General features: G+C 70.6%; 41 protein-coding genes, 1 tRNA gene and 1 pseudogene (1 of these 43 only partly in view). 26 read left to right on the top strand and 17 right to left on the bottom strand.

Annotated elements, in window-relative coordinates:
* Window positions 1-257: 257 nt before the first annotated feature.
* The 3 genes from ACSU1G_RS29480 to ACSU1G_RS29470 form a co-directional block, all read right to left on the bottom strand.
* Window positions 258-815 (bottom strand): universal stress protein, encoded by a 558-nt coding sequence (locus ACSU1G_RS29480; RefSeq protein WP_439284346.1) that lies wholly within the window; start codon window positions 813-815, stop codon window positions 258-260.
* On the bottom strand, window positions 812-1,663 hold the full coding sequence (locus ACSU1G_RS29475; RefSeq protein WP_439284344.1) for an SDR family NAD(P)-dependent oxidoreductase: 852 nt from the start codon (window positions 1,661-1,663) through the stop codon (window positions 812-814). Before ACSU1G_RS29475 ends, ACSU1G_RS29480 begins: the two co-directional genes overlap by 4 nt.
* A gap of 168 nt (window positions 1,664-1,831) precedes the next feature.
* Complete coding sequence (locus ACSU1G_RS29470) at window positions 1,832-2,689, bottom strand: MBL fold metallo-hydrolase (RefSeq protein WP_439284342.1); 858 nt, start codon at window positions 2,687-2,689, stop codon at window positions 1,832-1,834.
* A gap of 11 nt (window positions 2,690-2,700) precedes the next feature.
* Here ACSU1G_RS29470 and ACSU1G_RS29465 point away from each other — a divergent pair, with 11 nt between their 5' ends.
* The 6 genes from ACSU1G_RS29465 to ACSU1G_RS29440 all read left to right on the top strand — a co-directional run bounded on the left by ACSU1G_RS29465 (window position 2,701) and on the right by ACSU1G_RS29440 (window position 10,263).
* The gene (locus tag ACSU1G_RS29465; protein ID WP_439284340.1) at window positions 2,701-3,831 is read left to right on the top strand and encodes a glutathione S-transferase family protein; all 1,131 of its coding nucleotides are present in this window, start codon (window positions 2,701-2,703) and stop codon (window positions 3,829-3,831) included.
* An 88-nt stretch (window positions 3,832-3,919) separates the two neighbouring features.
* Window positions 3,920-4,963: an NAD(P)-dependent alcohol dehydrogenase gene (locus ACSU1G_RS29460; RefSeq protein WP_439284338.1), complete on the top strand. Its 1,044-nt coding sequence runs from the start codon at window positions 3,920-3,922 to the stop codon at window positions 4,961-4,963.
* Window positions 4,964-5,054: 91 nt separating this feature from the next.
* A complete protein-coding gene (locus ACSU1G_RS29455; protein WP_439284337.1) occupies window positions 5,055-5,831 on the top strand; it encodes a LamB/YcsF family protein in 777 nt (258 codons plus the stop codon).
* Window positions 5,828-7,729 carry a carboxyltransferase domain-containing protein gene (locus ACSU1G_RS29450; protein WP_439284335.1) on the top strand — a complete coding sequence of 634 codons (1,902 nt, stop codon included), beginning with the start codon at window positions 5,828-5,830 and terminating at the stop codon, window positions 7,727-7,729. Before ACSU1G_RS29455 ends, ACSU1G_RS29450 begins: the two co-directional genes overlap by 4 nt.
* A 76-nt stretch (window positions 7,730-7,805) precedes the next feature.
* A complete protein-coding gene (locus ACSU1G_RS29445) occupies window positions 7,806-9,569 on the top strand; it encodes an acetyl/propionyl/methylcrotonyl-CoA carboxylase subunit alpha (RefSeq protein ID WP_439284373.1) in 1,764 nt (587 codons plus the stop codon).
* On the top strand, window positions 9,562-10,263 hold the full coding sequence (locus ACSU1G_RS29440; RefSeq protein ID WP_439284333.1) for a GntR family transcriptional regulator: 702 nt from the start codon (window positions 9,562-9,564) through the stop codon (window positions 10,261-10,263). Before ACSU1G_RS29445 ends, ACSU1G_RS29440 begins: the two co-directional genes overlap by 8 nt.
* Window positions 10,264-10,266: 3 nt before the next feature.
* Here the strand turns inward: ACSU1G_RS29440 and ACSU1G_RS29435 are convergent.
* Together ACSU1G_RS29435 and ACSU1G_RS29430 are read right to left on the bottom strand one after the other, a co-directional pair.
* Window positions 10,267-11,100: pseudogene (locus ACSU1G_RS29435) on the bottom strand (putative hydro-lyase).
* A 5-nt stretch (window positions 11,101-11,105) separates the two neighbouring features.
* The gene (locus tag ACSU1G_RS29430; RefSeq protein WP_439284331.1) at window positions 11,106-12,377 is read right to left on the bottom strand and encodes an NRAMP family divalent metal transporter; all 1,272 of its coding nucleotides are present in this window, start codon (window positions 12,375-12,377) and stop codon (window positions 11,106-11,108) included.
* A 151-nt stretch (window positions 12,378-12,528) separates the two neighbouring features.
* On the opposite strand from ACSU1G_RS29430, the gene ACSU1G_RS29425 reads away from it, so the two are divergent.
* The gene (locus ACSU1G_RS29425; protein ID WP_439284329.1) at window positions 12,529-12,813 is read left to right on the top strand and encodes a DUF7218 family protein; all 285 of its coding nucleotides are present in this window, start codon (window positions 12,529-12,531) and stop codon (window positions 12,811-12,813) included.
* Here the strand turns inward: ACSU1G_RS29425 and ACSU1G_RS29420 are convergent.
* Together ACSU1G_RS29420 and ACSU1G_RS29415 are read right to left on the bottom strand one after the other, a co-directional pair.
* Window positions 12,799-13,824, bottom strand: a complete 1,026-nt coding sequence (locus ACSU1G_RS29420; protein ID WP_439284327.1) for a DNA topoisomerase IB — start codon at window positions 13,822-13,824, stop codon at window positions 12,799-12,801. The genes ACSU1G_RS29425 and ACSU1G_RS29420 overlap by 15 nt on opposite strands.
* 1 nt (window position 13,825) lies before the next feature.
* Window positions 13,826-14,863, bottom strand: a complete 1,038-nt coding sequence (locus ACSU1G_RS29415) for a Ku protein (RefSeq protein WP_439284326.1) — start codon at window positions 14,861-14,863, stop codon at window positions 13,826-13,828.
* 44 nt (window positions 14,864-14,907) lie between these two features.
* Here ACSU1G_RS29415 and ACSU1G_RS29410 point away from each other — a divergent pair, with 44 nt between their 5' ends.
* The gene (locus ACSU1G_RS29410) at window positions 14,908-17,517 is read left to right on the top strand and encodes an ATP-dependent DNA ligase (RefSeq protein WP_439284324.1); all 2,610 of its coding nucleotides are present in this window, start codon (window positions 14,908-14,910) and stop codon (window positions 17,515-17,517) included.
* Window positions 17,514-18,002, top strand: coding sequence for a DUF6328 family protein (locus ACSU1G_RS29405; RefSeq protein ID WP_439284322.1), 489 nt, complete (start codon window positions 17,514-17,516; stop codon window positions 18,000-18,002). Before ACSU1G_RS29410 ends, ACSU1G_RS29405 begins: the two co-directional genes overlap by 4 nt.
* Window positions 18,003-18,054: 52 nt before the next feature.
* On the opposite strand, the gene ACSU1G_RS29400 is transcribed toward ACSU1G_RS29405, so the two are convergent.
* The gene (locus tag ACSU1G_RS29400; RefSeq protein WP_439284320.1) at window positions 18,055-19,419 is read right to left on the bottom strand and encodes an aspartate aminotransferase family protein; all 1,365 of its coding nucleotides are present in this window, start codon (window positions 19,417-19,419) and stop codon (window positions 18,055-18,057) included.
* A 213-nt stretch (window positions 19,420-19,632) separates the two neighbouring features.
* Between ACSU1G_RS29400 and ACSU1G_RS29395 the strand changes: the two genes are divergently transcribed.
* From ACSU1G_RS29395 to ACSU1G_RS29385, 3 genes are all read left to right on the top strand, one after another.
* On the top strand, window positions 19,633-20,202 hold the full coding sequence (locus ACSU1G_RS29395; RefSeq protein WP_439284318.1) for a MarR family winged helix-turn-helix transcriptional regulator: 570 nt from the start codon (window positions 19,633-19,635) through the stop codon (window positions 20,200-20,202).
* A 66-nt stretch (window positions 20,203-20,268) separates the two neighbouring features.
* Window positions 20,269-20,733: a pyridoxamine 5'-phosphate oxidase family protein gene (locus tag ACSU1G_RS29390; protein WP_439284316.1), complete on the top strand. Its 465-nt coding sequence runs from the start codon at window positions 20,269-20,271 to the stop codon at window positions 20,731-20,733.
* Window positions 20,734-20,761: 28 nt separating this feature from the next.
* Entirely contained in the window at window positions 20,762-20,977 is a 216-nt protein-coding gene (locus tag ACSU1G_RS29385) for a hypothetical protein (RefSeq protein ID WP_439284314.1), read from the top strand.
* Window positions 20,978-20,984: 7 nt separating this feature from the next.
* Here the strand turns inward: ACSU1G_RS29385 and ACSU1G_RS29380 are convergent, their stop codons facing one another.
* Window positions 20,985-21,416 (bottom strand): universal stress protein, encoded by a 432-nt coding sequence (locus tag ACSU1G_RS29380; protein ID WP_439284312.1) that lies wholly within the window; start codon window positions 21,414-21,416, stop codon window positions 20,985-20,987.
* 502 nt (window positions 21,417-21,918) lie between these two features.
* Here ACSU1G_RS29380 and rpmB point away from each other — a divergent pair.
* From rpmB to ACSU1G_RS29340, 8 genes are all read left to right on the top strand, one after another.
* Entirely contained in the window at window positions 21,919-22,155 is a 237-nt protein-coding gene (rpmB, locus tag ACSU1G_RS29375; protein ID WP_439284310.1) for a 50S ribosomal protein L28, read from the top strand.
* 1 nt (window position 22,156) lies between these two features.
* Complete coding sequence (gene rpmG, locus ACSU1G_RS29370) at window positions 22,157-22,324, top strand: 50S ribosomal protein L33 (RefSeq protein WP_439284308.1); 168 nt, start codon at window positions 22,157-22,159, stop codon at window positions 22,322-22,324.
* Window positions 22,325-22,327: 3 nt separating this feature from the next.
* Complete coding sequence (gene rpsN, locus ACSU1G_RS29365; protein ID WP_439284306.1) at window positions 22,328-22,633, top strand: 30S ribosomal protein S14; 306 nt, start codon at window positions 22,328-22,330, stop codon at window positions 22,631-22,633.
* A gap of 376 nt (window positions 22,634-23,009) precedes the next feature.
* Window positions 23,010-23,294: an HU family DNA-binding protein gene (locus tag ACSU1G_RS29360; RefSeq protein ID WP_439284304.1), complete on the top strand. Its 285-nt coding sequence runs from the start codon at window positions 23,010-23,012 to the stop codon at window positions 23,292-23,294.
* 200 nt (window positions 23,295-23,494) lie between these two features.
* A complete protein-coding gene (locus tag ACSU1G_RS29355) occupies window positions 23,495-24,235 on the top strand; it encodes a hypothetical protein (RefSeq protein WP_439284302.1) in 741 nt (246 codons plus the stop codon).
* Between the two features lie 90 nt (window positions 24,236-24,325).
* Window positions 24,326-25,192, top strand: a complete 867-nt coding sequence (locus ACSU1G_RS29350; protein WP_439284300.1) for a copper resistance CopC family protein — start codon at window positions 24,326-24,328, stop codon at window positions 25,190-25,192.
* 106 nt (window positions 25,193-25,298) lie between these two features.
* Entirely contained in the window at window positions 25,299-27,473 is a 2,175-nt protein-coding gene (locus tag ACSU1G_RS29345) for a cytochrome c oxidase assembly protein (protein WP_439284298.1), read from the top strand.
* Complete coding sequence (locus tag ACSU1G_RS29340) at window positions 27,470-28,375, top strand: hypothetical protein (protein WP_439284296.1); 906 nt, start codon at window positions 27,470-27,472, stop codon at window positions 28,373-28,375. The genes ACSU1G_RS29345 and ACSU1G_RS29340 overlap by 4 nt, the downstream gene beginning before the upstream one ends.
* Window positions 28,376-28,391: 16 nt before the next feature.
* On the opposite strand, the gene ACSU1G_RS29335 is transcribed toward ACSU1G_RS29340, so the two are convergent.
* On the bottom strand, window positions 28,392-29,672 hold the full coding sequence (locus ACSU1G_RS29335; protein WP_439284294.1) for an MFS transporter: 1,281 nt from the start codon (window positions 29,670-29,672) through the stop codon (window positions 28,392-28,394).
* Window positions 29,669-30,367 (bottom strand): GntR family transcriptional regulator, encoded by a 699-nt coding sequence (locus ACSU1G_RS29330; RefSeq protein WP_439284293.1) that lies wholly within the window; start codon window positions 30,365-30,367, stop codon window positions 29,669-29,671. Before ACSU1G_RS29330 ends, ACSU1G_RS29335 begins: the two co-directional genes overlap by 4 nt.
* A 142-nt stretch (window positions 30,368-30,509) precedes the next feature.
* Between ACSU1G_RS29330 and ACSU1G_RS29325 the strand changes: the two genes are divergently transcribed.
* The 3 genes from ACSU1G_RS29325 to ACSU1G_RS29315 all read left to right on the top strand — a co-directional run bounded on the left by ACSU1G_RS29325 (window position 30,510) and on the right by ACSU1G_RS29315 (window position 35,841).
* Complete coding sequence (locus ACSU1G_RS29325; RefSeq protein WP_439284291.1) at window positions 30,510-32,615, top strand: NHL domain-containing thioredoxin family protein; 2,106 nt, start codon at window positions 30,510-30,512, stop codon at window positions 32,613-32,615.
* 47 nt (window positions 32,616-32,662) lie between these two features.
* The gene (locus ACSU1G_RS29320; RefSeq protein ID WP_439284289.1) at window positions 32,663-33,139 is read left to right on the top strand and encodes a flavodoxin domain-containing protein; all 477 of its coding nucleotides are present in this window, start codon (window positions 32,663-32,665) and stop codon (window positions 33,137-33,139) included.
* Between the two features lie 155 nt (window positions 33,140-33,294).
* Entirely contained in the window at window positions 33,295-35,841 is a 2,547-nt protein-coding gene (locus ACSU1G_RS29315) for a GcvT family protein (protein ID WP_439284287.1), read from the top strand.
* A 136-nt stretch (window positions 35,842-35,977) separates the two neighbouring features.
* Here the strand turns inward: ACSU1G_RS29315 and ACSU1G_RS29310 are convergent, their stop codons facing one another.
* The 5 genes from ACSU1G_RS29310 to ACSU1G_RS29290 all read right to left on the bottom strand — a co-directional run bounded on the left by ACSU1G_RS29310 (window position 35,978) and on the right by ACSU1G_RS29290 (window position 40,843).
* Window positions 35,978-36,790, bottom strand: coding sequence for an IclR family transcriptional regulator (locus ACSU1G_RS29310; RefSeq protein ID WP_439284285.1), 813 nt, complete (start codon window positions 36,788-36,790; stop codon window positions 35,978-35,980).
* A gap of 51 nt (window positions 36,791-36,841) precedes the next feature.
* Window positions 36,842-38,209, bottom strand: a complete 1,368-nt coding sequence (locus tag ACSU1G_RS29305) for a glycine cleavage T C-terminal barrel domain-containing protein (RefSeq protein WP_439284283.1) — start codon at window positions 38,207-38,209, stop codon at window positions 36,842-36,844.
* Between the two features lie 190 nt (window positions 38,210-38,399).
* The gene (locus tag ACSU1G_RS29300) at window positions 38,400-39,602 is read right to left on the bottom strand and encodes a hypothetical protein (protein ID WP_439284282.1); all 1,203 of its coding nucleotides are present in this window, start codon (window positions 39,600-39,602) and stop codon (window positions 38,400-38,402) included.
* A gap of 70 nt (window positions 39,603-39,672) precedes the next feature.
* On the bottom strand, window positions 39,673-40,698 hold the full coding sequence (locus tag ACSU1G_RS29295; RefSeq protein WP_439284281.1) for an AEC family transporter: 1,026 nt from the start codon (window positions 40,696-40,698) through the stop codon (window positions 39,673-39,675).
* Between the two features lie 74 nt (window positions 40,699-40,772).
* Window positions 40,773-40,843: transfer RNA gene (locus tag ACSU1G_RS29290), tRNA-Gly, on the bottom strand.
* A gap of 95 nt (window positions 40,844-40,938) precedes the next feature.
* Here ACSU1G_RS29290 and dcd point away from each other — a divergent pair.
* Window positions 40,939-41,520, top strand: a complete 582-nt coding sequence (gene dcd / locus ACSU1G_RS29285; RefSeq protein WP_439284279.1) for a dCTP deaminase — start codon at window positions 40,939-40,941, stop codon at window positions 41,518-41,520.
* Window positions 41,521-41,608: 88 nt separating this feature from the next.
* Here dcd and ACSU1G_RS29280 read toward each other — a convergent pair whose 3' ends face one another.
* Window positions 41,609-42,595: an endonuclease domain-containing protein gene (locus tag ACSU1G_RS29280; RefSeq protein WP_439284277.1), complete on the bottom strand. Its 987-nt coding sequence runs from the start codon at window positions 42,593-42,595 to the stop codon at window positions 41,609-41,611.
* A 210-nt stretch (window positions 42,596-42,805) separates the two neighbouring features.
* Here ACSU1G_RS29280 and ACSU1G_RS29275 point away from each other — a divergent pair, with 210 nt between their 5' ends.
* Together ACSU1G_RS29275 and ACSU1G_RS29270 are read left to right on the top strand one after the other, a co-directional pair.
* Window positions 42,806-44,125: an MFS transporter gene (locus tag ACSU1G_RS29275; RefSeq protein WP_439284275.1), complete on the top strand. Its 1,320-nt coding sequence runs from the start codon at window positions 42,806-42,808 to the stop codon at window positions 44,123-44,125.
* 136 nt (window positions 44,126-44,261) lie between these two features.
* A protein-coding gene (locus tag ACSU1G_RS29270) for a Na+/H+ antiporter subunit A (protein WP_439284273.1) crosses the window boundary here: on the top strand, window positions 44,262-46,902 show its 5' portion. Its footprint extends 503 nt past the window's final position; 2,641 of the gene's 3,144 nt are visible here — the first part of the coding sequence; its start codon is at window positions 44,262-44,264; the stop codon falls past the right edge of the window.

Here is a 46,902-nt window from a genome sequence, read left to right as displayed (position 1 = left end):
TGACATCACCCCCCGGATCATCAACGACTGGGGGCAGCAATCATGCCGAGGCCTTCCGGCCAGCACACCCACATCCTCTACGAAGAAGGGGCTCCAAGAAAGGTAACGGGGTCGGCCATCAGTGCAGACAACCGCACTAGTAAGCATCGAGTAGGGAGGGCTTGCCGAGAACCTCACCGGTCAATTCGGCAAGCCCTCCCTACTCGATCTGAGGGGGGGGGCAAGCCCTCCCTCCTCGATCTGGGCGAGGGCAGCGACTAGCGGCGGGGGCCGGTGGAGTCCGGGGCCTCGGTGATCTCCGAGGCGGGGCCGGCGTCCGGCGGGGTGTCCACGACGGCACCGGAACCGGTGAGGGCCGCGGGCCCGGCAGTGGCGGTGAGGTCCTCCGGCGGGGCCTCGTGGATCACCCCGGTGGGCTTGGCCGGGTTGTCCTTGACGCAGAGCACGGGCTGGTCGAGCTCCTTGAGCAGCCCGTCCGAGACGGAGCCCATGACGAAGCGGCCGAAGGTGCCGCGGCGCTTCATCCCGATCACCACCACGGAGGGCTGGACCTCGTCCGCCACGTCCTTGAGCTCGTCCAGCGTGGACCGGCCCCGTGCGTACTGGCGGAACTCGGCGGCGATCCCCGAAGCGTCCAGGATGGCCTGCAGCTCGCGCTGCTGCTCGTCCGTGACCATGTAGTCGTGCCGGTGCTCGCCGCCCGGGCCGGCGTTGACCACCAGCAACCCCTCATGGGTCAGCCGCGCGATGCGGATGGCCTCATCGAGGGCCGCCTTGGACTCCCTGCTGGCCGTGTAGCCGACGAGGATGGTCATGGGTGCTTCCGCCGACCTTTCGGCTCGATCCGGCTGAACCGCTCCAGCACGGCATCCGGGCTGAACCGGGCCGCCGTCATGAGGGAACGGAAGCGGCGGGAGGGGATGCACACGCCCCGGCCCTCGGCAGCGGCGGTGAGGCCCTCGCGGACCACGTCCTCGGCGTCCATCCACGCCCACTTGGGCTTCTTGGTGGTGTCGATCCCGGCGCGGGTGTGGAACTCCGTGCGCACCGGTCCCGGGCACAGTGCGGTGACCGTGACGCCCTCGGGCTTGTACCGGGTGTTGGCCCAGCGGCTGAAGCTGATGGACCAGGCCTTCGCGGCGCCGTAGCTGCCCTCCGGGAGGAGCCCGGCCACGGAGGAGACGTTGATGATGCGTCCGCCGCCGCGGGCCAGGAAGGACTGGACGGCGGCGTGGGAGAGCAGCATGGGGGCTTCGGTGAGCAGCCGGAGCATGGCCAGCTCGTCCTCGGCCTCACTCTCGTGGAACTCGGTGGACAGCCCGGATCCGGCGTTGTTGACCAGCATGGTGATCGGCTGGTCCCGGGCGCGCAGCCGCGCCGACACCACCTGGACGCCCTCGGCCGTGGACAGGTCCGCCGTGAGGGTCTCCACGGTGATGCCGTACTGCGCCTCGAGCCCTTGGGCCTTGGCCACCAACTGGTGCGGGTTCCGGGAGGTGATGACGAGGTGGTGCCCCTGGCCCGCCAGTTGCCGGGCGAACTCCGCCCCGATCCCGGCGGTGGCCCCGGTGATCAGGATCGTCTGACCGGAGCGCCGGGACGAGGGCACCACGGGGATCTGCCCGTCCTGCTGGAGTGTGCGTTCATCGAGTTGTTCTGCCACGTGGTCCGCCTTGCTGCATGACTGCCGTTCGACTGCCGATAGTGCTGAGGGGGAGGTGGTGGACCCTCCTCCATCCATGGTATTTGCACGGACCACCCCCGTGCGCTATCCGTGCGGCGCGGGAGGTCACAGTCTGGATACTCTCGGTTCAGTTCTCGTCAGTTCTCGTCAGTTCTCGTCCGCGGCATCACTCAGGTACGCCAGCTGCGCGCCGAGGGACATCAGGGCGGCGGGGCGCAGCCGCTCTTCGATCTCCGGGTAGACGGCGGGCAGGAGTCGCTGCGCCAGTTCGTCGGCGGAGGCGCGGTCCCGCTCGGCCGGGTCCAGGCCCGCGAGGGCCAGCCGGACCTGTTCCAGCCGTTGCCGCCGGTGCTCGCGGTACATGATCCCCACCTGGGCGATCGAGGGCAGCACGGGACCGTGCGCGGGCAGCACCGTGGCGTCGCCCAGGGCGATCAGCGTCTCGAGGGAGCGCAGATAGTCCGCGAGCGTGCCGTCCGGATGGTCGATCACGGTGGTCCCCCGGCCCAGGACCGTGTCTCCGGTCAGCACGGACCCGGCCGCGCCGTCGTCGGGCAGGGCGAAGGAGAAGGAATCCGAGGTGTGCCCGGGGGTGTGCCAGGCGGTGAGCACGACGCCGGCCGCCGGGATGCGCTCGCCGGGCACCAGGGGTGCCCCATCCCGGCACCAGTCCGGGGAACCGGCGCGCACGGGAGCACCGGTGTGGGAGGCGAAGAGGTCCACGGCGCCGGTGTGGTCACCATGGTGGTGCGTCACCAGGATCAGCTCGATGCGGCGCCCGCCGGCGGCCGCGAGCACCTTCTCGAGGTGCTGCTCGGCCCCCTCGGCCGGGCCGGGGTCCACCAGCACGACGGCATCGGCGTCCGGATCCCCCACCAGGTAGGTGTTGGTGCCCTCCAGGGTCATGCCGGAGGGGTTGTCCGCCAGGACGGAGGAGGTCAGGTGGGAATCGGCGCCGGGCGCGGAGGGGGCAGACGGGGAGGACGCGGGGTCGGTGGAGGCCATAGGCTCAGTGTATGGAGCACAGTGAGAACAACCAGTCCCCGCAGGGCCGCTACGTCACAGCCGGGGAGTTCTCCCGGGACACGAACTACATCCAGGACCGGATCGTGGCGGATCCGGCGGCCGCGCTCGCCGCACCGCGGGTGGCCGGGGACAAGATCGGCCGGGCCCGGGGCGGCCTGACCGAAGGTGCCGAGGCGTGGCCGGTGGAGCCCGGGAGGTACCGTCTCGTGGCGGCGCGGGCCTGCCCCTGGGCCAACCGCACCATCATCGTCCGCCGGCTGCTGGGCCTGGAGGACGTCATCTCCTTGGGTACCCCGGGGCCCACGCATGACGAGCGGTCCTGGACCTTCGACCTGGACGTCGGGGGCAAAGACCCCGTGCTGGGCACCGAGCGGCTGCAGGAGAACTACTTCACGCGCTTCCCGGACTACCCGCGCGGGATCACCGTCCCGGCGATGGTGGACATCCCCACCGGCGCCGTGGTCACCAACGACTACCCGCAGATGACCCTGGACTTCTCCACGCAGTGGCGGCAGTACCACCGCGAGGGCGCCCCGGACCTGCTGCCCGCCGAGACGCTCCCGGAGATGCGCGAGGTGGTCACCCGGATCTTCACTGAGGTCAACAACGGGGTGTATCGCTGCGGCTTCGCCGGCTCCCAGGAGGCCTATGACGCCGCCTACGAGCGGCTGTGGACGGCCATGGACTGGCTCGAGGAGCGCCTGACCGGTCAGCGGTACCTGATGGGGGACACCATCACCGAGGCGGACGTGCGCCTGTTCACCACGCTGGTGCGCTTCGACCCCGTCTACCACGGGCACTTCAAGTGCAACCGCAACAAGCTGGACGAGATGCCGGCCCTGTGGGGCTACGCCCGGGACCTCTTCCAGACCCCCGGCTTCGGGGACACCGTGGACTTCGAGCAGATCAAGAGCCACTACTACGAGGTCCACCGGGACATCAACCCCACCGGGATCGTGCCGCGAGGCCCCGAGCTGGCGGGCTGGCTCACCGAGCACGGCCGCGAGGCACTCGGCGGCTCCCCCTTCGGTCGGGGCGCGGCACCCGGCCCCGTGCGCGAGGACGAGCAGGTGACCCCCGGGCACAACCCCCTCTACCCCGCGCCCTCAGGCGCGAAGTGACCTCACCCCCACCGTTGTGACGTGGTCCCGTCGCTCTGTGCCTGAACCTCACCCGATCAAGCCACCCAAACCCACCCAGGAGGACCCTATGCGTGCTGTCGTGTTCGAGAACTACCAGACCTTCCCCGTACTCAAGGACGTCGAGAAGCCGGTTCCCGGCCCCGGTGAGGTCCTGCTCAAGGTGGCCGGCGCCGGCGCCTGTCACTCCGACGTCGCGATCTTCCAGGACTTCGCAGAGGGCGCCCCGGGTGCCCAGAAGCCGGAGTTCATCCTGGGCCACGAGACCTCGGGCTGGATCGAGGAGCTCGGCCCCGGCGTGGAGGGCCCGGTCCAGGGCGACGCCTACCTGGTCTACGGGCCGGTCGGCTGCCAGCACTGCCGCGCCTGCTCGCGCGGCCAGGACACCTACTGCGAGAACGCCGCGACCATGCCGTACATGGGCGTGGGGCTGGGACGCGACGGCGGCATGGCCGAGTACGTGCGCGTGCCGGCCCGCAACCTGGTCCCTTTGGGCGACGCCGACCCGGTGGCCGCTGCCTCCCTGGCCGACGCCGGGCTGACCCCGTACCACGCGATCAAGCTGGCCCTGCCGCACCTGAACGGCGGCGGCAAGTTCGCCCTGGTCATCGGCCTGGGCGGGCTGGGCCTGCTCGGCGTGCAGATCCTCAAGGCCCTCACCGGGGCGACCGTGATCGCCACGGACATGAAGCCGGAGGCGATGGCCGAGGCCGAGAAGCTCGGCGCCATCACGGTGCCCGGGGGCGAGGGCCAGGTCGAGCGGATCCGCGAGATCACCGGGGGCCGGGGCGTGGACGCGGCCTTCGACTTCGTGGGGGTGGCGCCCACCGTGAAGACGGCCATGGACTCCACCGCCCGCCAGGGCCGCTGCACCATCGTGGGGATCGCCGGCGGCTCCTACGACTGGTCCTTCTTCACCGCCCCCTACGAGGTGGAGCTGACCAGCACCTACTGGGGCACCATCGAGGAGCTGTACGAGGTGGTCGACCTGTACCGGGCCGGCCAGCTGGACCCGATCTACACCACCTACCCCATGGATCGCGCCCTCGAGGCCTACCAGGCACTGGTGGACGGGAAGATCTCCGGCCGGGCCGTCGTCGTGCCTCACGCCTGACGACCTGCGGCACCACCGGGGCAGATTGTTGAACAATCTGCCCCGGTGGTGCATGCTGGGGTGACCACGAAAGAGACGGAGATCACCTCGAGTGAACGCAGCACACGCCACGGCCCAGATCGACCTGAACAGTGATGTCGGAGAGTCCTTCGGCTCGTACACGATGGGGGACGACGCCGCGATCTTCCGCTCCGTCTCCTCGGCCAATGTCGCCTGCGGATTCCACGGCGGGGACCCCTCGATCATCGCCCAGACCTGCCGGGACGCCGTGGCCGCCGGCATCACGGTGGGTGCCCACGTGTCCTACCACGACCTGGCCGGCTTCGGCCGCCGGTTCCTGGACTGCTCACCCACCGAGCTGGCGGACGACGTGCTCTACCAGATCGGTGCCCTCGAGGCGATGGCCGCCAGGTCCGGAACCGCCGTCCGCTACGTCAAGCCGCACGGCGCCCTCTACAACGCGATCGTCCACCACACCGAGCATGCCCGGGCCGTGGTGGACGCCGTCAAGGCGTTCAATCCGGACCTGCCCCTGCTCCTGCTGCCCGGATCCGTGGCCGCGGAGATCGCCCGGGCTGAAGGCCTGCAGGTGGTGAGCGAGGCCTTCGCCGACCGCGCCTACACCCCCGAGGGCACCCTGCTCTCCCGCAGCGAGGCCGGAGCCGTGCTGCAGGACGAGCGCGAGGTGACCGCGCGCATGGTCCGGCTGGCCACGGAGGGGGTCCTGACCGCCGTGGACGGCACGGACCTGCGGGTCGAGGCCGCCAGCATCTGCGTCCACAGCGACACCCCGGGCGCGGTGGCCATGGCCGCGGCGGTCCGTGCCGGGCTGGAGGAGGCCGGCGTGCGGATCGGCTCGTTCGTATGAGCGGCGCCTTCGGCCGTTCTGGTCCTGAGGCGCCCGATGCTGCCGTGGCGTCCGGTGGCCGCCGGATCCGTTGGTCCGGCCCGCGCGCGTTCCTGGTGGAGTGTGCCTCCCTGGGCGAGGTGGTGGCCCTGCACGCCCAGTTGGCGGCCGAGCCGCTGCCCGGCCAGGTCCAGGCCCTGGCCGCCGCGGAGACGGTGGCACTGTCCTTCACCCATCGGGGGGCCGCCGTGGCCGGGGCACAGGTGGTCCGGCACGGTGAGGTGACCGCCGGCGGCCTCAGGGAGGGACGCCTCGTGGAGATCGAGGTGCTCTACGACGGCGAGGACCTTCAGGACGTGAGCACCCTGACCGGGCTGAGCCCCGAAGGCCTCGTCCGCTGGCACACCGAGACCGACTGGGTCGGCGCCTTCGGCGGCTTCGCCCCGGGCTTCACCTACCTGACCCCCGCGGACCCCGGCGCCGCCCCGCTGGACATCCGGCGCCGGGCCAGCCCGCGCACCTCCGTCCCGGCCGGGTCCGTGGCGCTCGCGGGATCGTTCTCCGCCGTCTACCCGCGCGTCTCCCCGGGCGGCTGGCAGCTGATCGGCCGCACCGGAGCCACCCTGTGGGACCTGGACCGCGACTCGCCCGCGCTCGTAACCCCCGGAGACCGGGTCCGCTACCGCGCCGTCCGCGAGCTCGTCACGGTGCGGACCAGCGGGGGGCCGGGACCTGAGAACCCGGGCACGACGCCGACCGGCACCACCCTGCCCGCGCAGGCCGCCGCGTCGGTTGGCCCGCAGGCCACCACCGACGAGCCCACCACGGCCGTCCCCGCTATCCCTGCCGTCCCCAAGCCCGCGCTGCTCGTGGAACACCCCGGACTGCAGTCGCTCCTGCAGGACCTGGGACGGCCCGGCCGTGGCGACCTCGGGGTCCCCGTGGCGGGGGCCGCCGATGCGGCCTCGGCGCGGCAGGCCAACCGGATCGTGGGCAACGCCCCCGATGCGGCCGTCATCGAGACCCTGCTCGGTGGGCTGGTCCTGCGCGCCCGGGGGCACCACGTGCTCGCGCTCGCTGGAGCAGAAGGCCCCGCCCGCATCACGGCCGCTGATGACACTGCAGTCGCCGACGTCAATGCAGTCGCCGACGACACGGCCGCCGCCCCCCTCTCCGCAGCGAGGCCCGGGGCGTCAGCCGAGCGCCCCGCCCCGGCCCGCGCCCCCTTCGCCCTCTACGACGGTGAGCTCCTGACGCTCGGCGAGCCGGACGCCGGACTGCGCACCTACGTGGCCGTGCGGGGCGGGCTGGAGGCCGCCACAGTGCTGGGCAGCCGCTCCACGGACACCCTGTCCGGGCTGGGTCCCGCGCCGCTGTCCGCGGGCACCGAGGTGCCGGTGCGCGTAGGGGCCGGCGTAGGCGCTGTCGGCACCGCCGTCGGGAGCCCCGAGCCGCCGTTGCGGCCGATGCCACGTGCCGGGGCGACCACCACGCTGCGCGTGAGCCCCGGGCCGCGGGACGACTGGTTCGGTGCCGCCGGACTGGAACGGCTGACCGGCCAGGACTGGGAGGTCGGACACCAGTCGAACCGCATCGGTGTGCGGCTCGAGGTGTCCAATGAGTCCGCCGGCGCCCCGCTGGAGCGGATCCGGGATGGCGAGCTGGCCAGTGAGGGGGCCGTGGCCGGGGCGCTGCAGGTCCCGCCCTCCGGTCTGCCGGTCCTGTTCCTGGCAGACCACCCGGTCACCGGAGGCTATCCCGTGATCGGGGTCGTGGGGCCCCGGGACCTGACCCTGGCCGCACAGCTGCCGCCCGGCGCATCGGTCCGCTTCGAACTGACCGACCTGGACGCCGCTGACAACACCGACATCACCGACACCATTGACGCACCTGATGAGCACCGGACCCGAGGGGACTGACCCGATGAGCGAGTACCCGAACGAGAACGCGTCCCGCCCGGCCGGCGACCCACCGGCTGGTGGAGCGCCCCGGCCCCTGCGCAAGGTCCTGATCGCCAACCGGGGGGAGATCGCGGTGCGTGTGGCCCGCGCCTGCACGGACGCGCAGCTGACCTCCGTGGCGGTCTACTCGGACCCGGACGCGGACGCGCTGCACGTGCGCCGCGCGGACGAGGCCTACGCCCTGGACGGCCGCTCGGCCCCCGAGACGTACCTGGACATCAGCAAGCTGCTGGACGTGGCCCGGCGCTCGGGCGCGGACGCGGTCCACCCCGGCTACGGCTTCCTGTCCGAGAACGCGGACTTCGCCCAGGCCGTGATCGAGGCCGGTCTGACGTGGATCGGCCCCTCGCCGGAGGCCATCCGCTCCCTCGGGGACAAGGTGTCCGCCCGCAGGATCGCCGTGGCCGCCGGGGCACCACTGGTCCCGGGCACCGACGGGCCGGCCGAGGACGCCACCGCGGTGCGGGCCTTCGCCGAGGAGCACGGCCTGCCGGTGGCGATCAAGGCCGCCTTCGGCGGGGGCGGGCGGGGCATGAAGGTCGCGCACCGGATGGAGGACATCGAGTCCGCGTTCGAATCGGCCGTGCGGGAGGCCGTGATGGCGTTCGGGCGCGGGGAGTGCTTCGTGGAGCGGTTCCTGGAGAGGCCCCGGCACGTGGAGGCCCAGGTGCTGGCGGACACCCACGGCACGGTGGTGGTGGTCGGCACCCGCGACTGCTCCCTGCAGCGGCGCCACCAGAAGCTCGTGGAGGAGGCGCCCGCCCCCTTCCTGACCCGGGAGCAGCGCGAGAGCATCCACGCCTCCGCGCGGGCGATCTGCCGCGAGGCCGGGTACACCGGGGCCGGCACGGTCGAATACCTGGTGGCCCCGGACGGGCTGATCTCCTTCCTGGAGGTGAACACCCGCCTACAGGTGGAACACCCCGTCACCGAGGAGACCACCGGGGTGGACCTGGTCCGCGAGCAGTTCCGCATCGCCGCGGGGGAGCGGATCACCCTGACCGAAGACCCCGCCCCGCTGGGACACGCCTTCGAGTTCCGGCTCAACGCCGAGGACCCGGCCCTGGGCTTCCTGCCCACGCCGGGGACCATCGAGTCCTTCGAGGCCCCCACGGGTGCCGGCGTGCGCGTGGACACCGGGGTGCGCTCCGGCTTCACGGTGCCCGCCGAGTATGACTCCCTGCTGGCCAAGCTCATCGTCTGGGGCGAGGACCGGCAGCAGGCGATACGGCGCTCCCGCGTGGCCCTGCAGGAGTTGTCCATCCGCGGCCTGCCGACCGTGGTCCCGTTCCACCAGGCCGTGTTGGACCACGCGGACTTCACCTCCCCGGACGGGCTCGGCGTCCACACCACCTGGATCGAGTCCGCGTTCGCCCCCGATCTGGAGGCCTCGCCCTACGTGGCCGCGGCCGCCCCCGGCGCTGAGCGCACCGAGCTGACGATCACCGTGGACGGCCGGGCCGTCAGTCTCGGGCTGCCCGCTGAGCTGGTCCGCGCACTGCGCAGCGGCGGCGGCGCGGAGGAGGTGGCGCGGGGTGAAACCGGGCCCGACGGCGGCGGCGCACCCGCCGCGGCGGGTGCCGGGGCCGGCGTCGTGCCCGCGCCGATGAACGGCACCGTGGTGAAGTGGCTCGTTGAGGACGGGGCTGAGGTGACCGCGGGGCAGGACCTCGTGGTGCTGGAGGCGATGAAGATGGAGACCGCGGTGCCCTCGCCGGGGGCGGGGGTCTTCTCCCGCGCGGCGGTCGGGGCCGGCGACCAGGTCACCCGCGGGCAGGAGCTGGGCACCCTTGGCTGAGGACACCGGGGGCCGGCCCCCGTCCGCGAGCGCCGCACGGGTCCGCACCGCCGCACACGCCCACACCGGCGCCTGGCTGGCCCAGGTCCTGCGGGAGAGGATCTCCCGGGGCGAGCTGCCGCCGGGCACCAAGCTGGCCGAACAGGCGCTGGCCGAGCAACTGGACGTCTCGCGGAACACCCTGAGGGAGGCCTTCGGCACGCTGAGCGCGGAATCGATCGTGGAGCGGGTGCCCAACCGGGGGGTCTTCGTGGCCAAACCGGAGGCGGGGGACGTCCGTGAGATCTACCGGATCCGCCGCATGATCGAGCCGGCCGCCCTGCTCTGGGGAGACCTGACGGAACCGGCGCTGGCCGAGCTGGAGGAGATCGTGGGACGCGCAGTCGCCGCCCTCGAGGCCGGGGATGTGCTCGGGATGGCGGACGCCAACCAGCAGCTCCACGGCGCGATCGTGTCCCTGGCCGGCTCCCCGACCCTGTCCACGGTCATGGACCAGACGCTGGCGCGGATGCGCCTGGTGTTCAACCGGATGGCAGATGCCCCCGATTTCCACACGGCCTACGCCGAACGCAACCGGCACCTCATCGGGCTGTTGCGCGCTGGCCGGCGCGAGGAGGCGGCCGCGGGACTGCGCTCCTACCTGGACGCGGCCGAGAGTGAGCTGCTGGACCACCTGCACCACTGGGGGCGCTGAGGGTCACGGCACCAGGTAGTCGGTGTCCCGGGCGTCGGTGATGAGCATGTGCCCGGGGGCATGGCCGATCGCCAGCGGGGGCCGGGACTCCATGACGGCCGCCTGAGGGGTCACCCCGCACGCCCAGAACACGGGGAGGTGACCCTCCGGGATCCGCACCGGGTCGCCGAAGTCCGGCGCGGAGAGGTCTGCGATCCCGAGCTCGCCCGGTGCCCCCACGTGCACGGGGGCCCCGTGGACGGCCGGGTAGCGCGAGGTGATGCGCACGGCGTCCGCCACCTGGGAGGCCGGGACCGGGCGCATCGAGACCACGAGCGGGCCGGCGAGGTCCCCGGCCGGGGCTCACCGGATGGAGGTGCGGTACATCGGCACGTTGACGCCCTGGTCCTGATGGGCTACCGGGACGTCGCCGGCCACCAGTGCGGCCTCGAAGGTGAAGGAGCAGCCCACGATGAACGTGACCAGGTCGTCCCGCCAGTAGCCCGTGATGTCCGTGGGCTCGGCCACGGGCACGCCGTCCTCGTAGACCACGTACTTCGGCACGTCCGTGCGGATGTCCCCGCCGGCCAACAGCCCCGAGGTGCCCTGGCCGGCGTCGAGCACCCCCAGCAGGGGCATGGGCTTGGGGTTGCGCTGGGCGAAGAGCAGCAGGTCGAAGGCGTGGGACGCCGGGACGATGATCAGGTTCGCCTGCGCGAATCCCGTTGAGACGCCCGACGTCGGCCGCACCAGGCCGGCGCGGAAGCGCGCCCGGGCCTCGGCGGGGGAGAGGCGCGCGAGGTCTGAAGGGTCTGGCAGGCCGGGCACGGTGGACCGGTCGGTGTGGACGTGAGGCATGCGGGTCAGCCTCCCGTGAGCAGGCCGATGGCAGGCTCGAAGGAGATGACGGCCAGGAACACGGTGACCAGCCACACCGCCACGCCGATCACGATGAGCCAGCGCGGGTACCGGTAGCCGTGGAGCAGGTCCCGGCGGCGGATGGCGACCCACAGCAGGACGGCGAAGCCGATGGGCAGGATCAGTCCGTTGAAGGCACCGGCGAAGACCAGCAGGGTCTGCGGGGCCTGGCCCAGGAACAGGTAGACCACGGCGCACACGGCGATGAAGGCGACCGTGAGCAGGTTGCGCCGGCGGGGGCTGCCATCGGTTTTCGTGATGAAGGAGATGGAGGTGTAGGAGGCGCCGATCACCGAGGTGACGGCGGCGGCCCAGAGGATGACACCGAACATGCGCAACCCGATCTCGCCGGCCGCGTGCTGGAAGGCCTCGGCGGCCTGGTTGTCACTGGTCAGCGCCACACCGCCGGCCACCACGCCGAAAATGGCCAGGAAGAGCAGCACGCGCATGATGCCGGTGACGATGATCCCCAGGACGGAGGTCCCGGTGATCTCGCGGACGGCCTCCGGGCCGCGGACGCCCGAATCGATCATGCGGTGGGCGCCGGCGTAGGTGATGTAGCCGCCCACGGTGCCGCCCACCAGGGTGGTGATGATCAGGAAGTCCACGGTCTCCGGCATGACGGTGTTCTTCAGGGCCTCGCCGACGGGAGGGGCGGCCACGATGGCCACGTAGAGCATGAGCAGGATCATGACGGCACCGAGCATCACCACGATCCGGTCCAGGGCCATGCCGGCCTTCTTGGACAGGAAGATGAGGATGGCGACGGCGGCCGAGACCAGGCCGCCGATCTTCGGGTCCACCCCCAGCATGGCGTTGGCGCCCAGACCGGTGCCGGCGATGTTGCCGATGTTGAAGATGGCCCCGCCCACGAACACGAGGGCCGAGAGCACCCAGCCGATGCCGGGCAGGACCTTGTTGCCGAGTTCCTGGGCGCGCAGGCCGGAGACCCCGATGACACGCCAGACATTCAGCTGCACGGCGATGTCCACGAGGATCGAGATCAGGATGGCGAACGCGAAGGCCGCCCCGAGCTGGACCGTGAACGTGGTGGTCTGGGTGAGGAAACCCGGGCCGATGGCGCTCGTGGCCATGAGGAACATGGCCCCCAGCAGGGCCGTCCGGTGGGCGTTCTTCGGCCGTCTCGGCCGCTGCGAGCGCTGGGGCCGCTCAGCCGGTGACGGTGCGGCGTCTTGGGTCTGTGCTGGTTCCTGCATGGGTACCTCCCAGGGTGGACGTGACGCGCATCACTGGACGGGTCTCGGGGAACACTGCCGGTTGTTGAACAATCCGCGCAAGAGATTGTTCAACAATGATGCGGGTGTGGGTGCCTTGAATCGGCTCTGCGGTGGGGGCCAGACTGGTGACATGGCCACGAAGAAGCAATCCCAGGAATCCGACGCACCGCAGATCAAGGACGAGGAGATGTACGAAGCCCTCCGCGAGGACGGCGCCAGCAAGGAGAAGGCGGCGCGCATCTCGAATGCGGCTGCCAAGGAGGGCCGCTCCGAGGTGGGCGAGCGCGGCGGTGAGTCCGGGTCCTATGACGACTGGACAGTCGAGGAGCTCAAGGACCGGGCCAAGGAGCTGGACCTCACGGGGTACTCCGACCTGCGCAAGGACGAACTGATCAAGAAGCTACGCAACCACTAGCCTTCGGCTGTCAGCCCCGCCGGACAGGAGGCGGATCAGGGACCGGTCGGGTTGGCCCGTCAGGGACATGACCCGCCCTTTCTCGAACAGGTCCACCACCCGGGGGTCCACATAGGACTCCCGGGCCACGGTGGGCGTGTTGTGGAGCAGGTCGGCGCTGGCCTGCACGGCGATCTTCACGGCCTCCGGCGAGGTGATGCCGGCGCGGTGTGATCGCGCCAGGGACCGCGCCGCGGCCACGGTGCCCTGCCAGGTGCGGAAGTCCTTCGCCGTGAACTCCAGGCCGGCGATCTCTGTCAGGTAGTCGTTGACGTTCGCCGCCGTCACGCCCTTCCACTCGCGGCGCCGGCCAGCCCGGACAGGATAGGCCACGGCCGGTGCCGTGCGCGGCGTCGCCGGGATTCCGGCGAAGAAATCCGCGAGGTCGCGGTCCCGCAGGGTCACGTCCCATTCGCTGCCGGACTTGCCGCGGAAGACCAGATGCACATCCGTGGCCTGGACCTCCACGTGCCGCCGCTGCAGGGTCGTGGCACCGAAGGCCTCCAGCTGGCCCGCGTGCTCGGAACCACCCACGCGTAGGGAGCCGCGGTCCATCAGCCGGACGGCGGCGGCCAGCGAGCGACGCCGCCCCGTCCCGTCCGGTCCGGCCCGTCCGCCCTGACGGTCCATCCGCAGATCCCGGGTCAGGTGCCGGCGCAGGGCCGGCAGGGTTTCTGCGAAGGACAACGACCGCTCGAATTTCTCCGCATCCCGACGCGCCCGCCACTGTGGGTGGTAGAGGTACTGGGTCCGGCCGGCGTCATCCATCCCCGTGGCCTGGATGTGGGCATTCTCCTCGCCGGCGATCCAGACGTCGGTCCAAGCCGGCGGGATCGCCAACTCCCGGATGCGCTCCAGGGTCTTGGCGTTGGTGATGCGGCGGCCGTTGGCCCCACGGTAGGCGAAACCGCTTCCCGCCCGAAGACGGGTGTAGCCCCCTGATCCCGGGGTGGACCTCCGCAGCCGGGACATGTCAGGCGCTCTTGCGGCGGGTGCCAGTCTTCTTGGGGGTGCTCGTCTTGGAGGTGCTCGTCTTGGGGGTGCTCTTCTTGGACGCAGTCTTCTTCGAGCCGGTCTTCTGGGTGCCGCTCTTTTGGGGCGTGGTCTTCTTTGAGCCGCTCGTCTTCGCGCCTGCTGTGGAACCGGTGCCGGAGGATGATCCCCGGGCCGGCGTCTTGCGGCCACCCCGCTTCTTGTCCAGGGACGCCTTGAGCGCCTGCATCAGGTCGATGACCTCGGCATCCTCACCCTCACCCTCACCCTCACCCTCACCCTCACCCTCACCATCGGAGTCCTTCGGGGATTCGCCGAAGGTCGCCTCCGTGTCCAGGGCCTCGCCCTGGTCGAGCTTGGCGTCGATCAGCTGGCGCAGCTCCACCTGGTAGGAGTCCTCGAACTCCTCCGGCGTGAAGTCGGAGGCGAACTGGTCCACCAGGGCCGCCGCCAGCTTCTTCTCCTTGGTGCCGATCTTCGCCCGGGACCGGGTGGCGGGGAAATCCACCTCGCGGACCTCATCCGCCCACCGGATGTCCTGCAGCACCAGGACGGCGTCCTGGACGCGCAACACCCCCAGTCGGGTCTTCTGGCGCAGCGCGAAGGTGACCACGGCCGTGCGCTCGGTGTCCTGGAGCGCCTGCCGCAGCAGCAGGTAGGACTTCGGGGATTTGCTCTGCGGCTCCAGGAAATAGCTCTTGCCGAGGGTGATGGGATCGATCTGGTCCGAGGGGACGAACTGGACCACCTCGATCTCATCGTTCTGCGCCGCGGGCAGGGAATCGAAGTCCTCGTCCGTGAGCACCACCGTCTGCTCGCCGTCCTCGTAGGCCTTGTCGATGTGCTCGTAGTCGACCTTCTTGCCGCAGACCTCGCATCGGCGTTGGTAGCGGATCCGCCCGCCGTCGGCATCGTGGACCTGGTGCAGGGCCACATCATGCCTCTTCGTCGCGGAGTACGCCTTGACAGGGACGTTCACCAGGCCAAAGGTGATAGATCCAGACCATACGGCTCGCATGTCGGTCAGCCTAGGCCGTCTGAGCCCGTTCCGGGAGGGGTCACATGGCACGATCCGCGCGGCAGACCTACACCGTCGGCGAACGCAGGCTCTCCGTCTCCAGTCTGGACAAGGTGCTCTATCCGGCCACGGGGACCACCAAGGCCGAGGTGATGGAGTACTACCTGGCCGTGGCCGGCGTCCTCATCCCCCAGGTGGCCCAGCGGCCGGTCACCCGGAAACGGTGGGTGGACGGGGTGGGCACGGCGGAGCACCCCGGACAGGTGTTCTTCCGCAAGGACCTGGAGGATTCGGCCCCGTCCTGGATCCCGATCGGGCGGCTGGCGCATTCCGACCACACCAACACCTACCCGCTGGCCGATGAGCCGGCGGTGCTGGCCTGGTTCGCCCAGGTGGCGGCGTTGGAGCTGCATACCCCGCAGTGGCGCTTCGGCCGGAACGGCCAGCCCCGCAACCCGGACCGGCTGGTGCTGGACCTGGATCCGGGGGAGGGGGCGGGGCTGGCCGAATGTGCCGAGGTGGCCCGCTGGTGCCGGGAGATCCTCGCCGGCATGGGCCTGGAGGCCTACCCAGTGACCTCGGGATCCAAGGGCATCCACCTCTATGCCGGGCTGGACGGCAAGCACAATGCGGACGCCATCAGCCAGGTCGCCCATGAGTTGGCGAAGGCCCTGGAGGCGGACCATCCGGGCGAGGTGGTCTCGAGCATGCGCAAGTCCAGCCGCACGGGGAAGGTGTTCGTGGACTGGAGCCAGAACAGCAGCTCCAAGACCACCGTGGCCCCCTATTCGCTGCGCGGCAGGGACCGGCCCTACGTCGCGGCGCCACGCACGTGGGAGGAGCTGGAGGACCCGCAGCTGCGCCACCTCGAGCTTCAGGAGGTGCTCGGCCGGGTCGCTGAGGGGATCGATCCGCTGGCCCCGTTGGGGTGGGTGCCGGAGGACGGGACCGGGGACGACGCCGGCCCCTCGCCGGGTGCTGCGGGCGGCGGTGGCGCCGCCGCCGGCTCCACTGAGGCGATCGACCGCCTGGCGAAATACCGCTCCATGCGGGATGCCGGCAAGACCGCCGAGCCGGTGCCGGAGCACGCCCCGGTCCCGCGGGATGCCACCGAGGCGGAGCCACCGACCTTCGTCATCCAGGAACACCATGCCCGGGGGTTGCACTGGGACTTCCGGTTGGAGCATTCCGGGGTGCTGGTCTCCTGGGCCGTGCCCAAGGGGCCACCCCTGGACACGGAGGCCAACCGGCTGGCCGTGATGACCGAGGACCACCCCCTGGAGTACGGCACCTTCGAGGGCACCATCGCGAAGGGCGAGTACGGGGCCGGAGAGGTCACCATCTGGGACGCCGGGACCATCGAGATCGAGAAATGGCGGGAGGGCCAGGAGGTGATCGCGGTGCTGCACGGCCGTCCGGAGGGCGGCCTGGGTGGCGTGCCGCGGCGCTACGCACTGATCAACGCGCCGGGGATGGGCGGGGAGAAGAACTGGTTGATCCACCTCATGAAGGACCAGCCGGAGGCCGGCGGGGCCGGGCCTGCCGCGAAGAGGCCGGCCCGCGCACCGGGCCGGCAGGCCGCCAGCACCGGCACGGTCCCCGCTGATCAGCAGGAGTTCACCGTCGCCGACCTCCCCGCCCCCATGCTGGCCACCGCCGGGCGGCCAACCGATCTCACGGCGGATGAGGATTGGTCCTACGAGATGAAGTGGGACGGCTACCGCCTGCTGGCCGGGGTCGCCCCCGGTCGGCTGATCCTGGCCAGCCGCAACGGCAAGGACCTCACCGCCGACTACCCCGCCCTGAGGGAACTCACCGGGTTGCTCACGGGGGAGGCGGCCGAGCGTGGCGGGGCGATCCTCGACGGAGAGCTGGTGGCCTTGGACGCCTCGGGGCGTCCCGATTTCGGCCTGCTGCAGGAGGCCAGCGGCCGCACGAGCCGCGGGCGGCGCCGGTCCGGGCGGGCGGGGCCTGCTGGGCATGCTGCGGACGGGATCGAGCTGCGGTACCTCGTGTTCGACATCCTCCAGCTGGGTCCGCCCGGTGCACCGGCGGCTCAGGTCCGCTCCCTGCTGGACACCGCCTATGGCGAGCGTCGGGAGATCCTGGGCGCCGCCGTCGGGAACGGGGAGGTGGTGGCGGTGCCACCGGGCCACCGTGGCACCCTGGCCCAGGCCCGCCGGGCCAGCGCCGAGCTCCAGCTCGAGGGGGTGGTCGCCAAACGGACGGACTCCACGTACCTGTCCGGCCGCCGCGGGTCCGCGTGGATCAAGCTGAAACTGCAGCAGCACCAAGAGGTGGTGGTGATCGGGGCCCGGCACGGTCAGGGTGGCCGGGCCGGCGGCATCGGTTCGCTGCTCGTGGCCGTGCCGGACGAGGCGGGCCAGCTGAGCTACGCCGGCCGGGTGGGGACGGGATTCTCGGCGGACCAGCTGCGGGAGGTGCAGGAGACGTTGCGGCGGATCGAACGCAAGACCCCGCCGGTCCAGGACGTCCCGGCCGAGGACCGGGCGGATGCCTGGTGGGTGCGGCCCTCGCTCGTGGGCGAGGTCACCCTCGCGGGCAGGACCCGCGCCGGCCGGCTCCGGCAGGCGGCCTGGCGCGGCTGGCGCCCGGACAAGTCTCCGGAGCAGGTGCGGTGGGAGACGGGATGACCGGGCACGGGGACGGGGACGGCGAGACCCTGCGGCGCGAGACCACGGGGGAGAAGCAGGACCGCAACTGGAACGACCTGCTCCAGGAGCTGCGGGTGATGCAGACCGGGACGCAGATCGTCACCGCGTTCCTGGTGACCCTGCCGTTCCAGGCACGGTTCGACGACCTCGCCGGTGACCTGATTGGCTGGTATGTGGCGCTGTTGGTCGCCGCCGTCCTGTTGACCGTGCTGATGCTGCTGCCCGTGGCGATCCACCGCCGCTTCTTCGGCCAGCACGTCAAATACCGCACTGTGCAGATGGGCCACCGGGTGATGCGGATCTGTCTGGTGGGCATGGGGTTGCTGCTGGCCGGCTGTGTGGCCTTCATCGCCCATGCCCTGGTGGACCCGGTGGGCGCGTGGTGGGTCACCGGGTCCACAGCCGTGGTGATCGGACTCGTGCTGATCGTGCTGCCCCCGGTGCTGCGCCCGGACGGTCCCTGACGGTGGTGGTGGCAGCCGGTGGAGGCCGGTGGTGGGCTGTGCTGGAGCCGGCTCAGCCGGCGGCGTGCCCGTCAGCGACCGCCAGCGCCTGGTCCAGGATGTCCAGCCCTTCGTTCAGCACCTCGTCCGGGGTGTTCAACGGCGGCGCGATGTGCAGGCGGTTCTCGCTCACGAACGGCAGCAGCCCGAGCTTCTTGCACTCGGCGGTGAGGGCTCCCATGGCGGCACTGTCCAGCGGCACCTTGGTGGTGCGGTCCGTGACCAGCTCCACCGCCCAGAACGCCCCGAGGCCGCGGACGTCGCCCACGGAGGGATGGCGCTCCATCAGCTGGCGCAGGCGCGGGGCCAGGATCTCGGTACCGATCCGTGCGGCGTTCTCCACCATGCCCTCGTCCTTCATGGCGTTGATGGTGGCCACGGCGGCCGCGCAGGCCAGCGGGTGGCCGGAGTAGGTCAGCCCGCCAGGGTAGGCGCGGTCGGCGAAGGTCTCGTAGACGGCGCCGGAGATCGCCACGCCGCCCAACGGCACGTACCCGGAGTTGACGCCCTTGGCGAAGGTCAGCAGGTCCGGCACCACACCCCAGTGGTCCACGCCGAACCAGCGGCCGGTGCGCCCGAAGCCCACCATGACCTCGTCGGCGATGAACAGGATCCCGTACTTCCGGGTCAGTTCCCGCACCCCCTCCATGTACCCGGCCGGTGGGACGAAGATCCCGGCGGTGCCCGGTACGGATTCCAGGATCAGGGCGGCGACGGTGCCGGGGCCTTCCAGCTGGATGACCTGCTCGAGGTGCTCCAGCGCGCGCTCGGTCTCCTGCTCCGGGGTCTCGGCATGGAAGGAGCTGCGGTAGGGGTACGGCGGGAAGAAATGGGCGACGCCGGCCGCGCCCCGATCCGAGGCGAAGCGCCGTGCGCTGCCGGTCACGTTGACCGCTAGGTCCGTGCCGCCGTGATAGGAGCGGTAGGCCGAGAGGACCTTGGTCTTGCCGGTATGCAGGCGGGCCATGCGGATGGCGTGCTCCACGGCCTCGGCGCCGGCATTGGTGAAGAACACGTGGTCCAGGTCCCCGGGGGCCAGCTCGGCCACGAGCCGGGCTGCCTCGGAGCGGGCGTCGTTGACGTGCGCGGGGGCGATCGTGGCGATCTTCGCCGCCTGCTCCTGGATGGCGGAGACGACCGCCGGATGGGAGTGGCCGATGTTGGTGTTGATCATCTGGGAGGAGAAGTCGATCAACCTCCGGCCCTCCCCGTCCCAGACGTGGGAGCCCTCTGCCTGCACGATCGTCATCGGGGTCAGGGCCCCTTGCGCGCTCCATGAGTGGAACACGTGGGATCGGTCCAGGTCATAGGCTGTGCGGCCGGCCGTCAGTAGGTCCTGGCTGATGGTCGGGTCCGGGGTCACGGGCTGGATGGTCATCGACTCTCCTGACGCTGGTGGCGGGCGGCGGCGGTGCCGGCGGCCTGCGGGCTGTGCGGTTATCCGGTGTGGTGCAGGACACCACTGGGCTCCAGCATGCCCGATCGGGTGCGCGGAAGGGGAACCGGGTTGCCGGCCTGCCGTCACAGTCCGCCCCGTTCACAGGGTGACATCGGTGCCGGGATCCCCTGCGATGATGGGATAATCACCCCCATGGACCCCGTGACTGAGACCGTTGACGTGGCCCGGGACGCTGATCAGACGGCGGAGACGGGTCTGGCGGGCGTCCGCTGGCTGTCCTCCCGGGAGCGCCGTGCCTGGCTGACCCTGGTGGCCACCCACATGCAGCTCATGCCCACCCTGGAAGCGGATCTGCAGCTCGAGGGCACCGTCAGCTTCTTCGAGTACCAGGTGCTGGCCATGCTCTCCGAGAGTGGTGATTCGCTGGCCATGAGTGAACTGGCCGCGCGGACCAACTCCTCCCTGTCCCGGCTGTCCCACGTGGCCCGCAAGCTCGAGAGCCGCGGTCTGATGGCGCGGAGCCCGTCCAGCGAGGATGCGCGCGTCACCATGGCGAAGATCACGGAGGAGGGGATGGCCGAGATCACGCGGCTGGCCCCGTTCCACGTGGCCAGCGTGCGTGCTCGCTTCCTGGACAGCCTGGATGATCAGGATCTGGCCGATCTCGGCCGGATCGGGTCCAAGATCCTGGCCCATCTGGATCCGGAGCACTGGGTCTTCCGGGATCCGGCCCTCGCCGATGACCAGCCTCAGCTGGCCTGAGGGCACCCGCACCCCGGTCGCCGTTGCAGTCTGGTGAGGCCATGACTGCTGGCGTACCCTCATGCCATGGAGCGAGCACCGCAGACCGAGAGTCTGGATTCCCGGGACTGTTGGCGGCTGTTGGGATCAACTCCGATCGGGCGGCTGGCCATCGTGATGAAGGATGGCAGCCCCGGTATCTTTCCGGTCAATTTCCGTGTCCATCAGGACGGCATCGTGTTCCGAACGGCCGAGGGCTCCAAACTCGCTGCCGTGGACACCGGCGCGCTGGTGGCCTTCGAGGCTGACAGCGTCGACGTCGCGACGGGAGAGGTGTGGAGCGTGGTGGCCCGAGGCTGGGCCGCCGTCTTGCCTCCGCACGATGACCTCGCCCGGAAGGCGTCAGGCATGCTGTTCTCCTGGGAGGCCGGGGAGAAGGACCACATCGTGCGGATCACGCCGGAGGTGATCACCGGGCGGCGTTTCCGGCTGCAGATTTCGAACGGTTCGGACCTCTCGCTCGACGAAGCCCTCCGGGCGGGACTCGAATAGGGGTAGCTGGCCGGAGAGGAAGCAGGACATGCGTACGTGGAGCGACCTGACGTCACGTCAACAGACGGTGGTCCTGATCGCGGCCTCCGTGCAATTGTCACTGGCAACCACCGCCTGGATCGACCTGGCGAACCGGCCTGCCCACCTGGTCAACGGCTCCAAGGGCCTCTGGGGCCTCACGATCGGGCTGAACTTCGTTGGTCCCGTGCTGTATTTCACCGTTGGCGTGCGGCGGCCGCACTGACCTACCTCTAGTGGCCCTCCCGGTGGACAATCAGCACGGGGCAATGCGCATGTGCCCCTACGGTGGAGCTGACTGAGCCCAGCAGGAGGCCGGCGAACCCGCCCCGGCCACGACTGCCCACCACGAGCATCCGAGCGCCTTCACTGAGCTCGACCAGCAGCTGTGCCGGCTGGCCCTGCCGAACAGTTGGTGCCACCCAGTCAGGCACCTCATCTCCGAAGACCGCTTCGATCACCTCGTCCAACACCTGTTGTGCGTCCGTCTGCGGATTCCACTCGTAGGGTTCAGGGATCGGGCCGGTCATGGCAGGCCACTGCCAGGCGACGACGGGTTGCAGCGGTGCGCCGAGCAATTCAGCCATCTCCCGAGCCTGTCTCAGGGCCTCCGTCGAGGCGTCCGACCCATCGACCCCCACGACGACGACTTTCGATGTCCCCATTGGTCTCTCCTTGTCACCGGCCCCCTGGGAGCCCGCCCTGATCCCGGGAGGCCGTCCATGTGCGATCAGATTAGAGCTCCGTTCGGGCCGGACACAATATCCGCTACACCGGTGGCCTGAGGTTGAGGTGCCCACACCGTCGTCAGGTCGTCAGGCTGGTTTGAAGGATCCACGCCGGTGTCCTAAGATGGAACGGCGTTAAGCCACGTTGTGTGGTGGTGTGCCCGTGTCCGCACAGGCTGCCTCCACACCGGAGAACAACGTGCTTCCCGTAACCGGATCCCCGGCCCGCCTTCACCGGCATGGGCAGGGGACTCACCGTCTTCCCCCGCGATCTAGGGCACTTCGGCTGGCTCTCACCCAGTCTGGTTACCCTTCGGAAAGTCGCAGTAAGAGCGCGGTGTCACAACTGGTGGCGGGACTCGTGGAGCGCCCGGTCCGTCCGGAGGTTCCACAACGGGTTCCGCCCGTTCTTTACTACTACTTGCAACGAGGAGTGATCATGGCAGCTAACTGCCAGGTAACCGGGGCTGGGCCAGGTTTCGGCCACAGCATTTCCCACTCGCACCGTCGCACCAAGCGTCGGTTCGATCCGAACATCCAGAAGAAGACCTATTGGGTCCCGTCCTTGCGCCGCAACGTCACCCTGACGCTGTCCGTCAAGGGCATCAAGACCATTGACGTGCGCGGGATCGACGCCGTCATCGCCGATCTGCTTGCCAAGGGAGTGAAGCTCTGACATGGCTAAGGATAAGGACGTACGTCCCATCATCAAGCTGAAGTCCACCGCCGGTACCGGGTTCACCTACGTGACCCGCAAGAACCGCCGCAACACCCCGGACCGCATCGTGCTCAAGAAGTACGATCCGGTCGCCCGCCAGCACGTCGATTTTCGAGAGGAGCGCTGAGGCATGGCCAAGAAATCCATGATCGCCAAAAATGAGCAGCGTAAGGTCATCGTTGCCCGCTATGCCGAGAAGCGTCTGGAGCTGAAGAAGGCTCTGGTAGACCCGAAGTCTTCCGACGAAGCTCGCGAGGCCGCTCGCGTGGGCCTGCAGAAGCTGCCCCGCGACGCCTCTCCGGTGCGTGTCCGCAGCCGTGACTCCATCGATGGCCGCCCGCGCGGCACCTTCCAGAAGTTCGGCATCTCGCGTGTCCGCTTCCGGGACATGGCTCACCGCGGCGAGCTGCCCGGCATCACCAAGTCCTCCTGGTGATCACTGGCTAGAGAGCCGGTGAAGGTACCGTCGAGCACCGGACACACCATCCGAAGGGGTGGCAGACCATTGGGTCTGCCACCCCTTCGGCGTTGGAGGCGGCGTCAGCGAATCGGGGTCTCAACCAGTTCTCAGTCGGGTGTCAGTCCGGGTGTCAGCAGGGACCTCGGCCGGAGACCCGGACGCCATCTCCGGCCGCGGTTCATGGGCTGTAGAGGTCCCGAAACCGGGAATTTTCTCGGTTTTCCCTCGAAATCCGCGTGTTTCCGCCCTTTTGAGGCGTGTATTTGCGGTTACGGGTGGTAGTTTTCGAAGCACGCACCCGGATCTGACGGTTCGGGCCAAGGCAAACCACCATCGAAGTCCAGGAGGACACATGGCTATGAACCGCAGCGAATTGGTCGCCGCCGCCGCCGAGAAGACCGGCAACTCCCAGGCCGCCGTCAACGGCGTGCTGGATGCAGTTTTCGAGATCTTCACCGCTCAGGTCTCAAAGGGTGAGAAGGTCACCATCCCCGGCTGGCTCGCCGTGGAGCGCACCGACCGCGCCGCCCGCACCGGCCGCAACCCGCAGACCGGCGAGTCCATCCAGATCCCGGCTGGCCACTCGGTCAAGATCTCGGCTGGCTCCAAGCTGAAGGCTGCTGCCACCGGCAAGTGACCCGGCTCGGCCCGCACCCGGACCCCGCTGGGGGACCGGCCGCAGGCCGCCGTTCGAAGGCGCCCCACCTCGTGGGGCGCCTTCGGCGTTTAAGGGGCCGTCTGCACCGCACTTTGTGGTCACCGAGAGTTTTTCTACAACCGGTAGAACACGCGTAGAATGGAGCACTGGCTGATGGCCCAGCGGCAGGGAGGTGTTCGGTGTCCACTCGCATGGCAGCACGCCCTGCGCCGGTCCGCGGCACGTCCCGGTTGCTCCGCGGCTGGGCCGCGGCCTTCGTCGCCACCCTGCTGGCGGCCGGCTCCCACACGGTGGCGAACCTGGTGGAGTCGGGAGCCTCCCATGCCGCGCACGACGCCGGCCCCGCCCCGATCCTCTGGATCCTCACCCTCGCGCTGGCTGGCCCGGTGTGCACCGCACTCGCCGGGCGTCGGCTGTCCTGGTGGCGACTGTCCGCCGGGGTCGCCGCCAGCCAACTGCTGTTCCACTGGCTCTACTCCGCCACCGCTGTACCTGCCGCCGCGCCGACCCTGACCGGACTCCACGGAGGGCATGGGGCCCACGCCGGACATGCGGAGAGTATGATCGCCGTCGCCGCCGTCGGCGCCGGTGCCGGGACAGCGGCTGGGACGGAGACGGGGGTCGGCGCGGCCCTGCACGCGGACTCCCCGGTCATGGTCGCCGCGCACCTGGTGGCCGCCGTGGTGACCGTGGTGGTGCTGCGCCGCGGGGAGGTCCTCGCGGGCCGGGTGGCCGAACTCGCCGTGGGACTGATCCTGCACTCGCCGGGTGCCCGGCTCGCCCAGTGGATCCCCGCCGTCCCGGTCCGCCGGATCTCTGCGGCGCACCTGACAGTGGTGCACCCCACGGGCGATGTCCTGTTGCCGTCCCTGAGGCTGCGCGGACCGCCCGAGGGGTTGCAGCTCGCCCTCGCCGCCTGAGCGTCCCATGACCCGCCGGCCGGCTCGAGCCATACCCCTCCCAGCGGACCCCTCCCCGGCGCCTGACGGTGCCGGGTCGAAAAGGACATCATGACCATGCATTCAGTAACCCACCAGTCTGCCCAGCCCGCCCACCACGCCAGCCGCACTCAGGGCTCCCCCTCAGCACGGTCCTGGCGGCGTCGTCACGCCGGCGCGCCCTGGGCTGGCGCCGCCGCCGTCTCAGCAGCTGCCCTGCTCGCACTCGCCACGGCCAGCCCGGCCTCCGCCCACGATCAGCTGCTCTCCGCCTCCCCGGCGGCGGGCACCGCGGTGATCAAGACACCGAGCGAGCTCAACCTCACCTTCTCCGGCAACCTGATCACCGGCGAGGGCATCTCCAACGTCGCCACCGTGACGGATGAGAACGGCCACCAGTGGCAGGATGGAGAGGCTGCGGTTTCCGGTCCCGAGCTCAGCGCGGCCCTGTGCGAGGGCATGCCCAACGGTGAATACGCGGTCAGCTACCGCGTGGTCTACTCGGACGGTCACTCGGAGGAGAAGAGCTATGACTTCACCCTCGAGGACCCGAGTGCCCCCGAGGAGGGGGTGCCGGAGGACTGCGGTGTGGTGAACCCTGACGCCCCGGTCTCCTCGGACGCCACGGCCCAGGACTCCAGTACGGATGACGGCGCCTCCGCAACCGCCGGCACCGGCGGGACGTCTGCCACGGAACCCGCGCCTTCCGGCTCCGCGGCGGGCACCGCCACGGACAGCACCACCCAGGATCCCGGTGAGGCCACGGCAGAGGGCAGCCAGGCCCCCGCGGCGGCCGTGCCCGGCTGGGTCTGGGCCGCAGCGATCGGCGGCGTGATCGTGGTGCTGCTGGCCATGCTCATGGTGTTCCGCAAGGCCAAGGGGATCGACACCGGATCCGACGCATCGGACCGCGGTGGTCCCGGGACCGACCACCAGTAACCCCCGCCGACCATCCCCGGGAGGCACGGTACGGCCGACGCCTCCCGGGGCAGCCGCCGGGCCCCGGACGGTCGAGTGCCGGTAGCGGCCGGGACACCGCGAGAGAATGGACACTGTGACTTTTCCGAGTACTGCGAGTGCGTCGAGTTCCACGAGGACTGCCGGGCGGGACGTCGGCGTGCCGGCCTGGCTGTGGCCTGTGGTCGGGGTGGTCGGCGCCGTGGTGTTGGTCCTGGCCGCCGCCTGGACCGGCATCACCGCCGTGGACGATCTCTCCGACCCCGGTCCGCTGACGCGCTGGGGCCTGCCGATCGCGGAGCTGGTGCACAACCTGGCCATGCCCACAGCGGTGGGCTCGCTGATCTTCGCCTGCACCATCATGCCGCCGCAGTCCGGCGGCACCCGGGGTGGCCGGCCGCACCGGGCGGACGCCGGGGCAGCCGGTGGCGCCCACGCCGAGGAGGCCGAGCACCCGGCCTTCACCCGCCTGATGCACGTGGCCACCGTGTCCTGCGTGGTCTGGACCGTCTCGGCGCTCGCCGTGCTGGTGCTCTCCTACTCCGATCTGGCCGGGATGGCCCTGGACCCCGGGCCCAGCTTCACCTCCGGGCTGGTCGGCTACCTGCAGGACATCTCCGTGGGCCAGGCCTGGACCGCCGTCACGGTGGTGGCCGCCGTGGTCACCTCGCTCACCCTGGCGGTCCGCTCCAGCACCGGACTGGCCTGGACCGCACTGCTCGGCCTGATCGGCATCGTCCCGCTGGCCCTCATCGGACACTCGGCCTCCGGGGATGACCACAACGGCGCCGTCAACTCGATCGGCCTGCACCTGTTGGGGGTGGTGGTGTGGGTCGGCGGCCTGATCGTGCTCGCCCTGGTCTCCCCGAGGCTGACCGGGCCGGACGGCGCCACCGGCAAGGCCTCCCCCCACCGCGAAGGCCCGGAACCACTGGTGTACACGGTGGTCTCGCGCTACTCCCTGCTGGCCGGGCTGGGCCTGGCCACCGTGGTGCTCTCCGGGATCGTCAACGCCGCCATCCGGATGAACACCCTCGAGCAGCTCCTGAGCCCCTACGGCCTCCTGGTGCTGGCCAAGCTGGTGGGCTCCCTGATCCTGGGGCTGATCGGTCTCATGCACCGGAGCTGGATCATCCCGCGGCTGGCCACCGGAACCAGCGCACCGCCCGCCGCGGGCCAGCGGCTGCTCTGGCAGCTGATCGCGGTGGAGGCCGCGATCATGGCCGCGATCATGGGCCTGGCCACCGTGCTGAGCCGCACCTCACCGCCGGTGCCGGAGGAGCTCCCACCGGACGCCACACCCGCCCGCATCCTCAGCGGCTATGACCTGCCGCCGGAACTGACCTTCCAGACCTGGTTCACGCAGTGGCGTTTCGACTGGCTCTGGGTGGCCATCATCGCGTTCCTGGCCGTGTGGTACCTGCGCTCCGCCCTCCGGCTGCACCGGCGCGGGGACGGTTGGCCCGTGCTGCGCACCGCCTCCTTCCTGCTCGGGCTGGCGATCCTGTTCTGGGTGACCTCCGGTTCCCCGGCCGTCTACGGCAGGGTCCTGTTCAGCGCCCACATGGTGGCTCACATGACGCTGACCATGATCTCGCCGATGTTCCTGGTCCTCGGGGCCCCCGTGACCCTGGCACTGCGGTCCCTGCCGGCCCGGATGGACGGAACCCGCGGGCCCCGGGAATGGATCCTGTGGCTCGTGCACTCCCCGTTCGCCAGGTTCATCACCCACCCCGGGGTCGCGGCCGTGAACTTCGCCGGCTCGATCCTGGTGTTCTACTACACGCCGATCTTCGGGTTCGCGCTCGAGGCGCACCTCGGCCACGAGTTCATGAACGTGCACTTCCTGCTGACGGGCTACCTCTTCGCCTCGGTGATGATCGGGATCGACCCCTTGCCGCGCAAGGTGCTGTACCCCATGCGGTTGGTCATCCTGCTGGCCACCATGGCCTTCCACGCCTTCATCGGCGTGGCCATGACCTCCTCCGAGTCCCTCCTGGAGGCCTCCTGGTTCGGCTCCACCGGCCGCGACTGGGGGCTCTCGGCGATCGCCGACCAACAGATCGGCGGCGCCGTGATGTGGGGCATCGGCGAGGTGCCCACGGTCCTGATGGCCGTGATGGTGTCCGTGATGTGGTCCCGCAGCGACGCCAAGGAGACCAAGCGCCTGGACCGCAGGGCCGACCTCAACGACGAGGCCGAACTCAAGGCGTGGAATGCCATGTACGAAGATCTCGCCGACCATGAGGAGCCCCGCCGATGACCGGCCTCACCCCCCGCCGCCCCCCGCGATCTCTGCTGGCCTTCGGCCTGGCCGGCGCCCTGCTGCTCACCGGCTGCTCGGCGGACTCAGGGAATTCCGAGGACAACGACGGCGGCGTCCCCGCCAATCCGCATGGCATCACCTCGGCAGCCCCCTCGGGAACCGCGCCCGCGGTGCCGGGCGCCCCCTCCTCCGGTGCGCCGGACGCGTCCGGTGAGGGGCCGGCGTCGGGAGCGTCCTCCGGTGGGGCCTCCCCGGGCGAGGCCGCCGAGGCGCGGGCCGACCAGCAGGCCGTGGGCGCTGCGGCCGAGCGGGCCGCGAGCTTCGGATTCGTGAACCAGGTCTCGGCCACGGACACGGCCATCGCCGACACCCGTCAGGAGGCCCAGCTGCGCCGGACCAACACCTCCGGGACCACCGTGGAACCGGCCGGTTGCAAGGCGCCGCTGACCGCCGTGGACTGGTCGCCGATCCAGATGGCGGGCGCGGACGCCTCCCGGATCGACTTCGGCTCCGAGTCCTTCGCCGGCACCGGAACCGTGGAGGTCGCCTCCCAGGAGGACGCCGCCCTGGTCCGGGAGCACCGGGAGAACGTGGAACGACTGGTGGCGGACTGTCCCGAGCTGTCCATGACCGTCACAGACCAGGACCAGCAGGCCGCCACCTTCGATGTCACCGCGCGGTCCTCCGAGGCGGCAGGCCAGGCGGTGGACTCCGGCCTGGTGTGGACCCGCACCCCGGCCGGCGGGGGAGCGGAGACCACGGCACAGGTGCTGATCGGTCAGACGGCCGAGCACGTGGTGATGGTCTCCTTCATCGGTGGCTCGGAGGTGGCCGGCGAGGAGTTCACCACCATGGCCGAACAGATCCTGGCCGCGGCGGAGGCCAGCCTCGGGCGCTGAGCCCGGGGGGCGACGTTCACGGTGATGGCGACAGGCCCGGCCGGGGGTGGCCGGAACCGCCTCCTCGGCGCAGCCGGGCCAGGCTCGTGGCCACCACGGCCAGACTGCCCAGGCAGGCCAGGGTGACCACGCCCAAGGAGACCGGGTACGGGGAGACGGGCAGCAGTGCCGCCAGCAGGGTGGGCAACAGGAATCCCGAATACGCCACGGCGTAGAAGATCCCCGTGAGCCCGGCGAGATCGGCCGGGGTGGCGATGGCCTGGACGTGGGACAGGCCGGCCACCACGGTGATGCCGTACGCCGAACCGAGGACCACCCCCACCGCGAGGGCGAAGACCGGTTGGCGCAGCACCCCGGCCACGACGGCCAGCAGCAGACCCACGGTCATCAGGGCCAGGCCGAGGGAGAGGGCCCGGCCCCGGGTGCGTCGGTCGATCCGGGCGACGAAGGGCTGGACGGCGGCGCCGCAGCCGAGCGTCAGCACGGTCAGGACCGTGGCGTACAGGGTGGCCCAGTCACCGAGGTTCGGGGCCACCATGGCGGGCACGATCGCGTAGGCCACCCCGGAGGCGGCGAAGACCCACGGTGCGGCCGGCAGCACGATCCGGGTGAAGCGCCGGTTCCCCATCGAGGGGACCCGTAGGTCCTGCCACCAGGGGCCCGTGCGGTGCACCGTCCCGGGCACGGGGTGCAGGACGGAGGGCCCCCGGGTCTCCGGCGCGGCCCACAGGGGCAGGGCCGCCACCACCGCCAACACCAGGTGGACGACGTACGGGATCTGGGCCGGGGCCGGCCCCCACTGGGCCAGCGAACCCGTGACACCGGCGCCGATCGCGAAACCGAGGGTCAGGGTGAGGGAGGGGCGCCGGGCGCCCGCGCCGTCCGAGGCGTGGTGGTCATACGGCGGTGCGGACAGTTCCTTGATCCAGCTGGCGCCCACGGACATGGCCGCCCCCACCCCGAGGCCGGCCAGCAGCCGACCCACGCTGAGCAGCGTCATCGACTCCAGTCCGAGGGCGAGCAGGATGCTGCCCAGGGCGCCGGACACCAGCCCGGCCACCATCACGGGTCTGCGCCCGAACCGGTCCGAGACCGCGGCGGCCACGAGCAGGCCCGGGATGAGGCCGAACACGTACAGGCCCAGCAACAGGTTCGCCTGCGCCGGCGAGTAGTGGCCGACCTCCTCGTAGACGTGCAGCAAGGGGGTGAAGTGGTTGCCGCCCCAGGCCAGCAGGAACACCGCCGGGGCCACCCGGAGCCAGGGCGCCACCCGGCTCACGCGGGTCGCACGGCTCACGCGAGTTCCCCGGGGAAATGGGCGGAGGCGATGTGGCGGCGGACGGCCGCGGCGAAACCAGCGGCGTCCCCCGCCTCGATGGGATGGATCAGGGCCTCGTGCTCACTGCCGTAGTGCATGGCGGCAGACCCGTCTCCGCTCACGGCCAGATGGGTGAGCCGGGCGAACCGGGGGCCCAGGGCGGTGGCCATCCCATCCACCACGGCGTTGCCGCCGGCCTCGATGATCCGCAGGTGGAAGTCGACGTCGTGCTCGGAGAAGGCCAGCAGGTCACCGGCCCGCAGGGCGGTCTGCTGGGCGGACAGGCTGGTGCGCAGGCGCTCGGCGAGCCGGGTCCGGTCCGTGGTGGAGGCGGCCACCCGCTGGATGCCGCGGATCTCGAGGGTGGCCCGCAGGTCCACGAGGTCGCGGCGCTCGGTGGGCGAGACCGAGGTGACGATCCCGCCCTTCTTCGGGACCAGCCGCACGAGACCCCAGGACTGCAGTTGGACCATGGCCTCCCGGGCCGGGGTGCGGCTGGCGCCGGCCTCCGCAGCAAGCTGGGCCTCGGTCAGCAGGGTGCCGGCTGCGAGCCGGCCCTCCACCACGGCCTGTGCCGCCACGGAGGCGATGCGCAGGGCCACGGAACGAGGCGCGGGGTCGTGCCAGGGCAACAGGATCCGGTCGGTGCCCGAGCCGGGGTGCACAAAGGTCATGAGGCCACCCTACGCCTTGCATGCATTGATGCATGCATCAGCCGGTGGGAATGCCCGTCCGGGCCGGCGTCGTTGTTCCTTGTATGACGTACCCGGGCCGCCGGTTGGCGCCGCCCGGAGCAGACGGATGAGAATGGAGCCTATGAGCACCCCTGCCGACCAGCCGGTCACCGATCAGAGCACTCCAACAGCCCCCGCCGACGCCTCGGCGCTGCGGGCGACGTCCCGCGTGCGCGCCTCCGAACTCGTCGGCCGCAACTGGCTGAATACAGGCGGCGAATCTCTCAGTCTGGAGAAGTTGAGGGGTCGTGTTTTGATCTTGGACTTCTGGTCCTTCTGCTGCATCAACTGCCTGCACGTGCTGGACGAGCTCCGCCCGCTCGAGGCAGAGTTCCAGGATGTGCTCGTGACGGTGGGTGTGCACTCGCCCAAGTTCGACCACGAGGCGGACCCGGACGCGCTCGCCGCCGCCGTGGAGCGCTACGACGTCCAGCACCCCGTGCTGGACGATCCGGAGCTGACCACGTGGCAGGCCTACTCCGCCCGCGCCTGGCCCACCCTGGTGGTGGTGGACCCCGAGGGCTACATCGCCGCACACCTCTCCGGCGAAGGCCACGTGGCCGGGCTGACCTCACTCGTCAACGAACTCGTGGCCGAGCACGAGGCCAAGGGCACCCTGCACCGCGGCGACGGCCCCTACGTGCCGCCGGAGCCCGTGGCCAGGGACCTGAAGTTCCCCGGCAAGGCCATCGCGCTGGGCGCCCGCGGCACTCAGCCGGGAACCTTCCTGGTGGCGGACACCGGCCACCACCGGATCGTGGAGGTGGCCGGAGACCTCACCACGGTGGTGCGCACCATCGGCGGCGGGGTCGCCGAGGGCGTCGGGATCAAGGGCATCGACGACGGCGGCCCGGAGGCTGCCCGGTTCAACGAGCCACAGGGGCTGACGCTGCTTCCCGAGGCCGTGGCTGCGGCCGTGGGCTACGACGTGGTGGTGGCGGACACCGTCAACCACCGGCTACGCGGGGTGAGCCTGGCCGACGGGTCCGTGAGGACCCTGGCCGGCAACGGCGTGCAGCGGCTGATCGACCCGGAGCGGGCCCGCGAGGCCGCGGATCCCGAGACCGAGGAGACGGTCTCCCTGGAACCCTTCGGCACCGCCCCGCTGGAGACCTCCCTGTCCAGCCCGTGGGACGTGCTGTGGTCCACCGTGGAGGACACCCTCATCGTGGCCATGGCCGGCACCCACCAGATCTTCAGCTTCGACCCCCGCACCGGGGACCTGGCGATCTACGCCGGCACCGGCTTGGAAGGCCTCGAGGACGGGGACCCGACCGTGGCATGGTTCGCCCAGACCTCCGGGCTGGCCGAGTCCGCCGACGGCACCCTCTGGCTGGCCGACTCCGAGTCCTCCGCGCTGCGGTCCATCACCCCGGGTGCCGCAGCCGACCCGTCCGGTGCGCTGGGCCGGGTGGTGCGCTCCGCCGTCGGGACCGGGCTGTTCGACTTCGGGTTCCGGGACGGTGCCGCCGAGCAGGCACGCCTGCAGCACCCCCTGGGAGTGGCCGCCCTGCCGGACGGCTCCGTGCTCGTGGCGGACACCTACAACGGGGCGATCCGCCGGTACGCGCCGGCCGGCACCGCCGCCGACGGCCGGGCCACCGCAGCCGAGGTGTCCACCGTGGCACGCGGGCTGAAGGAGCCCTCGGACATCCTGGTCGAGCGGGATCAGGAGGGGGTGCCGGTCTCGATCGTGGTGGTCGAGACCAACGCCCACCAGCTGGTGCGGCTGGCTGTGCCGGAGGAATACCTGCAGGTGGACGAGGGGGCGCTGCAGACCCAACGACCCCGGACGGCCATCACCGCCGGCGAGCTCGACCTGACGATCGCCTTCGCCGCCCCGACCGGCCAGAAGCTCGACGACCGCTGGGGGGACCCCACCCAGCTGAAGATCTCCTCCTCGCCGGAGGACCTGCTGCTGGGCGGGGACGGCACCTCCACCGGGCTGCACCGCACCCTGCGGATCAACCCGGAGGTGGCCGAGGGTGTGCTGCACATCACCGCACGCGCGGCCTCCTGTGACGGGGAGGCCGGCCAGCCCATCCCGGACCACGCCGCCTGCCACCTGTATCAGCAGGACTGGGGGATCCCGGTGACGGTGCACTCCGGTGAGCCGGACGCGGAGGGTGAGGCGGCCGGCGTCGTTCCGGAGACGCGCCTGGACCTGGACCTGCGCGGGATACACTGACTCACGCCAGCACCGCACCCGATAGACCCGAAGGCGGCTGTATTCCCATGACCACCCTGGTTGTTGCCTCGTCCCAGCACGGTTCCACCCGCGAGATCGCCGAACGGATCGCCGAGGTCCTGCGCGTGAACAAGGGTGTGACCACCGTGGTGGAGGACACCAAGGACGCTCCGAAGTGGCTCGCGACGGTGGATGCCGTGGTCGTGGCCCTGCCCGTGTACGGCGGCTCCCTGGACAAGGCCGGCAAGACCTTCCTGGACAGCCACCGCGCCGAACTGGCGGACAAGTCCCTGTTCATCGCCGTGTCCGGAGGCAGCCCCGAGCTGGCCCCGAAGCTGCAGGCCACCGTGGACGCCTACGGCGCCCGGGACACCGCCTACCTGCGCGGCGCGGTGACCGAGGCGAAGCTGGGCTTCAAGGACAAGATGCTGATCAAGCTCGCCAAGGGGCAGTTCGGCGACTTCCGCAACTGGGAGGCCGTCGAGGCCTGGGGCAAGTCCCTGGCAGCCCGCGGCGCGAACTGATCCTCCAACTGGCGGTCGATTCCGGTCCATTCTCGGCGGTTACCGGCGAGTAATTGGGCCGGAATCGCCCTGCAACTGCGGGGGAGGGCCCTTGACGCGTCCCCGGCACCGGGCTCACTGTTGCAGTACGTGAATCCAGTTGAGGGATGCGGACCATGGGCAGTGCCACTCGATCGTCGCCCCGGCACCTGCGCCGGCAGCTGGACGACCAGAGGGTCGTCATCATCGGAGCCGGGATCGTCGGCGCCAACCTGGCCGACGAGCTCACCAAGCGCGGCTGCACGGACGTCACCGTGCTGGATCAGGGGCCGATCCCCGTCACCGGCGGCTCCACCTCCCACGCCCCGGGGCTCGTCTTCCAGACCAACCCCTCCCGCACCATGGCCCGGCTGGCCGCCTACACGGTCCGCAAACTCTCCGCGCTGAGCTGGCGCGGCGAGTCCGCCTACCACGCCGTGGGCGGGCTCGAGCTCGCGACCACCGGGGAACGGCTGGCCGAGTTGCACCGCCGCGCGAACTTCGCCACCGCCTGGGGGATCGAGGCCTCGGTGCTGGACCCCGAACAGGCCGCCGCGCTGCATCCGCTGTTGCGCGCCGAACGGATCCTCGGAGCCTTGCATCTGCCGACGGACGGGCTGGCCTCCTCCGTGTTGGCCGTCGAGGCTTTGAGGGCTCGCGCAGGGTCCCGCGGGGCCCGGTTCCTTCAGCACGTCACGGTCACCGGCCTGGAGCAGCACGACGGCCGGGTCACCGGGGTGCGCGCCGGTCAGGAGGTCATCCCTGCGGACGTGGTGGTCAGCGCCGCAGGGTTCTGGGGGCCGCAGATCGGGGAGATGGCCGGGGTGCGGGTGCCCCTGGTGCCGCTGGCCCACCAGTACGTGACCACCTCCGAGGTCCCCGCGCTGCGGGACTGGAGTGGCCCGCCGATCCTGCGGCACCAGGGGGAGGACCTGTACTTCCGGCAGGTCGGGACGACGCTGGGGATCGGCTCCTACGCGCACCGGCCGATGCCCGCCCGGATCCAGGAGCTGCCGGAGTATGACGCCGAGGCCGGGGCGATGCCCTCGAAGCTGCCGTTCACCCCGGCGGACTTCGAGGGGCCATGGGAGCGGAGCCGGGAACTGTTGCCGGACCTGCGCGGCGCCGAGGTGCAGGACGGGTTCAACGGGATCTTCTCCTTCACCCCGGACGGCGGCTCCCTGGTGGGGGAGTCCGCCGAGCTGAGCGGTTTCTACCTGGCCGAGGCGGTCTGGGTGACGCACTCCGCCGGGGTGGCCCGAGCCGTGGCGGAGCTGATCGTGGACGGCGAGTCCGGCATAGACCTGCGGGAGCTGGACCTGGCGCGCTTCGAGGAGGTGCAGCTGGCCGGCGACTACGTGCTGGAGACCGCCCAGCAGGCCTTCGTGGAGGTCTATGACATCAAGCACCCCCTCGAACCCCGGCTCTCCCCGCGGGGCTTGCGGCTCTCCCCGTTCCATGCCCGGCAGGTGGAGCTCGGTGCGTCCTTCCTGGAGTCCGGCGGCTGGGAGCGCCCGCACTGGTTCGAGGCCAACCGGACCCTGCTGGCGGGGCTGCCGGAGGAGTGGGTGCCGCCGCAGCGGGACGGGTGGACCGCACGCTACGATTCCCCGGTCTCCGCCGCTGAGGCGTATGCGGCGCGGGCGGGCGTGGCCCTGTTCGACCTCACCTCCCTGCGCCGGCTCGAGGTCTCCGGCCCCGGTGCCGTGGGCCTGTTGGAGCGGCTGACCACGGGGCGGGTGGACCGTCCCCTCGGCTCCGTGGGCTACTCCCTGATGCTGACGGAATCCGGTGGGGTCCGCAGTGACGTCACCGTGGCCCGCGTGGGGCAGGACGTGTTCCAGGTGGGGGCCAACGGCGGGATCGACGCGGCGTACCTGGTCCGGGCTGCGGCCGACTGGAACGCCGGTGCCGGGAACGGTGAGGTGCGGGTGGAGGACATCACGGATGAGACCTGCTGCATCGGCGTGTGGGGCCCGCGCGCCCGGGACCTGGTGCAGCCGCTCACGGATCTGGACCTGTCCGACGACGGCCTGCGCTACTTCCGCGCGGCCGTCACCTCGGTCGCGGGGATCGGGGTGCGGATGCTGCGGGTCTCCTATGTGGGCGAGCTCGGCTGGGAGGTCTACGCCGCCGCCGCCGACGGGCTGGCCCTGTGGGACGCCCTCTGGGCGGCCGGCCGGGATCTCGGGGTGGTGGCCGCAGGGCGTGCGGCGTTCAACAGCCTGCGGATCGAGAAGGGGTACCGGGCCTGGGGGGCGGATGTGAACACGGAGCACGATCCGTGGTCTGCGGGGCTGGGGTTCGCGGTGCGGAAGGACCGGAGCGGGTATGTGGGCGAGGAGGCGGTAGCCCGGCTGCGGGCCGGCGCGACGGCCGGGGGGTCCCCAGGTGGGCCGAGCGCCTCGGTGAGTGGCCGGCGTCGTCTGCGGTGCCTGACGGTGGATGATGCCACCACGGTGGTGATGGGTTCGGACCCCGTCTTAGTGGGGGATGAACCGGTCGGCTACACGACGAGCGCCGCCTACGGGTATACCGTGCACCGGCCGATCGCCTACGCCTGGCTCCCGGAATCGGTGGGCGTGGGGGACGCCGTCCAGATCCGCTCCTTCGACCGGATGGTCCCGGCCACCGTGACCGCCGAGCCGCTCGTGGACCCTGACGGGACGGCGATCCGGGGCTGACCCCACCCTCCGGGCATAAAGTGACTCCACCCACGCCAGAGTGCCGTGGTCTCGTCACTCTGTGCCCGGCGTCTGAGGCACAGGGTGACCAGGAGGCGTCACAACGGTGGGGGCGTCGTCACTTTGCGCCCAGGGGTCAGGTGGGGGCGTAGCCCATCTGCAGACTGACGGCGAGGCCGGCGTCCCTCAATGGGGCCAGTACCCCGGGATCTGCGGGGTCGAAGCGGAACTCGGGGCCGGAGACGCTGATGCCGGCGATCACCACACCGCGGTGGTCGCGGACCGGGACGGCAGCCGAGACCAGCCCGATCTCGTACTCCTGACACGCGGTGGCCAGCCCCGCACGGGCCACCGCGAGCAGCTCCTCCTCGAGCCGGACCCGGGAGGTGATCGTCCGCGAGGTGAACCGCGGCAGGCGGGTGCCCTTCAGCAGGGCGCCCCGTTCCTCAGCGGTCAGCGCGGCCAGCAACACCTTGCCCGAGGCCGTGGCATGCAGGGGTGTCAGGCTGCCGACCCAGTCCTGGGTGCCCAGGGTGGAGGGCCCCCGGGCCTGGTCCACGTTGACCGCGTACCCGGACCGGAGTACGGCCAGGTTCACCGTCTCCCGGGCACTCGCGGCCAGCTCCCGCAAGATCGGTCCCGCCTCCTGGACCAGGTTCAGCCGCCCGGGGATGGCGGCGGCCAGACGCAGGATGCCGAAGCCCAGCTGGTACTTGCCCCGGTCCCGGTCCTGTTGCACGAGCTCGCGGGCCACCAGGGCCGCGAGCAGCCGGGACACGGTGGACTTGTGGATCCCCATCTCCGCTGCGATCTCGCTGACCCCGGCCTGACCCTCGCGCGCCAGGATCTGCAGCACGGCGGCGGCCCGGTCCACGGACTGCACGCCGGCGGCCCCGCCGTTGAGGGCGGTGTCATCAGCGGCGCCGGGGGTCTGCTCAAAGGGTGTCACGGTCCCATGGTGCCTCATCGGCCGTCCCGATCCCTGCCCTGCGACGTTCACCTACACCGCGGCATCCAGCCCCCGCTGGCGCAGGATCTCCCGCTGGTTCGGGTTGACCGACGGCCGGAACGGCACCTCGACCACCTCCGCAGCCACGGGCCGGCCCGCCTCCTCCGCGTACTGCTCCGGCAGGTGCACCCACAGCTGTGTGCCCACCGCGGACAGGCCCACCGGGACGTAGCCCATGGCGATGTTGTGGCCGAGCTCCGGCGAGAACCAGGGGGAGGTGAGGTAACCGACCGGCTCGCCCGGGCCGGCGTCGTCCCCGGGGTTCCCTGCGGTGTCCTCCCGGGTGTTCTCCGCGCCGGACGAGGCGCTGACCAGCCAGAAGTCCGGGGCGTAGTCGTCAATGGGCTTCCCCCCGAGCCGCATCCCGACCAGCTGGTGGGTGTAGGGCGGGGTGCCGGCCTCGATCTGGTCCCGGGCGGATTCCAGGGCGGCCTTGCCGATGTAGTCGGCGGTCTTCTGCCGGGGCACCTGATAGCCGAGGTTGGCCTGGAAGGGCAGGGTCTCCTGGTCCAGGTCCTGGCCCCAGGACAGGATGCCCGCCGCGATCCGCCGGTGGTGGGCGGGGGCCACGACGGCCAGCTGGTGGGGCTTGCCGGCCTCGAGTACCGCGTTCCACATCGCCTCGGCATGCAGCGTGGAGTCCTTGAGGTAGATCTCATAGCCCTTCTCCCCGGAGAACCCGGTCTGGGAAACGATCACGGGGCAACCGGCCACCTCACCGGCCAGCAGCCCGTACGAGGGCAGCTCGGCCACGGCGGGGCCGAAGAGGTCCGTCATCAGCGCCAGGGACTTGGGGCCCTGGACCTGCACGGGGGAGACATCGATCTCGCGGATGTCCACGTCGAACCGGCGGCCCACATTGACGCCCTGCAGCCAGAACAGCAGGTCCGAGTCGGAGAGGCTGAACCAGAACTCGTCCGGGGCCACCCGCAACAGGACCGGATCGTTGAGCACGCCACCGGCCTCGTTGCACAGGATGACGTAGCGGGCGTGCATCGCCGGGATCTTGGTGGCGTCACGCGTGATGACGAAGTCCACGAACGCCTCCGCCTCGGGGCCGAGCACGCGGATCTGGCGCTCCACGGCCACGTTCCACAGGGTCACGTGGTTCACCAGGGACTCGTACTCGACCATCATGCCGCCCTCGGACTCCGGGACGTAGCCGCGGGGGTGGTACATGCGGTTGTAGACGGAGGCCCGCCAGCAGCCGGCCTCCATGGACAGCTGCCAGTAGGGCGACTTGCGGATGCGGGTATCGATCAGCATCTGGACCGGTGTGGGGCCGGACTGGCGCAGGTTGACCGGGACGGTGCGGTCGGACTGGTCCACGGTGGGGCTGTTCGGGTGGGTGGCATTCATGGGGCTCTGCTCCTGGGCTCTGCGGGACGGGGGGCGGGAGGCAGAAGGGGCGCCAGCGGCGACGCCTGGACAGCCTCGCCAGATGTTGCGCATCATGAATCAGGTTCCGTCATGCGCATCTGGTGGTGCCACGGTATCGGCGCGGAAGGCCCGCTGGGAAGAGGTGTGGTCCCGAGATCTTCCGGCTGGATCAGGGGACCCGGGGCGTGAGCCGCACCGATTCCCCGGTGACGGCCAGATCCGCCTCGAGGGTGAACGGGTCGCGGTGCACCACCGGCAGTCGCTCACCGGAGATGAGGTCGATCTCCTGCAGCGACAGCTCGGCCTCCGCCTGCAGCGGCGCCATCACGGTGGGGTCCTCACCCTCCGCCGGCAGGGGGATCACGGTGGCCTGGGGATCGCCGGGGACGGACCACGCGATCGTGTCCGGGGGGATCCGGTTCACGGTGTCATAGCCCATGGGGCATCCGGAGGGGTGGAGGACCTTCTGTTCCGTGCATCCCGCCAGGTAGGCCTCCAGCTGGCGGTTGACCTCCTCGGCCACGGCGTCCGTGTACTGCAGGGCCAGCTCCAGCATGAGCGGTTCAGCCGGCTCCGCCTGATCAGCGGGATCTGCCGGACCGGCCGGCTCGGCGGGATCTGTGGGTGCGTCCAGTGGTGCGGGAGCGGTCTGGTCCACCACCAGCCGGACCGGCTCGGCCGCCAAGTACGTGCTCTCGAACTCCGCGTCCACCACCAGCGGGGGCAGTGCGGCGAAGACCTGCCCCAGCGTCCCGCCGCCCTCGCCGCCCTCGCCCTCCTCGCCGACCCGTGCCACGAGGGGGGTCTGCACGCCGTTGACCACCGCGGTGACCGGGCCGGACACGGCCTCCGGCGGCAGGTTCCCCGGAGCCACCCGCACGGTCTGGAGAGGGACCGGGGCCATCCGCCAGTGGTCGAAGAACAGCCAGTCCCGGCCGGTGCGCTGAACCGTGAAGAGCGTGCTGTGGTCCTCGCCGTCCACCGTGTAGCCGACCGCCACCTCCGTGGACTCGCCGTCCGGTGCGTCCGCGCCTCGGGTCACGGTGAGCTCGCCGAGGGCGGCCAGGCCCGCCTGCAACGGCTCGCCGTGCAGCAGGCTGGTGGCGGTCCCCGGCGCCAGGGCGGCGGTGGGTGCGCTGCTGGAACCGTCACCGGAACCGCCGGCCGAGAGGGCGAGCGCGGTGCCGCCGTCGCCCGCGGCCAAGGCCTCCAGATAACCCTGCACCTGGGCCTCGGGGGAATAGAGCGTGGAGTTCGCCACCCCGATGGCGATCCCGCCGGCCACCAGGGCCAGCACGGCGCCGCCACCCCACAGCCACGGGGCGCTGCTACGCCGCGGGGCTCGGCGGGGATCCGGGGACGCGTCGGGCACGTCATGATTCCTCGCCTCGAGCATGAGCACCATCCTAGGACGGGGCCTGGCCCGGCCGAGATCTGTGCCGTCAGGCGAAGATGAGGGCCACGGCGATCATCGCCGGGATGGCCACGACGGTGGTGATGAGGATCGTGTCCTTCGAGGCCACCATGCCGGTCTCATAGCGGGAGGCGGAGACGAACACGTTCTGGGCCGTGGGCAGAGAGCCCAGGATGACGGCGATGAGCAGATCGTCGCCCTCCATCCCGAAGAGTGGTCCGGCGATCACCCAGGCCAGCAGCGGAAGGGCCACGAGTTTGAGGACGGAGGCCAGGGCCACGTCGCCACGGCGTCCGGCCGCCTTGTCCAACGGCTTGGACCCCACCAGGGACATGCCGAACGCCAGCAGCATGGCCGGGATGGAGGCCCCCGCGATCAGGTGGATCGACTCGGCGATCGGCTCCGGCAACTGCCACCCCGTGGCCGAGAACACGAGCCCGAAGACTGACCCGATGATCATCGGGTTCAGGGCGATGCTGCCGACCTGTCGCCAGAAGGCGTCCCACGGGTTGGGTGAGCGCCTCGGACCGGCCGAGCGGCCGGCGTCGTTCCCGGTGGTGTTGTCCTGACCGGTGCTGCGCTGTTCCCGGAGCCGGCGGGCCTCCGCCATGGTGGTGGAATCCAGTGCCGCCACATAGATGGGCGTGTAGATGGCGAGCTGGAAGATCAGGACCGGGGCGGCAAGGGCGGCGTCCCCGAGGACGTAGGCGGCGATGGGGATGCCGAGGTTGGCGGAGTTGACCATGGAGGCGCTCAGGGCGCCGATGACGGTCTCCGAGGCATTGCGCTTCGGGAGCAGGAAGCGGGCCAGCAGCAGGTAGAGCCCGCCCACGGCGAGGGCCGAGAGGCCGGCCACCAGTAGCTGGGGGCCCAGGACCGACCCGACATCCGCGGCCGCGAGCGTGTCGAAGAGCAGCGCGGGGCTGGCGACGAAGAATGCGAGGCGCGAGAGGACGGGCTGGCCGTGCGTGCCCAGGACGCCGGATCGGCCGGTGGCGTAGCCGGCGAGGATGATGACCCAGACCACGGTGAATCCGGAGATGACCTCGAGCACCGGTGGTCCCCTCTGACTCGGCTGGCGTGGCTGGCCCGGCCGGCGGGGTCCGGTCCTCATCCGGGCAAAAAGAGAGCGGGCGACGGGAATCGAACCCGCGTATCTTGCTTGGGAAGCAAGCGCTCTACCATTGAGCTACGCCCGCAGGACACGAGCCTCTTGGCCGGTCACGCGCCATTCAGCTTACACGGATTCGCGAGTGGGTCGTTGCATGACTGTGGGCTGCGCTACTTTGGGAAGGTGCTTCTCTCAGACCGTGACATCAGGGCCGAACTCGACTCCGGGCGGATCCGGCTGGACCCCCTCGTGCGGGAGATGGTGCAGCCCTCCAGTGTGGACGTCCGCCTCGACCGGTACTTCCGGTTGTTCGACAACCACAAGTACGCGCACATCGATCCGGCCGAGCCGCAGGAGGATCTGACCCGGCTGGTGGAGGTGGATCCCGAGGAACCCTTCATCCTGCATCCGGGGGAGTTCGTGCTGGGAGCCACCTATGAGCGGGTCACGCTGCCGGAGGACATCGCCGCGCGGTTGGAGGGCAAGAGCTCGCTGGGGCGGCTCGGGCTGCTGACCCACTCGACGGCCGGCTTCATCGACCCCGGCTTCTCCGGGCACGTGACGTTGGAGCTGTCCAACATGGCCACGCTGCCGATCAAACTGTGGCCGGGTTCCAAGATCGGTCAGCTGTGCTTCTTCCAGCTGACCTCGCCCGCCGAACACGCCTACGGCTCCGGCCCGTACCTCAACCGCTACCAGGGTCAGCGCGGTCCCACGGCCTCCCGGTCCCACCTCAACTTCCACCGGACGATCATCGGGAAGTAGGCGGGCGGTAGGCGGGCTGGCCGGATTGTGCTGACATCAGTTGCCGGATCCGGTAGGGGTGTTCTGGCCACCCCCCCCACACGATCCATCAACTGATGTCGGATGACGTGGCTGCGATGCTGGACGACGCGGCGGCGAGCCGGCGCCGCACGATGCCGATCAACCGGGTGAACCCGTTGTCGAGGTCCTCAGCGGTCAGCCGGACGACCATCCAGCCCCGCTCCTGGAACCAGACGTCCCGGCGGGCATCGGAGGGCTGCTGGGCCTTGGTGCGGTGGTGCTTGCCGTCGTACTGGATGGCGATCTTCACCTGCCGGTACCCGAGGTCCGCCGCGGGGGAGTAGCGGTCGGCGGGGTCGCCCTTGAGCTGGGTCACGGGCTCGGGCAGGCCGGCGTCCACCAGGGCCAACCGGGTCAGGGTCTCCGGCGGGGAGTCCGCTCCGACGCGGCACCTGGCCAGGGCGAGTCGGGCGGTGCGGACACCCTTGACCGATCCGGCCCGCTCCAGGGTGGCGGACAATCCGTCCAGGGTTTCCCATCCGTCCAGGCGCTGCCCTCCCCGATAGGGCCGGTTGACGACGGCATCTCCGAGGACGACGAGTTCGCTGGCGGTGAGGACGGGCGCGAGGTCCAGCCAGACCCGGGCGGGCGTGGTCAGGGCCAGCCGCAGATGGCCCATCCGATCCTGGGCCGCCAGCGGGGAGCGGTGGGCCGTGATGCCTTTCCGCTGGACGGCGCGGGTCACGTTGAACCAGGTGAGATGGACGGTCTGATCCGCCGCCACGAGCGCCGGGACGGGGAGCTTGAACACGTGGGCGGCCGTGGCGTGGGACAGGACGGTTCCCGGGAACCGCTTCACCAGGGCGGCCAGGGCCAGCTGCCCGAGGCCGTGGGGCGGCGGCTCGTGGCCGGACGGCCACCCCAGGTCGGTCCCCGCCGCCGCATACAGTCCCCAGCCCAGGCGCACGATGTCCGCGGCCAGGAACCGATCCCGGCTGACGCCCAGGCGTCTCGCCTCGGCCAGCGTGAAGGGCAGCCGGAGCAGCGGCTCGGGCAGGGATTTTCTGTGGGACACGGTTCCATGCTGGCTCGCCTCGCCGGCCCGTGGGGCCGCCCGCGGGCGAATTGTGGATAACGGCCGTGAGTCTGCCCCATCAGTTGCTGAATCGTGTAGGGGTGTGTGCGCGAACACCTCCACTGGATCCAGCAACTGAACCGGCTTGTCCGATGGCGCCGGCGCGTGGCCGTTCACCGTCCTGACGTGGGTGACGAGTACCATGCCCGCATGAGCACCCCTCCGGTTGCGGCGCCCGACGCCGGCCCCGCCGACCGTCCGTTGAACCGCAAGCACGTCGCCGCGTGGGCCCTGTGGGACTGGGGCTCGGCCTCCTTCAACGCGGTCATGGTGACGTTCGTCTTCGGCACCTATCTGGCCTCGGACGCGTTCGGGCCGGATGACCGCGGCACCCAGTGGCTGACGGCTGCCAACGCGATCGGTGGCCTGGTCATCGCCCTGACGGCGCCGATCATCGGGCAGCGGGCGGATGCCGGCGGCCGGCGCAAACTGTGGCTGGGGCTGAACACCGGTGTGGTCATCCTGCTGACGGCGCTGTGCTTCCTCGTGACCCCGGCGGAGTCCAGCCTGCTGCTGGGCGTCATGCTCATCGCCGCCGGCAACGTGGCGTTCGAGTTCGCCGAGGTCAACTACAACGCCATGCTGCTGCAGGTGGCCACGCCGAAGACCATCGGCAAGGTCTCCGGGCTGGGCTGGGGAGCCGGGTACACCGGTGGGATCTTCCTACTGCTGATCCTCTACATCGGCTTCATCGCCGGGGACACCCACTGGTTCGGGGTCCCGAACGACGAGGCCCTGAACATCCGCGTGGTGGCACTCTTCGCGGCGGCGTGGTTCGTCGTCTTCGCCCTGCCCGTGCTGTTCTCCGTCCCGGAGCACCGGGCCTCCGCGCCTGCCGCGGCACGCAAGAGCATCCTCGCCTCCTACCGCCAGCTGTTCCGGACCATCGGGGGGTTGTGGCGGGATGAGCGGAACACCTTCTGGTTCCTGGTGTCCTCGGCGGTCTTCCGGGACGGGGTGGGGGCCATCTTCACCTATGGGGCCATCCTGGGCACCACCGTCTATGGCGTGGCAGCCGCGGACGTCCTGATCTTCGGCATCGCCGCCAACGTGGTGGCGGCAGCCGGGTCCTTCCTCGGTGGCTGGGTGGATGACCGGATCGGCCCCAAACGCGTCATCATGGCGTCACTGGTCGGTCTGATCATCACGGCCGCCGTCATCTTCTTCCTGGACGGCACCACCGCCTTCTGGGTCTTCGGCCTGACCCTCTGCTTCTTCGTGGGCCCGGTGCAATCGGCCTCCCGCTCCTTCTTGGGCCGGTTGACCACCACGGATCGGGCGGGGGAGATCTACGGCCTCTACGCCACCACCGGCCGGGCGGTGTCCTTCCTGGCCCCGGCGCTGATCTCGGTGGCGGTCGCCGTCACGGGGGATTCGCGCTACATGGTTCCGGCGATCCTGCTGGTGCTGATCGCCGGCATGCTGCTGTTGCTGCGGGTGCGTGATCCGAAGGTGCAGAGCGACATTTGACCCTGGCCCAACCCGTTTCAAGGGGTCAGTATTCCCGGCTGTTGATGATGTCGCTCCGAGCGCATTCGGTCAGGTGTGTCCCGCTCCGGACGGTAGGATGTAGCCGACCCCCCACCCTCAAGCTGGAGGCCGCCACGTGCTGACCGTGCTCATTGCGCTCTTTGCAGTGGCACTCGTGGCCCCCTTGATCTTCCGGGTGGCGAACCGCAACGCCTTCTATGTCCTGGCGGCCGTTCCGGCGGCCGGATTCGTCTGGCTCCTGACCCAGTTGCCCGCCGTCCTCGACGCGCAGCACGCGGTGAACACGGGGGCCTCGCCACCCGGCGCCGAACCCCACGGGATCGTGCAGACCTTCGCCTGGATCCCCGATCTGGGCATCGACCTCGCCTTCCGGATGGACGCCCTGGCCGCCTTCATGGGTTTGATCGTCCTGGGCGTCGGCGCGCTCGTGCTGGCGTACTGTGCTCGGTACTTCCAGAACAACGAGCCCCGCAACGCCGCCTTCGGCGCGCAGCTGCTCGCCTTCGCCGGTGCCATGTTCGGGCTCGTCACCACGGATGACCTGCTGGTCCTCTACACCTTCTGGGAACTGACCTCGGTCCTGTCCTTCCTGCTGATCGGCTACTCGGCCCACCGCATCTTCGCGCGCCGCTCCGCGATCCAGGCCCTGATCGTGACCACTTTCGGCGGGCTGGCGATGCTGGTGGGCCTCGTCATGCTGGGCCAGGCCGCCGGAACGTACCGGCTCTCCGAGATCGTCGCGCAAGGCCCCGAACTGATGTCCGGGCCGTTCGGCGGTGCCTTCATGGAGTGGGCGATCGTGCTCGTGCTGGTCGGCGCCCTGTCCAAATCCGCCCAGGTCCCGTTCCACTTCTGGCTTCCGGCCGCCATGGCCGCACCGACCCCGGTCTCCGCTTACCTGCATGCGGCCGCCATGGTCAAGGCCGGTATCTACCTGGTGGCCCGCCTCGCCCCGGCCTTCGCCGATTCCGGCTGGTGGCAGGCGCTCGTCCTCGGCGTCGGTCTGTGGACCATGCTCGTGGGCGGCTGGCGCGCCCTGCGCCAGACGGATATCAAGTTGATCCTGGCCTACGGCACGGTCTCCCAGCTGGGCTTCCTCATGGTCGCCAACGGCCTGGGAGACCAGGATGCCGCCATGGCCGGGCTGGCCATGCTCGCGGCCCACGCCCTGTTCAAGGCCCCCCTGTTCATGGTCGTCGGCATCATCGACCACGAGGCGGGCACCCGTGACCTCGCCAAGCTCTCCCGGATCGGGCGCAACCACCCCTGGCTCGCGGCCACCGCCGTCCTCTGCGCCGCCTCCATGGCCGGCATCCCGCCGCTCTTCGGCTTCGTGGCCAAGGAATCCGTCCTGGAGTCGATGCTGCAGTGGGCCGAGCACGGCACCGGCGCCGGGCTGTGGTCCACCGTGTGGGCCTGGGCCCCGCTCATGGCCGTGTCCATCGGTTCCGTCCTCACCGTGGCCTACTCCGCCCGATTCATCTGGGGTGCCTTCGCCACCAAGAGGATCCGCACGGACGGTGAGCTGAAGCCGGTCGCAGACACCCGGTTCAACGGTCCGGTCACGTTCGGCGCACTGGGGCCTTCCGCCCTGCTGGCCCTGGCCTGCGTGGTGTTCGCCCTCGCACCGGGTTCCATCGACGCCCTCCCCATGGCCTTCGGGGCCTCCATGGAGGCCTTGGAACCCGGGGCGGAGGCCGCCTATCTGGCCCTGTGGCACGGGTTCACACCGGTGCTCGGGGTCTCCGTGGCCATCGTGGTCCTCGGCCTGCTGCTCTACCTCACCAAGGACCCGGTGGCGCGTTTCCAGGAGGCTGTGCCGTCCTGGGTGGACGCCCAGCGTCTCTACCGCAACACCCTCAGGGTCCTGGATGACGTGGCGGTCTGGGTCACCGGCCGCACCCAGCGCGGTTCGTTGAGCTTCTACCTGTTCATCATCCTGGCGGTCGCCTTCCTCGCCCCGCTGCTGGTCCTGGTCTTCCCCCAGGAGAACGACGGCGGCGCGGGACTGGCTGCCACGGTTCTGGGCACCGCGAACTGGACCTGGGCGGATTCCGTGGCCCAGGTCCTCATCGGCGCCGCGATGGTCACCGGAACGATCGCCGCGATCCGGGCCCGCAAGCGCTTCATGGCCGTGTTGCTCGTCTCCGTCACCGGTTACGGACTGGCCGCCATCTTCGCCCTCCAGGGTGCCCCGGACCTGGCACTGACCCAGCTGCTCGTGGAATCCATCGTCCTCGTGGCGATGGTGCTCGGGCTGCGGGTGTTGCCGGCCGGCTGGTACACCCGGGACCGCACCAACATCCGCTGGGCACACGCCGTGCTCGGCGTCCTCTTTGGACTGGTCATGATCGCCGTGGCCGTGACCGCCATGGCCTCCCGGGTGGCGGACCCCATCTCCCTGGAGATGCCGCGACTGGCGTATGAGGAGGGCGGGGGCTCCAACATCGTCAACGTGCTGCTGGTGGATATCCGCGCCTGGGACACCTTCGGCGAGATCACCGTGCTGGCCGCCGCGGCCACCGGTGTGGCCTCACTGATCTTCATCCAGCACCGGGACCGGCGCACGGGAGACCTGAACGCGGTGGCCTCCGGGTCCGTGGGCCGGTACAACCCGAAGGGACCGCTGGAGACCCGTGAGCTGGCGGCCGTGCGCAAGTTCGCGATCGTGGATGAGGACCAGTGGCTCGTGGCGGGCCGCACCGTGGCTCCCGAGCGCCGCTCCATCATCTTCGAGGTGGTCACCCGCCTGATCT

The organism is Microbacterium sp. A93, assembly GCF_051842835.1.
This window is presented reverse-complemented; position numbering and strand designations above follow the sequence as displayed.

What these genes read in the sequence shown, in the direction of transcription:
- ACSU1G_RS29480 (WP_439284346.1), bottom strand. Translation starts at nt 815, where the DNA reads ATGACCATCCTCGTCGGCTACACGGCCAGCAGGGAGTCCAAGGCGGCC.
- ACSU1G_RS29470 (WP_439284342.1), bottom strand. Translation starts at nt 2,689, where the DNA reads ATGGCCTCCACCGACCCCGCGTCCTCCCCGTCTGCCCCCTCCGCGCCC.
- ACSU1G_RS29465 (WP_439284340.1), top strand. Translation starts at nt 2,701, where the DNA reads ATGGAGCACAGTGAGAACAACCAGTCCCCGCAGGGCCGCTACGTCACA.
- ACSU1G_RS29460 (WP_439284338.1), top strand. Translation starts at nt 3,920, where the DNA reads ATGCGTGCTGTCGTGTTCGAGAACTACCAGACCTTCCCCGTACTCAAG.
- ACSU1G_RS29450 (WP_439284335.1), top strand. Translation starts at nt 5,828, where the DNA reads ATGAGCGGCGCCTTCGGCCGTTCTGGTCCTGAGGCGCCCGATGCTGCC.
- ACSU1G_RS29430 (WP_439284331.1), bottom strand. Translation starts at nt 12,377, where the DNA reads ATGCAGGAACCAGCACAGACCCAAGACGCCGCACCGTCACCGGCTGAG.
- ACSU1G_RS29425 (WP_439284329.1), top strand. Translation starts at nt 12,529, where the DNA reads ATGGCCACGAAGAAGCAATCCCAGGAATCCGACGCACCGCAGATCAAG.
- ACSU1G_RS29420 (WP_439284327.1), bottom strand. Translation starts at nt 13,824, where the DNA reads ATGTCCCGGCTGCGGAGGTCCACCCCGGGATCAGGGGGCTACACCCGT.
- ACSU1G_RS29415 (WP_439284326.1), bottom strand. Translation starts at nt 14,863, where the DNA reads ATGCGAGCCGTATGGTCTGGATCTATCACCTTTGGCCTGGTGAACGTC.
- ACSU1G_RS29410 (WP_439284324.1), top strand. Translation starts at nt 14,908, where the DNA reads ATGGCACGATCCGCGCGGCAGACCTACACCGTCGGCGAACGCAGGCTC.
- ACSU1G_RS29405 (WP_439284322.1), top strand. Translation starts at nt 17,514, where the DNA reads ATGACCGGGCACGGGGACGGGGACGGCGAGACCCTGCGGCGCGAGACC.
- ACSU1G_RS29400 (WP_439284320.1), bottom strand. Translation starts at nt 19,419, where the DNA reads ATGACCATCCAGCCCGTGACCCCGGACCCGACCATCAGCCAGGACCTA.
- ACSU1G_RS29395 (WP_439284318.1), top strand. Translation starts at nt 19,633, where the DNA reads ATGGACCCCGTGACTGAGACCGTTGACGTGGCCCGGGACGCTGATCAG.
- ACSU1G_RS29390 (WP_439284316.1), top strand. Translation starts at nt 20,269, where the DNA reads ATGGAGCGAGCACCGCAGACCGAGAGTCTGGATTCCCGGGACTGTTGG.
- ACSU1G_RS29385 (WP_439284314.1), top strand. Translation starts at nt 20,762, where the DNA reads ATGCGTACGTGGAGCGACCTGACGTCACGTCAACAGACGGTGGTCCTG.
- ACSU1G_RS29380 (WP_439284312.1), bottom strand. Translation starts at nt 21,416, where the DNA reads ATGGGGACATCGAAAGTCGTCGTCGTGGGGGTCGATGGGTCGGACGCC.
- rpmB (WP_439284310.1), top strand. Translation starts at nt 21,919, where the DNA reads ATGGCAGCTAACTGCCAGGTAACCGGGGCTGGGCCAGGTTTCGGCCAC.
- rpmG (WP_439284308.1), top strand. Translation starts at nt 22,157, where the DNA reads ATGGCTAAGGATAAGGACGTACGTCCCATCATCAAGCTGAAGTCCACC.
- rpsN (WP_439284306.1), top strand. Translation starts at nt 22,328, where the DNA reads ATGGCCAAGAAATCCATGATCGCCAAAAATGAGCAGCGTAAGGTCATC.
- ACSU1G_RS29360 (WP_439284304.1), top strand. Translation starts at nt 23,010, where the DNA reads ATGGCTATGAACCGCAGCGAATTGGTCGCCGCCGCCGCCGAGAAGACC.
- ACSU1G_RS29350 (WP_439284300.1), top strand. Translation starts at nt 24,326, where the DNA reads ATGACCATGCATTCAGTAACCCACCAGTCTGCCCAGCCCGCCCACCAC.
- ACSU1G_RS29345 (WP_439284298.1), top strand. Translation starts at nt 25,299, where the DNA reads ATGGACACTGTGACTTTTCCGAGTACTGCGAGTGCGTCGAGTTCCACG.
- ACSU1G_RS29340 (WP_439284296.1), top strand. Translation starts at nt 27,470, where the DNA reads ATGACCGGCCTCACCCCCCGCCGCCCCCCGCGATCTCTGCTGGCCTTC.
- ACSU1G_RS29330 (WP_439284293.1), bottom strand. Translation starts at nt 30,367, where the DNA reads ATGACCTTTGTGCACCCCGGCTCGGGCACCGACCGGATCCTGTTGCCC.
- ACSU1G_RS29325 (WP_439284291.1), top strand. Translation starts at nt 30,510, where the DNA reads ATGAGCACCCCTGCCGACCAGCCGGTCACCGATCAGAGCACTCCAACA.
- ACSU1G_RS29320 (WP_439284289.1), top strand. Translation starts at nt 32,663, where the DNA reads ATGACCACCCTGGTTGTTGCCTCGTCCCAGCACGGTTCCACCCGCGAG.
- ACSU1G_RS29315 (WP_439284287.1), top strand. Translation starts at nt 33,295, where the DNA reads ATGGGCAGTGCCACTCGATCGTCGCCCCGGCACCTGCGCCGGCAGCTG.
- ACSU1G_RS29305 (WP_439284283.1), bottom strand. Translation starts at nt 38,209, where the DNA reads ATGAATGCCACCCACCCGAACAGCCCCACCGTGGACCAGTCCGACCGC.
- ACSU1G_RS29275 (WP_439284275.1), top strand. Translation starts at nt 42,806, where the DNA reads ATGAGCACCCCTCCGGTTGCGGCGCCCGACGCCGGCCCCGCCGACCGT.